Raw genomic sequence first — 55,595 nt, 5'->3', positions numbered from 1 at the left:
GAGAGCTTGTGGAATGGCACCCAGCCGTCGGTGGCGCCGTCGCCGCGCACCGCCGGGTGGCGCCAGCAGTCGCCCAGGGGCACGCCGCCGATGCGGTTGTCCGCGGGCCAGATGCCAGAGAGCGCGGCGAGGAGCTGGGAGAGGATGTCGTGGGCCTGGACATCGGCGGTGGGCGGCGGCGTGCCCGGGCCCAGGGGACTGATGATCATGTCGAACAGCCCGCCGGGGCGGCCGTCCTCGCCGAAGACCTCGGGCTGCTCGGTCATGACCTCGCCCAGGCGCCGCAGCAGGATGGCACGGCCCTCCAGGCCCACCAGCGGGTTGGTGGGCGTGACCTGGAAGGCCTGGGCCAGGTGGTCGGTGGCCAGCGCGCGCAGGCCGCGGGCGTCGGCCTGCAGCGGGCGGTCCCGGTCACTGGAGAACAGGCCGGCGCAGAAGGCGTGGAAGCTGGCCACCGCCAGGCCCTCGGAGCGGGTGTACTGCCGGCCGGTCGCGGTCTCGGTGTACTTCCAGTCGGCGCCGGCGCCGGCGTCCAGCAGCACGCTGGTCACGGTGAGGTCGATCATCGCGTGGATGCGGGTGACGGCGGTCTGCCCGGCGAGCAGGGCCTCGAGCTGGCGGCGGCGGTCGACGCCGCCAGCCTCGAAGTGCCGCCATCGACTGTGCAGGGGCACGCGCAGGTGCGGGTGCCGCTCGCGGGTGGTGCCGGCCACGCGGGCGGCGGCGCCGTCGAGCGCGGCGTCGTCGACCTCGAACCAGCCCGAGCCGCCCCGGCGCGCGCGCGCCAGCAGCTGCGCGCTGCGTTCGCGCACCGCCTGGGTGGTGCGCAGCACGCCGGCGGCGATCGCGCCCTCCGCGTGCGGGTCGGTGAAGGCCATCGCATCGTTCATTCCAGCTCCCTTCCTCGCGTGCGCCGAAGTCCCTCGGCATCCGGCGCCTCGCCGGGGGTGAAATAGCCCGAGGCCATCTTGGCCATGATCTCCACCTGCGCGTCGGCCGGCACCAGGCCGTCCGGGATGTTGACGCGCTCGCCGACCTCGATGCCCGAGCCGGTGATGGCGTCGTACTTCATGTGGCTCATGGACACCAGGCGGTGGATGCGCCGCACGCCGAGCCAGTGCAGCACGTCGGGCATCAGCTCCTGGAAGCGCATGTCCTGCACGCCGGCCACGCACTCGGTGCGGGCGAAGTACTGGTCGGCGGTGTCGCCGCCGGCCTGGCGCTTGCGGGCGTTGTAGACGAGGAACTTGGTGACCTCGCCGAGCGCGCGGCCCTCCTTGCGAGCGTAGGCGATCAGGCCCACGCCGCCGCGACCGCCCGCGTCAACCGGTTGCGCGCCGCGGATGCACTCCTCGATGGCGTGGGTCAGGTAGGGGCGGCAGGTGCAGATGTCGGAGCCGAAGACGTCCGAGCCGTTGCACTCGTCATGCACGCGGGCGGTGAGCTCGACGCCGGGGTCGGCCAGGTCCCGCGGGTTGCCGAAGATGTAGACGGTCTGGCCGCCGATGGGGGGCAGGAAGACCTCCAGGTCGGGCCGTGTGACCAGCTCGGGGTACATGCCCCCGGTCTCCTCGAACAGCACGCGGCGCAGGTCGGCCTCGCTGCAGCCGAAGCGCCGGGCGATGCCGGGCAGCCACCACACCGGCTCGATCGCCGCCTTGGTCACCAGGGCCGCGCCCTTGTCGGTGAGCAGGTGGCCGTCGGCGCGCAGGCGGCCCTGGTGCAGCGCCTCGATGACCTCGGGCAGGACCACGTGGGCCTGGGTGATGGCGATGGTGGGGCGGATGTCGTAGCCCTGGGCGAGGCGGTCGGCGAAGACCTCGGAGACCGTCGCGCCCCAGGGGTCGAGGCTGACGATGCGGCCCGCCTCGAACCACTGCGGGTAGGGGCCGATCGCGTGGGTGGGGGCGGTGTTGGTGAGGTCCGCGCGGTGGTCGCGGGCGAGGGCGCCGGCGGCCACCGCCAGGGCCCGGTAGACGCCATAGGAGCCGCTGTGCGCGCCGATCACGTTGCGCTGGGCCCGCTGGGTCGTGGTGCCCACCACCGGGCCGCGGGCCGCCGCCGACTCCGCGTTCCAGTGGATCGGCAGGGCCCCGTCGCCGCTGGCGTGCGACGTGAGCCGGATGTGGCGGGAGGGCGTCGGGGCGTCGGCGGGCATGGCGGTCGGTCCAGTTCAATCTAGCAGCGCGGGTCCTGCCGGGACGTTTGCAAGCGGCATGCCCGCGTCGCCGGACGGGACTCGCTCGGGCCGGCTCAGGAGGTGTCCTCCGGGCCGATGCGGGTGCGGCGCAGGGCGGGTGCGACGTGGCCGGCCGGCACCAGCCGGCCGCTCAGCGCCTGGCCGGTCGGCTGGGCGCCTTGGATCGCGCGCAGCACGGTCGTGGGCGCCTGGCTGGACAGCCGCGGCGCGGGGCTCGCGGCCTGGCGCAGGCCGGCGATGGGGGAGTGCGCCGGCAGGCCCTCGAGCGGGTTCGGGTCGGACGAGGCGTGGGCCTGCGGGGCTTGCGGCAAGGCCGGCGGCGGCGAGGCGACGGCGTGGGGCGGGATGCGGGTGGCCATGGGGCGGTCCTCAGGCGCGGTGCAGCTGCAGGTTGGCGGGGCGGGGCACCGGGTCCCCGCGACCGAGCAGCGAGGCGCGCAGCGCGTCCCCGAGCTCGGCGAGCTCCTCGATCGCCATCACGAAGGCGGCAGGCGAGAGGTCCAGCTCGAGCCGCTGGACCAGGCAGTACAGGCGGCCAGGCGTGTAGGCGCAGACCAGGCTGCGGCCCAGCGCGTCGCGGTCGGCGTTCACGCGAAGGAGCTCGCAGGCGAGGCGGCCGGCGTCGGCTTCGTCGTCGGGGATCTCGATGAAGGGGCGGATCGCATGGATGCAGTCCTCCTCGGTGGAAAGCTCGACCATGAGCTGCAGGGCGTCACGCGCGTCGGCGAGGGCGACCGAGCCTTCGTCGGGCAGCAGGGGCTGGCCGATGCGTCGGCCGAGCGCCGCGATCAGGCGGGCGAACTGGCCCCGGGCGTCGTGCGGGCGGTGGGCATGGCTCATGGCTCCTCCGGCGGAGAAGGTTGCTTCCTTGGATCTACAAGCTCATCCTTTTTTCTGATGAGCTTGTTCCCGATCCGCCGCGAAGTCAAGCCAGGGCCGGTGGCGGGCTCAGCGGCGGCCCTTGCCGCCCAGAATGCCGCCCAGCACGCCGCGGATGATCTCGCGGCCCACGCTGCTGCCGATGGTGCGCACCGCGGACTTGGCCATCATCTCGACGAGGCCCTCGCGCTTGCCGCCGCGGGGGCCGGTGGAGCCCAGGAGCAGGTCGCTGAGGACGCTGCCCCTGCCGGGCTCGCCCGTTCCGCCGGGCGCGCCCGTCGAGCCCGCCGGCGTACCGCCGCCGGCGGCGGGCGTGTCCGAGCCGGCCTGCGCGGCCCGCCCCTTGAGGCGTTCGTACGCGGACTCCCGGTCCACCGCCTGGTCGTACACCCCCGCCACCAGCGAGCCGGCCAGGAGGGCCTGGCGCTGGGCCGGGGTGATGGGGCCGATCTGGCTGCCCGGCGGGATCACGTAGGCCCGCTCGGTCTCGCTGGGGCGGCCCTTGGCATCGAGCAGGCTGACCAGGGCCTCGCCGACGGCCAGCTCGGTGATGGCGGCCTCGATGTCCAGGCCGGCCTTGGGGCGCATGGTCTCGGCCGTGGCCCGCACCGCCTTCTGGTCGCGGGGGGTGAAGGCGCGCAGGGCGTGCTGCACGCGGTTGCCCAGCTGGGCCAGTACGCTGTCGGGGATGTCCAGCGGGTTCTGGGTCACGAAGTAGACGCCGACGCCCTTGGACCGCACCAGGCGCACCACCAGCTCGATGCGCTCGACCAGCACCTTGGGCGCGTCGTCGAACAGCAGGTGGGCCTCGTCGAAGAAGAACACCAGCTTGGGCTTGTCCAGGTCGCCGACCTCGGGCAGCTGCTCGAACAGCTCGGACAGCAGCCACAGCAGGAAGGTGGCGTACAGGCGCGGGGCGTTGAGCAGCTTGTCGGCGGCGAGGATGTTGACCACGCCGCGGCCGCCATCGGCGGTCTGCAGGAAGTCGTGGATGTCCAGCATGGGCTCGCCGAAGAAGCGGTCGCCGCCCTGAGACTCGATCTGCAGCAGCCCGCGCTGGATGGCGCCGATGCTGGCGGCGCTGATGTTGCCGTAGCTGGTGGTGAACTGCTTGGCGTTGTCGCCCACGTGCTGCAGCATGGCCCGCAGGTCCTTCAGGTCCAGCAGCAGCAGGCCCTGGTCGTCGGCGATGCGGAACACGATGTTCAGGACGCCGGCCTGGGTCTCGTTCAGGTCCAGCATGCGGGCCAGCAGCAGGGGGCCGAGGTCGGAGACGGTGGCGCGCACCGGGTGACCCTGCTCGCCGAACACGTCCCACAGGGTGGCGGGGCAGGCGATCGGCTCGGGGGTGGGCAGGCCGCGCTCGCGGATCGCCTCGGCCAGCTTGGGCGAGAGGGTGCCGGCCTGGCTGATGCCGGTCAGGTCGCCCTTGATGTCGGCCAGGAACACCGGCACGCCGATGCGCGAGAAGCCCTCGGCCAGCGCCTGCAGGGTGACGGTCTTGCCGGTGCCGGTGGCGCCGGTCACCAGGCCGTGTCGATTGGCCAGGGCGGGCAGCAGGTGGCATTCGGCCTGGGCGTTGCGGGCGATGGGCAGGGGTTGGGCCATGGGGCGAAACGTAGAATGTCGGTCTTTCGCGCAAGCGTACCGTACAAGACCGAACAAGGACGATTCCCATGGCTGGACATAGCAAATGGGCCAACATTCAGCACCGCAAGGGCCGCCAGGACGAGAAGCGCGGCAAGATCTGGACGCGGGTGATCCGCGAGATCATGGTGGCGGCCCGCCAGGGCGGCGGTGACCTGAACGCCAACCCGCGCCTGCGGCTGGCGGTGGACAAGGCCAAGGCCGCCAACATGCCGGCGGACACCATCAAGCGCAACATCGACAAGGCCACCGGCAACCTCGAGGGCGTGCAGTACGAGGAGATCCGCTACGAGGGCTACGGCATCGGCGGCGCGGCCATCATCGTCGACACCATGACGGACAACAAGGTCCGCACGGTGGCCGAGGTGCGCCACATCTTCAGCAAGTACGGCGGCAACATGGGCACCGAAGGCTCGGTGGCCTTCCAGTTCAGGCACTGCGGCCAGCTGCTGCTGGCCCCCGGCACCTCCGAGGACCAGGTCATGGAAGTGGCGCTGGACGCCGGCGCCGACGACGTGGTCGTGGGCGACGACGGCTCCATCGAGGTCATCACCGCGCCCGGCGAGTTCGAGGCGGTGAAGAACGCGCTCGAGGCCGCCGGCCTCAAGCCCGAGGTGGCCGAGGTCACCATGCGACCGGAGAACACCATCGAGCTGGCCGGCGAGGACGGCCAGAAGATGCAGAAGCTGCTCGACATGCTCGAGGACCTGGACGATGTCCAGGACGTGTTCCACAACGCCGAGATCGCGGAATGAAGGTCCTTGTCATTGGCGGCGGCGGCCGCGAGCACGCGCTGGCCTGGAAGCTGGCGCAGTCCCCCAAGGTGTCCCAGGTCTACGTGGCCCCGGGCAACGGCGGCACGGCGCTGGACCCGCGCCTGGTCAACCTGGCCATCACCGACCCCGCGCAGCTGCGCGACTGGGCGCTGCAGGAGAAGGTGGCCCTGACCGTGGTCGGCCCCGAGGCGCCCCTGGCCGCCGGCGTGGTGGACATCTTCCGCGCCGCCGGCCTGCGCATCTTCGGCCCCACCCAGGCGGCCGCGCAGCTGGAAAGCTCCAAGGCCTTCTCCAAGGCCTTCATGAAGCGCCACGGCGTTCCCACCGCGGCCTACGACACGTTTTCCGACGCCACCCAGGCCCACGCCTACGTGGACCGCATGGGCGCGCCCATCGTGATCAAGGCCGACGGCCTGGCCGCGGGCAAGGGTGTGGTCGTGGCCATGACGCTGGCCGAGGCCCATGAGGCCATCGACTTCATGCTCCTGGACAACAAGCTCGGCGTCACCCACAACGAGGGCGGCGCGAGGGTGGTGATCGAGGAGTTCCTGCAGGGCGAGGAAGCCAGCTTCATCGTGCTGTGCGACGGCAAGAACGTGACGGCCCTGGCCACCAGCCAGGACCACAAGCGCCTGCTGGACGCCGACCAGGGCCCCAACACCGGCGGCATGGGCGCCTACTCGCCCGCGCCGGTGGTCACGCCCGATGTCCACGCCCGCGCCATGCGCGAGGTGATCCTGCCCACCATCAAGGGCATGGAGAAGGACGGCATCCCCTACACCGGCTTCCTCTACGCCGGCCTGATGATCGATGCGCAGGGCCACGTGAAGACCCTGGAGTTCAACTGCCGCATGGGCGACCCCGAGACGCAGCCGATCATGATGCGGCTGAAGTCCGACCTGTTCGACGTGATGATGGCGGCCACCTCCGGCACGCTGGACCAGGTCGACCTGGAGTGGGACCGCCGCGTCGCGCTGGGCGTGGTGATGGCCGCCGCCGGCTACCCCATGAACCCGCGCAAGGGCGACGCCATCACCGGCCTGCCGGCCGAGATGCCCGACGCCATGGTGTTCCATGCCGGCACGGTCCGCCAGGAGGGCCCGGATGGCCAGGTCCTCACTTCAGGCGGCCGCGTGCTGTGCGTCACCGCGCTGGCCGACTCGGTGAAGAAGGCGCAGCAGCGCGCCTACGAGGTGGTGCAGGGCATCCGCTTCGACGGCGCGCAGTGGCGCACCGACATCGGCTTCCGGGCCGCGCGCTGATGACGGCACCGACGCCCGCCGCCGTGCGCGACTACCTGCAGGGGCTGCAGGCGCGCATCACCGATGCGATCGCGGCCCTCGACGGCGGCGCCGGCTTCCTGGCCGATGCCTGGAGCAAGCCCGCTGGCGAGCGCCTGCAGGGCGACGGCCTGACCAAGATCCTCGAGGGCGGCGCCGTGTTCGAGCGCGCCGGCTGCGGCTTCTCGCACGTGCGCGGCCCGCAGCTGCCGTCCTCCGCCACGCAGCACCGGCCCGAGCTGGCCGGCGCGCCGTTCGAGGCCATGGGCGTGTCGCTGGTGTTCCATCCGCGCAATCCCTACGTGCCCACCGTCCACATGAACGTGCGCATGATCTCCGCCACGCCTGCCGGCGGCGGCGAGCCGGTGTGCTGGTTCGGCGGCGGCATGGACCTCACGCCCTACTACGGCTTCGAGGAGGATGCGAGGCATTTCCACCAGGCTTGCAAGGACTCGCTCGCCGCCTTCGGCGACGACAAGTACCCGCGCTTCAAGCAGTGGTGCGACGATTACTTCACCCTCAGGCACCGCAACGAGCAGCGCGGCGTGGGCGGCATCTTCTTCGACGACTTCTCCGAGCTGGGCCCCGAGCGCAGCTTCGAGATGCTGCAGTCGGTGGGCGACGCCTTCCTGGGCGCCTACCTGCCCATCGTCGAGCGCCGCCAGGGCCTGGCCTGGGGCGAGCGCGAGCGCAGCTTCCAGCTGTATCGCCGCGGCCGCTACGTCGAGTTCAACCTGGTCTGGGACCGCGGCACGCACTTCGGCCTGCAGTCGGGCGGGCGCACCGAGTCCATCCTGCTGTCCATGCCGCCGCATGCCACCTGGTCCTACCAGTGGCAACCCGAGCCGGGTTCGCCCGAGCACGACCTGTACACGAAGTTCATCGTGCGACGGGAGTGGGTTTGACGGGGCCGCGCCGGCTCGGCATGTTCGGCGGCGCGTTCGATCCGCCGCACCTGGCCCACGTGGCCCTGGCCCGCGCCGCCATCGAGCAGCTCGGGCTGGACGAACTGCGCGTCTTCCCCACGGGCATGGCCTGGCACAAGTCGCGGGCGCTGACCTCCGGGCCGCACCGCCTCGAGATGGCCCGGCTGGCCTTCGCCGAGGTGCCGCGCGCCGTGGTCGACCCGCGCGAGGTGCGCCGTGACGGCCCCACCTACACCATCGACACGCTGCGCGAGCTGCAGCGGGAATTCCCGCAGGCGCAGCTGGTGCTGGTGATCGGCGCGGACCAGGCCGAGGCCCTGGACAGCTGGCGCGAGGCCGGGGCGATTGCCCGTATCGCTACAATATCGATAGCTGAGCGCGCCAGGCCCCAGGAGCCTTCGGGCTCGTTCGATGCCTCCCGCGTGCCGGGCGGCCACTGGCAGCCCATCGAGCTGCCCTCCATGCCGTTCAGTGCCACCGACATCCGCGCCCGCGTTGCGGCCGGCCAAGGGATCGACCATCTGGTTCCCGCCCCGGTGGCGCGCTATATTGACCAACACCTTCTTTACCGACCGACCTGATGACCCAGCAAACCGCCGTCAAGAAAGACACCCAGCGCCTCCAGCGCGCCATCGTCGAGGGCCTGGAAGACGTCAAGGCACAGGACATCCAGGTCTTCAACACCGAGCATCTCTCCCCGCTGTTCGAGCGCGTGATCGTCGCCTCGGGCACCTCCAACCGCCAGACCAAGGCGCTGGCTGCCAGCGTGCGCGATGCCGTGCGTGACGCCGGCTTCTCCAAGCCGCGCATCGAGGGCGAGGACAACGGCGAGTGGATCATCGTGGACTGCGGCGCCGCCGTGGCGCACATCATGCAGCCCGCGATCCGCAACTACTACCACCTCGAGGAGATCTGGGGCGAGAAGCCGGTGCGCCTGAAGCTCGGCGCGCCCAAGCCGGCCCAGGCTGCTGCGCCCGCCAAGAAGGAGGCCCCGAAGAAGGAGCCCACCTCGCTTCGCCGCAGCAGCGCGGTGAAGACGGCCGAGCGCGCCGCCAAGGCGGCCGACGAGGCGGCCAAGAAGGCCCCGGCGAAGAAGTCCGCGGCCCGCAAGGCGGCGCCCGCGAAGGCCCCGGCCAAGGCGGCCGGCAAGACCGCGGCCGCCAAGCCCGCGACCGCCAAGCCCGCGGTGAAGGTCGCGGCCAAGGCTCCGGCAAAGAAGGCCGCCCCGGCGGCCAAGAAGGTGGCGGCCAAGTCCCCGGCCGCCAAGGCGCCGGCCAAGAAGGTCCCCGCGAAGAAGGCTGCCGCCAAGACGCCCAAGGCATGAAGCTGGTCGTCGTCGCGGTCGGCCAGCGGGTGCCCGACTGGGCCCAGACCGCGTGGGACGACTACGCCAAGCGCTTCCCGCCCGAGCTGAAGCTGGAGCTGCGCGCGGTCAAGACCGAGCCGCGCGCCTCCAAGACCGTCGAGGCGATCTACGCCGCCGAGCGCGAGCGCATCGAGTCGCAGATCCCCCGGGGCGCGCGCATCGTCGTGCTCGACGAGCGCGGCACCCACCTCACCACCCAGGCGCTGGCCACCAAGCTCAAGGACTGGCAGCTCGGGGGCGATGACGTCGCCCTCGTGATCGGCGGCCCCGACGGCCTGCAGCCCGCCTTCCGCCAGGCTGCCCATGAGCGCATCCGCCTGTCCGACCTGACCTTGCCGCATGCGATGGTGCGCGTGCTGCTCGTGGAGCAGCTGTATCGCGCCTGGTCGATCAACGCCGGCCACCCCTACCACCGCGAGTGAGTGCATGAAACCCGCCTTCGTCTACCTCGCCTCGCAGAGCCCGCGGCGGCGCCAGCTGCTGGAGCAGCTGGGCGTGGCCCATGAACTGCTGCTGCCCGATGCCGGCGAGGATGCCGAGTCCCTCGAGGCCGTGCTGCCTGGGGAGGCGCCCCTGGCCTACGTGCGCCGGGTGACCGGACTCAAGCTCGACGCCGCGCTCGCGCGCCTGGCGCGCCGCGGCCTGCCGCCTGCCCCGGTGCTGTGCTCCGACACCACGGTGGCCCTGGGCCGCGTGATCTACGGCAAGCCCGCCGACGCGCGCGACGCGCAGCGCATGTTGTCCGAACTGGCCGGCCACACCCACCGGGTGCTGACCGCGGTGGCGGTGGGCACGCCGCGCAAGCGGCGGGAGGCGGTGAGCGATTCGCGCGTGACCTTCGAGCCCCTGACCCGCGCCCAGGTCGCGGCCTACGTGGCCACCGGCGAGCCCCTGGGCAAGGCCGGGGCGTACGCGATCCAGGGGCGCGCCGCGATGCACGTCAGCCGCATCAGCGGCAGCTATTCCGGCATCATGGGACTGCCGATGCATGAGACCGCGCAGTTGCTGCGCGCCTTCGGCCTCCTGAAGTGAACCCCATGGCCCTCCAACAAGACATCCTGATCAACTGGTCCCCGCAGGAGACCCGCGTGGCCATCGTCGAGAGCGGCGCGGTGCAGGAGCTGCACGTCGAGCGCACGCTGGAGCGCGGCCTCGTCGGCAACATCTACCTGGGCAAGGTGGCCCGGGTGCTGCCCGGCATGCAGTCCGCCTTCATCGACGTGGGACTGGAGCGCGCCGCCTTCCTGCACGTGGCTGATGTCTGGCAGCCCCATGCCGAGCCCGACGCCGGCCGGCCGCCGGCGCCGCAGGTGCCGATCGAGAAGCAGGTGTTCGAGGGCCGGGCCATGATGGTCCAGGTGATCAAGGACCCGATCGGCACCAAGGGCGCGCGCCTGTCCACCCAGGTCTCCATCGCCGGCCGGCTGCTGGTCTTCCTGCCGCAGGACGACCACCTCGGCGTCTCGCAGAAGATCCCCCTGCAGCAGCGCGAGGCGCTGCGCCAGCGGCTGGTGGCCCTGGTGGGCACGCGCGAGACCGGCGGGGGTGGCGGCTTCATCCTGCGCACGAATGCCGAGGATGCCTCGGACGCCGAGCTCGCCGACGACATCGCCTACCTGCGCAAGACCTGGGCGCGCATCCGCCAGGCCGCCACCTCGCAGCCGCCCGGCACCCTGCTGCACCAGGACCTGAACCTGCTGCAGCGCGTGCTGCGCGACCTGGTGGGCGAGGAGACCCAGAGCATCCGCATCGACTCGCGCGAGCAGTTCGCCGCGCTGCAGGCCTTCGGCCAGGAGTTCATGCCGGCGGCCGCGGCCAAGCTGCAGCTGTACAAGGGCGAGCGCCCGATCTTCGACCTGTACTCGATCGACGACGAGGTCGCCCGCGCGCTGGGCCGGCGGGTGGAGCTCAAGTCGGGCGGCTACCTGATCGTCGACCAGACCGAGGCCCTGACCACGGTGGACGTGAACACCGGCGGCTATGTCGGCGCGCGCAACTTCGACGAGACCATCTTCAAGACCAACCTCGAGGCGGCCCAGGCCATCGCGCGCCAGCTGCGGCTTCGCAACCTGGGCGGGATCATCATCGTCGACTTCATCGACATGGTGCGGCCCGACCACCGCGACGCGGTGCTGGCCGAACTGAGGAAGCAGCTCGGTCGCGACCGGGTCAAGACCATGGCCGGCGGCTTCTCGCAGCTGGGCCTGGTGGAGCTCACGCGCAAGCGCACCCGCGAGTCGCTGGCCCAGGCGCTGTGCGAGCCGTGCCCGGCCTGCCAGGGCTCGGGCCAGGTGAAGACCGCGCGCACGGTCTGCTACGACATCCTGCGCGAGATCCTGCGCGAGGCCCGGCAGTTCAACCCCCGCGAGTACCGCGTGGTGGCCTGCCCCCGGGTGGTGGAGCTGTTCCTCGACGAGGAGAGCCAGCACCTGGCCGGCCTGTCCGACTTCATCGGCAAGCCGATCTCGCTGCAGGCCGACTCGGCGATGGGGCCGGAGCAGTACGACATCGTGCTGCTCTGAGGCCGGGGCCGGCCGCGCTGGGCCGGCCGATAGAATCGCCCGGTTCCACTCGCAGGGGGTCTCCATGATCGGAATCGCTGGCGCCGGCTTCTCCGGCGCCGTCATCGCGCGGCAGCTCGCCGAGGCGGGCCTGCAGGTCACCGTCCTGGACCGCCGTCCCCACATCGCCGGCAACTGCCACACCGAGCGCGACGCCCCGTCCGGCGTGCTGGTGCACCGCTACGGCCCGCACATCTTCCACACCGACGACGACGAAGTCTGGGCCTACGTGAACCGCTTCGGCCGCTTCATGCCCTACGTGAACCGGGTCAAGACGACGGTGCGCGGCGAGGTGTTCTCGCTGCCGATCAACCTGCACACCATCAACCAGTTCTTCCGCACCACCTGCTCGCCGCAGGAGGCGAGGGCGCTGGTCGAGTCCAAGGCCGACACCTCCATCACCGAGCCCAAGACCTTCGAGGAGCAGGCGCTGCGCTTCGTGGGCCGCGAGCTGTACGAGGCCTTCCTGGCCGGCTACACCCGCAAGCAGTGGGGGCTGGAGCCCTCGCAGCTGCCCGCCGACATCCTCAAGCGCCTGCCGGTGCGCTTCAACTACGACGACAACTACTTCAACCACCGCCACCAGGGCATGCCGGCGGACGGCTACACCGCCATCGTCGAGAAGATCCTGGACCACCCGGGCATCACGCTGCGGCTCGGCGCCACGCTGTCGCGGGACGACCTGGGCGCGTACGAGCATGTCTTCTACTCCGGGCCGATCGACGCCTTCTTCGGCCACGCCCTGGGCCGCCTGGGCTACCGCACGCTGGACTTCGAGGAGGTGCGCGCCGAGGGCGACTTCCAGGGCTGCGCGGTGATGAACTACGGCGACCCTTCGGTGCCCTGGACCCGCATCAGCGAGCACAAGCACTTCGCGCCCTGGGAGACGCATGCCGCCACGGTGTGCTTCCGCGAGTACAGCCGCGAGTGCGGGCCCGACGACACGCCGTACTACCCGATCCGCCTGGTCGAGGAGAAGGCCCAGCTCGCCGGCTACGTGGACCTGGCGCGCCAGGCCCGCGGCATCAGCTTCGTCGGCCGCCTGGGCACCTACCGCTACCTCGACATGGACGTCACCATCCGCGAGGCGCTGGACGCCGCCGCCGCCTTCCTGAAGCACCGCGCCGAGGGCAGCGCCCCGCCGGCCTTCTTCCGCTCGCCGCTCTGACCCGGGACCCGCCTTGCCGCAATTCAAGAAGATCTTCGTCGCCGCCCCCGGCAACACCGTCACCGGCGGCCCCGAGCTGCTGCACCAGCTGGTGCACGAGCTGCGCGGGCTGGGGCAGCAGGCCTTCATCTGCTACACGCCGTTCGAGAAAAGCTTCGAGTGCCCCGCGCCGTACCGGATCTACGACGCGCCCCAGGCCGCCTTCGAGGACGCGCCCGGCAACCTCCTGGTCGTGCCCGAGGTCTCGCCCGGCCTGGCCTGCTCGGTGAAGCAGGCGCGCGCCGCGATGTGGTGGCTGGCGGTGGACGGCTTCCTCGTGCACTCCGGCGAGTCCGCGCTCAAGGACCGCTGGCGCAACCTGCGCTACAAGCTCACCGGCCGCCGCCCCTGGACGATGCGCCCGCTGCGCCCGCTCCTGCACTTCGCGCAGTCGCAGTACGCGGTGGAGTTCCTGCGCGGGCACGGCATCGAGGCCGCGCCGCTGTCGGACTACCTGAACATCGCCCATGACGTGGCCGGCGAGGCCCAGGGCGAGGCGCCGCCGCGCGAGGCCCAGGTGGCCTACAACCCTAAGAAGGGCAAGGCGGTGACCGCGGCCCTGATGGCGGCCTGGCCCGGCATCCGCTTCGTGCCGATCGCCAACCTCACGCCCGCCGGCGTGGTGGACCTGCTGCGGCGCTCGGCGCTGTACATCGACTTCGGCCACCACCCGGGCAAGGACCGCCTGCCGCGCGAGGCCGCCATGGCGGGCTGCTGCGTCATCACCGGGCGGCGCGGCTCGGCGGCCAACCCGGTGGATATCCCGATCCCGCAGAAATACAAGCTCGACGAGCGTGCGCCCGGCTTCGTGCAGGCCTTCGGCGAGGTGGCGCGCGCGGTGCTGGCCGCACCGCAGGCTCATGCGCCGGATTTCGATGCGTACCGCGCGACGATCCGCCGCGAGCGCGAGGTGTTCGCGCAGCAGGTACGCGACGTCTTCACCCGCGACTGACGCGGGCGGCGCCCCGGCGCGTCAGCGCCAGACGAACTGGCCGTCCACCCGCTCGCCCTGCAGCGTCATGCCGAACTCGGCGAGTTCGGCCTCGCGCCAGGCGCGCTGGCGCTGCTTCAGGCGCAGCTTGTCCAGCTTGCGCTCGAGGAAGGACTTCCCCAGCAGCCGGTAGGTGGTGCGCGCGCTCAGGCCCTGCTTCTCCTTGAGCCCGCGTTCGCGCTTGAGGGCGCTGAGGGTGATGGAGCCGTAGTGGTGCAGCCAGGAGGAGCCGACGACGCCGGTCTGTATGCCGGCCTTGTCCAGCTCATGGAAGAACAGCGTGTCCTCGAAGCCCCACAGCGAGGGGGTGGCGCGGAAATAACCGATGCGCTCCCACACCGACTCGTGCACCACCAGGCACACCGCGTGGCGGGCGCCGCGGCGCACCACATGGCCCATGCGGCGCCGGGCGTCGGCGGCGAAGGCGTCGAGGTCGTAGTCGAGCGGGCCCTCGACCATGCCGGGCGAGACCACGTCGAGGCGGTGCTCGCGGGCGCTGGCGATGAGGTGGTCCAGCCAGCCGGCGGTGACGACCACGTCGTTGTTCATCACCACGCTCCACTCGGCCTGCTGCGCCAGCACGCCCTGGTTCCAGGCCACGCCGCAGCCCAGATTCTTGCGGTTGAGGATGATGTTGCCCAGGGGCAGGGTCTGCAGGTACTCGCGCGTGCTGTCGGTGGAGCCGTTGTCGACCACCGCGGCATGGCGCAGGTCGAAGCCGTGGCGCACCAGGCTGTCCACGCACTGGCGGGTGTAGTCGACCTGGTTGTAGCAGGCGAAGGTGATGCTGGCGTTGGGCTGGGTCACGGTTGTCGGGGTTGCAGGGCGATGGCGCCGAAGGCCGCGACCATCGTCCCGTAGAAGGTGGACAGGTAGACGAGGTTGGACACTTCGGAGGTGAAGCTGGCGGTGAGGTAGCCGCCCACCACCACCAGCCCCAAGTATCCCGCAGTGCGGGCCGGGCCTTCGCCGGCAAGCGCCGCGCGCGCGAACAGGGCCAGCGGCACGAGGTACAGCGCGGCCCGCGCGAGCAGGCCCAGCACGCCCATGCGCATCATGTGCTGCAGCCACTCGTTGTGGGTGCCGCTGTGGATGAAGGTCGCGCGCATCAGGTCGGTCCACAGCGCGGCGGTGGCGGGCAGCGCCTCGGGTGTCGGCAGGGTGGTGAAGCCCCAGCCGGCCCATGGGTGCTCGAGGAAGGCGGCCCAGGCCACCTGGAACAGCGAGAGGCGGATGCCGATGGAGGTGTCCGGGTTGGCGCCGGCGAGGTAGGCGGGGATCTCGGTGGCCACCAGGTCGACGCGGGTGCGGACCACGGGCGAGAGGGCGTACAGGGCCAGCGCCGCCAGCGCCAGCGCGCCCAGGGCCAGCGCCAGGTGCAGCGGCCGGCGCAGCCGCCCGGTGCTGGCCAGCCAGAGCAGGGCGAGCAGGGGCAACATGAGCCAGCCGGTGCGCGAGCCGGTGGCCAGGGCGATGCCCAGGCCGGCGAGCCAGCCGGCCAGCTTGAGGGCGCGCAGGGCCGCGGTGTCGTCCGCGCGGACCAGGAACAGCGAGAGGAAGCCGACCAGGGCCGCATGCTGCGCCAGCATCAGCGGGTCCATGAAGTAGCTGGCGACGCGGTCGCCCCAGTGGAAGCGGGCCGCGCCCGGCGCCAGCAGCAGCGCCGCGCACAGGAGCAGTGACAGCGGCACGGCCACGCCAGCCGCGCGCAGCCAGTCGACCCGGCGCTGGTGCAGGTACACCAGCAGCGCGCCGCCCAGGGCCACGCGCAGGGGCGGGTCCAGGTGGCGCGGCGCGAACTCGCCGTGCAGCGCCTGCGCCAGGGCCGTGAGCGCCAGCGGCGCGCACAGGGCGGCCACCGCCAGGGCCAGGGGACGGTGCGCCCCCAGGGCGCGCCAGCCGCCGGCGGCGGTGACGCGCCACACCGCCACCAGGCCCAGCAGGGTGCCGCCGGCATTGAGCCAGCCGCGCAGCACGAAGTAGGGCGCGACGACCGCGCCGAGCGCGAGGGCCAGCACGCCACCGGCGTCCTCGATCCAGCGCGGGCGGGCGAGGGCGGGGATCACGGCTGCTTCGGGTCCGCGACGGGGCGCACGATCTGCGCCAGGACGGTTTCGACCACCAGGGCGGGCGGGATCGACTGCAGGCAGTCGCTGCGGCTGTCCCGGTGGTCCTCGCAGCCGGCGCGGCCGCAGGGCACGCAGTCCTGCGGGCCCTGCAGGAGCGCCACGTTGCCCGCGACCTGGCGGCGGGCCGAGCGCTCGAACAGCTCGCGCGCGGCGGCCTTGGCGGGCCAGGGGGCCCAGCGCAGCGGGTTGGTCGGGCCGAACAGGGCCACCGTGGGCGTGCCCGTGGCGGCGGCCAGGTGGGAGACCGAGGTGTCCGGGCCGACGTAAACAGCCGCGCCCTCGAGCAGGGTGCGCAGCTGCCGGAAATCGAGCCAGCCCGAGGCATCGACCAGCGCCGGCGGCTCGGCCAGCGCCCGCAGGGGTTCGATGCAGGCCTGGTCACGCTGGCCGGCGCTGCCGGTGAGCACGACCTGGATGTCCCGGGCCAGCAGGGCGCGCACCACCTCGGCGTAGTGCGCCAGCGGCCACTGCTTGTACTCCCACATCGAGGGCGCATGCAGGGCCACGTAGCCGGGGCGCAGGCGGGCCGCGAGTTCGGCCGGCAGGGGGGCGGCGGCCGGCGGCACCACCTGGGGCACGCGCGGCGGGCCGGCGAGCCAGGGGTCGAGCAGGGCGAGCTTTTCGACGGTGACATGCACCGCGCCGCGGTCGCCGGCGATGGTCACCGCATGGTCCAGGAGCGCGCGCTTCCACCAGTTGCTGCCGCCGGCCTCGGGCAGCAGGCCGCTGCGGGTGCGCGCGGCCAGCCAGCCCAGGGCATGGGCGCGGTCGCCGGGCTGGGTGACCAGGGCCAGGTCGTAGCGGCGCCACAGCTGGCGCGCCAGGCGCCAGAAACCGCCCCAGCCGAGGCGGGCCGGTGTCTCGATGCAGGCATCGATGTCGGGGTTGCCGGCGAGCATGCCCAGGGTGCCCTGGAAGCCGAGCATCTCGATGCGGGCCTCGGGCCAGCGCCGGCGCGCGGCGCGCACCAGGGGGGTGGTCAGGAGCACGTCGCCGATCTGGCGGGTGGCGATGACCAGGATGCGCTTCATGCGGCGGCTGCGGCGCCCGTCGCCCCGGTGGCTGCGGCGGCGCCCAGTTGCAGCGCGTGCAGGCGGGCATACAGGCCGCCGCGGGCCAGCAGCTCGGCGTGCGAACCGCTCTCGGCGACGCGGCCCTCCTCGAGCACCACCACGCGGTCGGCATGCTCGATGGTGGAGAGCCGGTGGGCGATGATGACCGTGGTGCGGCCGGCCATGAGGCGGTTCAGGGCCTCCTGCACCAGGCGCTCGGACTCGGCGTCCAGCGCCGAGGTGGCCTCGTCGAGGATCAGGATGGGGGCGTCCTTGTACAGCGCGCGGGCGATCGCCAGGCGCTGGCGCTGGCCGCCCGAGAGCTCGGTGGCGTTGTGGCCGGTGACGGTGTCCAGGCCCTGCGGCAGGCTGCGCACCAGGTCGCCGAGGTTGGCCGCCTCCATGCAGCGCAGCACGCGGTCCCGGTCGGGCGTGTCCTCGAGGGCGACGTTGCGCGCCAGGGTGTCGTTGAACATGACCACGTCCTGGCTCACCAGGGCGAACTGCGCGCGCAGGGCGTCCAGGCGCCACTGCGCCAGCTCCACGCCGTCGAGCGCGATGCGGCCGGCATCGGGCAGCACGAAGCGGGGCAGCAGGTTGGCCAGGGTGGTCTTGCCCGAGCCCGAGGGGCCGACCAGGGCCACCACCTGGCCGGGGGCGATCTCCAGGTCCAGGCGGTCCAGGGCGGGGCGGGCGTCGTCACGGTACTGCACGGTCACGCCCTGCAGCGTGATGCGGCCCTCGGCGTGGCCCGCCGGGGCATGCGTGCCGCCGGACTCGGCCGGGATCTGCTCGACGAGGTCGATGCCGCGCTGCACCGCTGCCAGGCCGCGCGAGATCGGGCTGGCCGCCTCGGACAGGCGCTTGATGGGTGCGATCAGCATCAGGACCGCGGTGATGAAGGAGGCGAAGGTGCCGACGGTGATGCCGTCCTGCGACTGCCACAGCGCGATGCAGATCACCACCGACAGCGCCATCGCCGCCAGCATGTGCGTGAGCGGGGTGATGGCCGCCGAGGCCGCGGCGGACTTCAGGGCGAGGCGGCGCAGCACGCCGCTGAGGTCGGAAAAGCGGCGGGCCTGGCCGGGCTGCGCGCCGTGCAGGCGCACCACGCGCGCGGCCAGCACGTTCTCCTCGACCACGTAGGCCAGGTCGTTGGTGGCGGTCTGCGTGCTGCGGGCCAGGCGGTAGAGGCGGCGCGAGATGGTGCGCATGATCCAGCCCACGCCCGGCACCACGAGGAACACCACCAGCGTGAGCTGCCAGTTCAGGTACAGCAGGTACCCCATGAGCGCCAGCAGCGCCAGGCTGTCCTTGAGCAGGCCGATGACCGAGTTGACCAGCAGCGTGGCGCCGTTCTGGACCTCGAAGACCACGGTGTTGGACAGCGAGGTCGCGCTCTCCTCGCCGAACAGGGCCAGGCGCGCGTCGAGCACGCGGGCGAACATCGCCTTGCGCAGGGCGAGCAGGCCGTCCTGCGTGATGCGGGCCAGGGCGAGGTCGGCCAGGAAGCCGGCGCTGCCCCGCAGCGCGAACAGCAGCAGCAGGGCGGCCGGCACCATCCACAACGGGATGCCGTCGCCCTGGAAGCCCTTGTCCAGCAGCGGCTTGAGCAGGGCGGGCACCAGCGGCTCGGTGGCCGAGGTGGCCATCGTGGCCAGGGCCGCCACGACCCAGTAGCGGCGGGTGTTGCCGAAGTAGGGCGCCAGCCAGCGGACGGCGGACAGGTCGATGCCGAGAAAGCGGCTCACGCGGCGCGGGGGGCCCGGGCGAGCCGCTGTTCCCACTGCCAGGCGTGGGTGATGAGGGTGTCGAGGTCGCCGTACTGCGGCTGCCAGCCCAGCTCGGCGCGGGCACGCGCGGCGTCGGCCACCAGCGAGGGCGGGTCGCCGGCGCGCGGCGGGTCGTCGCGCAGCGGGATCGGGTGGCCGGTCACGCGGCGCGCGGCCTCGATGACCTGGTTGACCGAGTGGCCCAGGCCGTTGCCCAGGTTGTAGGCGGTGGTGGCGCCGCCAGCCTCCAGGTGCCGCAGCGCCAGGAGGTGGGCCATGCACAGGTCCTGCACGTGCACGTAGTCGCGGATGCAGGAGCCGTCGGGCGTGGCGTGGGTCGAGCCGTAGCGGGCGATCTCGGCGCGGCGGCCGGAGGCGACCTGCAGCACCAGCGGGATCAGGTGGGTCTCGGGGTCGTGGCGCTCGCCGAGGCTGCCGTCGGGGTGCGCGCCCGCCGCGTTGAAGTAGCGCAGCGTCACGGAGCGCAGGCCGTGGGCGGCGTCGTAGTCCTGCAGCAGGTGCTCCACGGCCAGCTTGCTGTGGCCATAGGGGTTGATCGGGTGGGTCGGGTGCGACTCGGGGATCGGCACCTGCACCGGGTTGCCGTAGACGGCGGCGGTGGAGGAGAAGATGAAGCGGCGGATCCCGTGGCCCCGCATCGCGTCGAGGAGCGAGAGGGTCTGCACCAGGTTGTTGCGCCAGTACTTGCCCGGCATCTGCACCGACTCGCCCACCAGGCTGGAGGCGGCGAAGTGCATCACGCAGGACGGCTTGAACTCATGGAACACGCTGGCCATGAAGTCGCGGTCGCCGATCTCGCCCACGCGCAGCGGTGCGCCCTGCACGGCATCGGCGTGCCCGGTGGCGAGGTTGTCCACGACCACCGGCTGCAAGCCGTGGTCCCGCAGCATGCGGACCATGTGCGAGCCGATGTAGCCGGCGCCGCCGGCCACGAGGACAGAGGACTCAGAGGGCATGGATGGGGGGTGCAATAATCGAACGACCGATCAAACCGGGAATTATGACGCGGTGCTCCCGGCCGCCGGCTTCCCTAGCTAAATGAAACGTCTGTCGATCATCATCGTGGCCAAGAACGAGGCCGGCAACATCGTGGACTGCGTCCGGTCCGCGCGTTTCGCGGACGAGGTGATCGTGCTGGACTCCGGCAGCACCGACCAGACCGCCGCCCTGGCCGAGGCCGAGGGCGCCCGGGTCGTCGTGACCGACTGGCCGGGGTACGGCCCGCAGAACAACCGGGGGATCGACCTGGCCACCGGCGACTGGTTCTTCTCCCTCGACGCCGACGAGCGCATCACCCCCGAGCTGGCCCGCGAGATCCGCGCGGCCATCGAGCGCGACGACTGCGACGGCTTCCGCGTGCCGCGCATCTCCATGTACTGCGGCCGCTTCATGTACCACGGCGGCTGGCGCCCCGACTACACCTGGCGCCTGGCGCGCGCCGGCCAGGCGCGGTTCACCGAGCACTACCTGCACGCCCACCTCGAGGTGAAGGGCCGCAAGGGCACGCTGCGCGAGTCCATCGTGCACTACAGCTTCCGCACCATGGAGTCGGTGATGGAAAAGACCAACCGCTATTCGTCCGCGGGCGCCCGCGACATGGCGGAACGGGGCCGCAGCGGCTCCCTGGGCAGCGCCGTCGCGCACGGCCTGTGGGCCTTCATCCGCACCTACTTCCTGCGCCTGGGGTTCCTGGACGGGCGCTGGGGCTTCATGCTCGCCGTGTCCAACGCGGAAGGCACCTACTACCGCTACCTCAAGCTCTGGTTGATGACGCAGGTCGCCGAGGACGCCCCGGGCCGATGAGGACCGGCTTCGTCATCGTCACCTACAACCGCAGCGATGCGCTGCTCGCCGTGCTGCGCGCGCTGGCGCCGCAGTGCCAGGCGGGCGACGTGATCGTGGTGGCCGACGACGGCTCGCGCCCCGAGCACGTGCGGGCGGTGGCCGAGGGGGCGCCGGCCGCGGCCTGCCCCGTGCTGCACCTGTGGCACCCCGACCAGGGCTTCACCGCGGGACGCGCCCGCAACCTCGGCGCCCTGGCCGCGCGCGAGGCCGGCGCCGACTACATCGTGTTCATGGACGGCGACTGCGTGCCGCATGCGGGCTTCGCCGCCATGCACCGGGCGCTCGCGCAGCCGGGCGCCTTCGTCAATGGCAGCCGCGTCCTCCTGAGCGAGCGCCTGACCGCGCGCGTGCTGGCCGGCGAGCTGGACCTCACCACGCTGGGCCTGGTGCAGTCGCTCAGGCTGCGGCTGGCGGGCGACCTGAACAAGCTGGCCCACCTGGTGCAGTGGCCCGGGCTGGCCGGCCGCCGCGAGCGCAGCTTCCGCTGGCGGGGCATTCGCAGCTGCAACTTCGGCCTGTGGTGGGACGACCTGGCGGCTGTCAACGGCTTTGATGAAACATTCAGCGGCTGGGGCCACGAGGACGCCGACCTCGTCCTGCGGCTGCACAATCAGGGGCTGGTCCGCAAGAACGGTCACCTGGCCACCGAGGTCTTCCACCTGTGGCACCGCGAGGCCAGCCGCCAGCACGAAGCCGCCAACCGCGCCCGGGTGCAGGCCCGCATGCTCGAAGGCACGCGCCGCGCTGCGGTGGGCCTGGAGCAGGCGCGCGGCGCCGGCGAGGTGAAGGTGACCCCACTGGCGCCCCTGCAAGGAGAACGACGCACATGAATTCCCTGGGAGATTGGTCCCGCCGCCGCGCCCTGGGCGCCACCGGCGCCCTCGGGCTGCTGGCCGCCGCGCCGGCCCTCGCGCAGTTCCGCGTGGAGGTCTCGGGCGTGGGCCTGACGCAGCTGCCCATCGCCGTCGCGCCGCTGCGCGGCGAGGGTGACGCGCCGCAGAAGATCTCGGCCATCGTGATGGCCGACCTCGAACGCAGCGGCCGCTTCCGCAGCATCGACAGCGCCGGCCTCGCGCTCGACGAAACCTCCCGGCCCGACGTCGCCCCGCTGCGCCAGCGCGGCGCCGACGCCCTGGCCGCCGGCAGCGTCACCCGCCTGGCCGATGGCCGCTACGACGTGCGCTTCCGACTGTGGGACGTGGTCAAGGGCGCCGACCTCGGCGGCCAGAGCTACGCCGTCACCGCCGGCGACCTGCGCCTGGCGGCCCACCGCATCGCCGACTTCATCTACGAGAAGCTCACCGGCGAGCGCGGCGTGTTCTCCACCCGCATCGCCTACGTCACCAAGGCCGGCAACCGCTACAACCTGTGGGTGGCCGACGCCGACGGCGAGAACGCCCAGTCGGCCCTGGCCAGCCCCGAGCCGATCATCTCCCCGGCCTGGTCCGCCAGCGGCACCCAGCTGGCCTACGTGTCCTTCGAATCGCGCAAGCCGGTGGTCTACGTGCACGACGTCGCCACCGGCCGCCGCCGCCTGCTCGCCAACTTCCGCGGCTCCAACAGCGCGCCGGCCTGGGCGCCCGATGGCCGCAGCCTCGTCGTCACCCTCAGCTACGAGGGCGGTTCGCAGCTGTACGCGATCGACGCCAACGGCGGCGAGCCGCGCCGGCTGATGCAGTCCGGCGGCATCGACACCGAGCCGGTGTTCTCCGCCGACGGCCGCAGCATCTACTTCGTCAGCGACCGCGGCGGGGCGCCCCAGGTGTACCGCGTGGCCTCCAGCGGCGGCTCGGCCGAGCGGGTGACCTTTTCCGGGAGTTACAACATCTCCCCCGCCATCAGCCCCGACGGCCGCTGGCTGGCCTACATCACCCGCAATGGCGGCGGCAGCTTCAAGCTGCAGGTGATGGAGCTGGCCACCGGCACCGTCACCAGCCTGACCGACACCACCGCCGACGAGAGCCCCAGCTTCTCGCCCAATGGCAAGCTGATCGTCTATGCCACCCGCCAGGGCGGGCGCGAGGCGCTCATGACCACCACGCTCGATGGCAAGATCAAGGCCAGGCTGGCGGGGCAGGGCGGCGACATCCGCGAACCCGACTGGGGGCCGTTCGGGCGCTGAGCGGCCCGGCCCCACCGTCACCCCCGACCCGATTCCGATTCGATTGACCAAGCAGTAGCAGGAGACCCCAGAATGCACAAGCACCTCACCCGCCTCGTCCTGGCCACGGCCGTTGCCGCCTTCCTGGCAGGCTGCTCCTCCAGCGTGAAGCTGGACGAGAACGTCCCGGTCGAGGACCGCAGTGGCAAGGCGGCGGGCACCGGTACCGGCGCCGGCGCGGGCGGCGCCAACCCCAACGCCACGCAGAGCCGCGTCGCCCCGGTGAACGCGATCGACCCGGCCAGCCAGGCGGCCGGCCCGGTGGGCGTGGCCCGCATCGTCTACTTCGATTACGACAGCTACGTCATCAAGCCCGAGTTCCAGTCGCTGATCGAAGGCCACGCGCGCTACCTCAAGGCCAACGCCGCGCGCCGCATCTCCATCGAGGGCCACACCGACGAGCGCGGCGGCCGCGAGTACAACCTGGCCCTGGGCCAGCGCCGCGCCGAAGCCGTGCGCCGCTCGCTGGGCCTGCTCGGCGTGGCCGACAACCAGGTCGAGGCCGTGAGCTTCGGCAAGGAGAAGCCGGCGGTGCAGGGCAGTGACGAGGCGGCCTGGTCGAAGAACCGCCGCGCCGAGATCACGTACCGCTGATGCGCGCCGTCACCCGCTCCCTGATGTCCGCCTGCGCGCTGGCGGCGGCCGCCTTGGCGGCCCAGCCCGCGCATGCGCTGTTCGAGGACGACGAGGCCCGCCGCGCCATCCTCGACCTGCGCCAGCGGGTGGAGGCCCAGCGCCAGGTCATCGAGCGCCAGGCCGAGGACCTGCGCAAGTCCGGCGACGACGCCAGCCAGCTGCGTCGCAGCCTGCTGGACCTGCAGACGCAGATCGATTCGCTGCGCGGCGAGCTGGCGCGCCTGCGCGGGCAGGACGAGCAGTTCGCCCGCGAGATCGCCGAGCTGCAGCGCCGCCAGAAGGACGTGGCCCAGGGCGTGGAGGAGCGCCTGCGCAAGTTCGAGCCGGTCAAGGTCACGGTCGATGGCCGCGAGTTCATGGCCGACCCCGCCGAGCAGCGTGACTACGAGGCCGCCCTCGGCGTGTTCCGCAAGGGTGACTTCGCCGCGGCGCTGGTCTCATTTGGCGATTTCACCCGCCGCTACGCCACGTCCGGCTACCGGGCCTCGGCGCTGTTCTGGCTGGGGAATGCGCAGTACGCGACGCGCGACCTGCGCGGCGCGATCGGCACCTTCCGCGCGATGCTGCAGGAGGCGCCGGACCATGCGCGTGCGCCCGAGGCCGTGCTGTCCATCGCCAACTGCCAGATCGAGCTGAAGGACACCAAGGCGGCTCGCGTGACGCTGACCGACCTGACCAAGGCCTACCCGCAGTCCGAGGCCGCCGCCGCTGCGCGCGAGCGCCTGGCCAAGCTGAAGTGACGCGGGACGCCTCGATCCCGTGACCGCACTCGACCTGGACGCCGACCTGCAGCGCCGCTTCGGCGGGCTCGAACGCCTGTACGGCGTGCTCGGCGCCGCGCAGATCCGCGAGGCCCATGTGGCCGTGGTCGGCATCGGCGGCGTCGGCTCCTGGGCCGCCGAGGCGCTGGCGCGCAGCGGCGTGGGGGAGCTGACCCTCATCGACCTGGACCATGTGGCCGAGTCCAACATCAACCGGCAGATCCACGCGCTCACCGCCACGGTGGGCCAGTCCAAGGTGCAGGCCATGCGCGAGCGCATCGGCCAGATTCACCCGCGCTGCACGGTGCACGGCATCGAGGAGTTCGTCGAGCCGGGCAACTGGCCGCACCTGCTGCCGCAGGGCGTCGACGCGGTGATCGATGCCTGCGACCAGGTGCGCGCCAAGGAGGCCATGGCCGACTGGGCGCTGCGCACGCGATCGCTGTTCATCAGCGTGGGCGCGGCGGGCGGCAAGCGCGAGGCGCACAAGGTCGACATCGACGACCTGGCGCGCACCACGCACGACCCGCTGCTGGCCCAGCTGCGCTACCGCCTGCGCAAGTTCCACGGCGCACCGCGCGAGGGCAAGGCGATCGGCGTGTCCTGCGTGTTCAGCCGCGAGGCGGTCGCACCGCCCGACGCCTCCTGCGCGGTCGAGGGCGATGGCTCGCTCAATTGCCACGGCTACGGCTCGGTCGTGAGCGTGACCGCCACGTTCGGCCAGTGCGCCGCGGGCTGGGTGCTCGATCGCATCGCGCGACAGGGCAGTCGTAAAAACGGAAAAAACTAGGTTATACTCATGGGCTGCGCTGCAATGATGAATTGCAGTGACACACACGGTGATCAGACCGTCGTGGGACGTTAGCTCAGTTGGTAGAGCAGCGGACTTTTAATCCGTTGGTCGCAGGTTCGAATCCTGCACGTCCTACCAAAATTTTGAAGAGCCTGTCGCGAAAGCGGCAGGCTCTTTTTATTTCCGGGCGCCGCCTACTTCCTCGCGACCACCTGCCCGAGGGCGATCCGCCCCTCCTGGAGGTTGCGTCCCTGGTTCTGCGCCATCTCCTTGAAGTCGGGCCCCAGCAGCAGGTGGAACCCGAGGGGCGGAAGGCCCTCGTTGCGGATCTTCTCGACCAGGGCCACGAACCACGTGCGCGCCGCTTCCGTCGTGTCGGACCAGTCGGTCACCGTGAAGCCGGCGTCCTCGACGAGCCGGCGCAACTCGGCCGGGGACACGAGGAAGCTGGTGTCCGGCGTGCGCGCCCACGGCACGGGATACAGCACCGGGCCGCCCGGGCCGGCCAGCACGTCGTAGATCGCCAGCGTGCCCCCCGGCTTCAGGACCCGGTGCATCTCGCGGTAAAGCCGGGGCTTGTCGGGGATGTTCATGGCCACGTGCTCGGTCCAGACGACATCGAACGCGCCATCGTCGAACGGCAGGTCGGTGGCGTCACCCTGCCGATACTCGATCCGGTCCGCGAGGCCGACCTTTTCGGTGAGCAGTGCGGCGGCGCGGCAGTATGCGTCGGTGAGGTCCAGTCCGGTCACGCTGCAGCCGAATTCCCGGGCCAGGCATCGCGAGGTGCCGCCGACGCCGCAGCCGACGTCGAGCACGCGCATCGAGGCGTCGAGCCCGGCGGCCCGCGCGAGTTCGAGCGTTGCCGCGCGGCCGCGGATATGGAACTCGTCGACCGGCGCCAGGTCCTGCGGCGTGAGGCGGCCGAGGTCCTTGCCCGCGCCTTCCAGCGCCGCCAGGATGACGCTGCCCAGGTCCGAGCGCGTGTAGTGCGCGGCGATGGATTCGTTGACGGGATTCGGCATCGGCGCACTCCTGTGCAGGTTGACCATCACCGAGGCCCGGTGAGGAACCTTCAGTCTAGGAGAGGACCCCTGCTCCCTCAAGGGCCGGGGAGCCGGAGTTGCGCATGCCCCGGGGCGCGTCTATACCTCTGGCCTGTCAACGCCCGTGAAGGAGTCCGCATGACGAACCCGGCTGCCTGGTTTCTGCGCCTTTCCGTCCTTTACCTGCTGGTCGGCGTTGGCCTTGGCCTGCACATGGCCGCCAGCCACGACCACTCGATGCACCCGGTGCATGCGCACCTGAACCTCCTGGGCTGGGTCACGATGGCCCTGTTCGGCCTGTACTACCGCCTCGTGCCCGAGGCCGGGCGCAGCGTGCTGGCCAAGGTCCATTTCTGGGTCTACGTGCCCGCGCACTTCGTGATGATGGTGATGCTGTGGACCCTGTTCACCGGCCGGCCGCAGGTCGAGCCCCTGCTGGCCGGCGCCTCCATCGTGGTGGCCCTGGGCTGCGCGGTCTTCGCGGTGGTCGTCTGGCGTTTCCCGCTGCTGCACAAAAATTAGGCGAAGTCTGGAGAGCGAGGCCTGGCGCGGCCTGCGCGGGTTTTCCACGCGGCTTTCCACAGCCTCGCCCACAGGCGCACGGGACAACTCCCCGGCCACCTTCGCGCGCCTGTGCGAGGGGCGGAGAACGCCAGGCGCGGGCCTCAGGCGAGATCCACCGTCTCCGTGTAGAACGGCATGTGGCAGTCCCACCCCAGGGTGCGCTCGATGCGCTGGCGCAGGGCGTCGGCCGCCGGCGGCTCGCCGTGCGTGATGAAGGTGGTCTTCGGGGCGCGCGAGAAGGTACCGAGCCAGGCCAGGATCTCGTCGGCGTCGGCGTGGGCCGAGAGGTGGTCGAGCTGGGCGACCTCGGCGCGCACCGGAACCTCCTCGCCGAAGATGCGCAGCGTCTTCGCCCCGCCGGCCAGGGCCGCGCCGCGCGTGCCGCCAGCCTGGAAGCCGGCCAGCAGGATGGTGTTGCGCTTGTCCGGTGCGAAGGCCTGCAGGTGGTGCACCACCCGGCCGCCGGTGGCCATGCCGCTGGCCGCGATGATCACCATCGGCCCCTTGCGCGCGTTCAGCAGGCGAGACTCCTCGGCCGACTGCACGATGTGCGCGGTGTTCTCGACCTCGGCGCACTCCTGCGCGCTGAGTCGCAGCTGCTCGTGGTGCTTGAGGTACACCTGCGTGGCGCTGGCCGCCATCGGGCTGTTCAGATAGACGGGCAGGTGGTGGATCAGGCCGCGCGACTTCAGCAGGTGGATGCAATAGAGCAGGCTCTGCGCCCGCCCCACGGCGAAGGCAGGGATCACCACCACGCCACCGCGGGCCGCGGTGCGGTTGATCACGTCGGCCAGCAGGTCCAGCGGGTCGCTGGCGAGGTGGGCGCGGTCGCCGTAGGTCGATTCGACCACGAGGTAGTCGGCCGCCTCGGGCGTGACCGGGGGCTTGAGCACCAGGTCGTGCGGGCGGCCGATGTCGCCGGAGAACAGCACCGAGCGGCGGCCGTCGTCGATGCGCACGAAGGACGAACCCGGCATGTGGCCCGAGGGCTGGAATCGCCCCTGCAGGCCCGGCGCCGGCGACCAGTCGCCGCCGTGCTTCACCGGCTTGAACTGCTTGAGGCAGCGCACCGCGTCGTCGCGCGTGTACAGGGGCAGGGCGGGCTGGTGCTTGCTGGTGCCGTGGCGGTTGTTGTACTCGGCCTCTTCCTCGAGCAGGTGGCCGCAGTCGGGCAGCAGGATGCGGCACAGGTCGTAGGTGGCGGGCGTGCAGATCACCGGGCCGCGGAAGCCGTTGCGCGCCAGCAGGGGCAGGTAGCCGGTGTGGTCGATGTGGGCGTGCGTGAGGACGACCGCGTCGATGCTCGCCGGGTCCACCGGGAAATGCGCCCAGTTGCGAAGCCGCAGCTGCTTGAAGCCCTGGAACAGGCCGCAGTCGACCAGCACGCGCGAGCCCTTGTGCTGGAGCAGGTACTTGGAGCCGGTGACGGTGTCGGTGGCGCCGAGGAACTGGAGGTGCATGTCGTGGATCCCTGTGGCGGACGGTGTCCGGTGCGCCCATAGCATAGTCGGGATGCCGGCAGGTTCCCGCTGGATCCGGGGCAACGGGCTTCAAGGTGACCACGGTCTGCATCCTCGGCGGCAGGGCGAAGGGCGGCCTCAATGGCGCGCCTTGTCACGTGCTTTCAGTCCGGACGGCGAGGGGATGGGACCAGTGGCCCGCGTCAGGTTTTGTTCATGGCCTGCTGTTCAGAATCGCCCCGCTTTTCAACATGAAAGGGAGCAAGCAATTGAACAAGTTCAGGATCATCGCCCTCGCTGCAATCACCCTGGCCGCCTCCGCGGCGCAGGCCCAGTGGTACGGGGAGGCCAACTACGCGCGATTCCGCATCAAGGAGTCGGATGTCGTCGGCGCCCTCAAGGCGAGTCCCGGCGGGCTGCTGATCACGGGTGGCTACGAGGTGCACCCGAACCTCGCGGTGGAGGCCTCGCTGGGCCTGCGCCTGGGCAGCGACGAGCTGACCGTCGATGGCCAGGGCACCGGCATCGACACCAAGCTGGACCGCCTCGTCGGCGTGTACGTGAAACCCAAGTACGCGATCTCCGACGACTTCGAGGTGTTCGCCCGCCTGGGCTACCAGAAGACCGATTTCAAGCTCTCCCTCGGCGGCGCGACCGCCACGGTCTCCGACAAGGAGCTGGCCTATGGCATCGGCGCCAGCTACCGCTTCGACAAGAACCTCTACCTGACCGGCGCCGTGATGCACCACGCCGAGAGCGTCAACGGCGTCCAGATCGGCCTGGGCTACAAGTTCTGAGCCCGGCCGGCCGTCCAGCCATGGAGCCACCTTCGGGTGGCCTTTTTTCATGCGCGCGCGGTCTCGATCCCCTCGATCTCGCCGGACAGCTCGAGCCAGCGCTCCTCGAGGGCCTCGAGCTCCTCGCCCACCGCCTTGAGGCGGCGGCCGGCGTCGGCGATCTCGGCCGGGGGCAGGGGCGTGGACAGGCGGGCCTCCAGGGCCGCCTTCTCGCCGTTCAGGACGGCCATGCGCGCCTCGGCCTTCTCCAGCTCCTTCTTCAACGGGCGCAGCTTCGTATTGAGCAGCGCGCGCTCCTTGGCCGGGTCGACGCGGGGCGCGGCGGGCACCACCGGCGCCGCCTCGGCGGCGGCGGCGCGGGCCTCCTCGCGCAGGCGGCGCGACTCCTCCAGCAGGTAGCGCTGGTAGTCGTCCAGGTCGCCGTCGAAGGGCTCGACCCTGCCGCGGCCCACCAGCCAGAACTCGTCGCAGACCGCGCGCAGCAGCGCCCGGTCGTGCGAGACCAGCATCACCGTGCCCTCGAACTCGTTGAGGGCCACCGACAGCGCCTCGCGGGTGGCCAGGTCGAGGTGGTTGGTGGGCTCGTCCAGCAGCAGCAGGTTGGGGCGCTGCCAGACCATCATGGCCAGCACCAGCCGCGCCTTCTCGCCGCCGCTCATGGTGCCCACCGTCTGCGAGACCATGTCGCCCGAGAAGTTGAAGCTGCCCAGGAAGTTGCGCAGCTCCTGCTCGCGCGCCTCGGGGCCGACCTCGCGGGCCAGGCGCACCATGTGCTCCAGCGGGTTGTCGCCGGGCTGCAGCACGTCCAGCTCCTGCTGCGCGAAGTAGCCGATGGACAGGCCCTTGCCCTCGGTGATGCGGCCCGCCAGCAGCGGGATCTCGTGGGCGATGGTCTTGACCAGGGTCGACTTGCCCTGGCCGTTGGCGCCCAGGATGCCGATGCGCTGGCCGGCCAGCACCGAGCGGTTGATGCCCCGCACGATGGTCTTGTCGCCGGCCTCGGTGCGGTAGCCGACCTCGGCGTCGGTGATCGCCAGCATCGGGTTGGGCAGGTTGGCCGGCTCCTTGAACTCGAAGGAGAAGTCGGCATCGGCCAGCACCGGCGCGATCTTCTCCATGCGCTCCAGGGCCTTGACGCGGCTTTGCGCCTGCTTGGCCTTGGTGGCCTTGGCCTTGAAGCGGTCGATGAACTTCTGCAGGTGGGCGATCTTGTCCTGCTGGCGCGAAAAGGCGGCCTGCTGCTGCTCCAGCTGCTGCGCGCGCAGGGTCTCGAAGGCGCTGTAGTTGCCGCCGTAGCGCACCAGCTTCTGGTGGTCGATGTGCAGGGTGACATCGGTCACCGCGTCGAGGAATTCGCGGTCGTGCGAAATCACGATGAGCGTGCCGGCGTACTTCTGCAGCCAGGCCTCCAGCCAGACCAGGGCGTCCAGGTCCAGGTGGTTGGTGGGCTCGTCCAGCAGCAGCAGGTCCGAGGGGCACATCAGCGCGCGGGCCAGCTGCAGGCGCATGCGCCAGCCGCCGGAGAAGCTGTTGACGGGGCGCTCCAGCTCCTCGACCTTGAAGCCCAGGCCGAGGATCAGGCTCTGGGCGCGGGGCACGGCGTCGTGTTCGCCGGCGTCGTGCAGGTCGGAGTGGGCCTGGGCGATGGCCATGCCGGCCTCGGCGTCGTCCGGGTTCGCGGCCACCGCGGCCTCGGCCCGCGCGAGGCGCTCGCGCACGGCCACCAGGCGGGTGTCACCGGCCAGCACGAAGGCGGTGGCCGGCTCGTCGGTCTCCGGCATGTGCTGGGCGACCTGGGCCATCTGCCAGTGGGCGGGCCGGCTGAAGTCGCCGGCGTCCTCGTGCAGCGTGCCGTTGAACAGGGCGAAGAGGGTGGACTTGCCGGCGCCATTGCGGCCCACCAGCCCGACCTTCTCGCCGGGGTTGAGGGTGACCGAGACCTGGTCCAGCAGCACCTTGACGCCGCGGCGCAAGGTGACGTCGCGCAGCGTGATCATGCGAGCAGGGCCTCGCGCGTGAGCAGCAGCACCTGGTCCTCGCCGGCGCTGGTGTCCAGCCACACCGCGGCCAGCCGCGGGAACGCGGCCTCGAAGTGCTCGCGCTCGTTGCCGATTTCCAGCACCAGCACGGCGCGTTCGGTCATGCGGGCGGGCGCGTCCTTCAGCAGCTGGCGGATGAAGTCCATGCCGTCGTCACCGCCGGCCAGGGCCAGCTCGGGCTCGGCGCGGTACTCGGCGGGCAGGGCGGCCATGCTGCCGGCGTTCACGTAGGGCGGGTTGCACAGGATCAGGTCATAGGCGCCGTCGACGCCGGCCAGGCCGTCCGAGTGCAGCAGGCGCACGCGGTCCTGCAGGTGGTGGCGCTCGACGTTGATGCGGGCCACGGCCAGCGCGTCGTCGGAGATGTCGGCGCCGTCCACCGCGACGTCCGGGTAGGCCATGGCCGCCAGGACGGCGAGGCTGCCGTTGCCGGTGCACAGGTCCAGCACGCGGCGGGTGTGCTCGCCCAGCCAGGAGTCGATGCTGCCGTCGGCCAGGAGCTCGGCGATGAAGGAGCGCGGCACGATGGCTCGCTCGTCCACGTAGAACGGGATGCCTTGCAGCCAGGCTTCCCTGGTGAGGTAGGCGGCGGGCTTGCGGGTGGCGATGCGCTCGGCGAAGAGGGCGTCGACCTGTTCGCGCTCGGCCCCGGTCACGGCGCGATCAGCCGCGGCGTCGAGGTCGTCCAGCGGCAGGCCCAGGCGCCACAGCACCAGCCAGGCGGCCTCGTCGAAGGCATTCGTGGTTCCGTGGCCGAAAGCCACCCCCGCGGCGGTGAGCTTCGCGGCCCCCGCCTCGATCAGTTCAATGACGGTCATGGTCAGCCCAGCGCGTTCAGTTGTTCCAGCGTGCGCCGGTAGATGTTCTTCAGCGGCTCGATGTCGGCCACGGTGACGTGCTCGTCGATCTTGTGGATGCTGGCGTTGACCGGCCCGAACTCGATCACCTGCGGGCAGATGCGCGAGATGAAGCGCCCGTCGCTGGTGCCGCCGGTGGTGGACAGCTCGGTCTCCACGCCGGTCTCGGTGCGGATCGCCTGCTGGATCGCGCCCACCAGCTCGCCCGGGGGCGTGATGAAGGGCTGGCCGCTGAGGGCCCAGGTAAGGGCGTATTCGAGCTCGTGCTGCTCCAGCACCTGGCTGACGCGCTTCTGCAGCGATTCGGCCGTGTGCTCGGGGGAGAAGCGGAAGTTGAAGTCGATCACCACCTCGCCCGGGATCACGTTGCCGGCGCCGGTGCCGCCATGGATGTTGGAGACCTGGAAGCTGGTGGGCTGGAAGAATTCGTTGCCCCGGTCCCACTCGATCGCGGTGAGCTCGGCGAGGGCGGGCAGCGCCAGGTGGATCGGGTTGCGCGCCAGCTGCGGATAGGCGATGTGGCCCTGCACGCCCTTGACGGTGAGCTTGCCGCTGAGGCTGCCGCGGCGGCCGTTCTTGATCATGTCGCCCAGCCGGTCCACCGAGGTGGGCTCGCCGACGATGCACCAGTCCAGGCGCTCGCCGCGTTCCTGGAGGCGGTCGCACACGACCACGGTGCCATCGATGCCGGGGCCTTCCTCGTCGGAGGTGATGAGGAAGGCGATGGACAGGGCCGGGTCCGGGGTGGCGGCGAGGAATTCCTCGACGGCGACGGCGAAGGCGGCGATCGAGGTCTTCATGTCCGCCGCGCCGCGGCCATAGAGCTTGCCGTGGCGGTGGTGCGGCACGAAGGGGTTGGAGTGCCACTGCTCCAGCGGGCCGGTGGGCACGACATCGGTGTGGCCGGCGAAGACCAGGGTGCGCGGCGAGCGGCCGGCGCGGCGGGCCCACAGGTTGGTCACGCGGAAGCTGTCGGGGCCGCTCTCGATGGTCTCGCAGGAGAAGCCCAGGGGCGCGAGCCGCTCCTGGAGGATGCGCTGGCAGCCGGCGTCATCGGGGGTGATCGAGCGCTGGGCGATCAGCTGCTCGACGAGGTAGACGGTCTTGTTCATGGGGCCGGTTGGCGGTCAGGACGGCTTGACGTCCAGCGTGATCTCGGTGAAGGAAGGCACGTCGTCCGGGTCCTCGGCGGGGCCGGACGGCGCAGGCGTGCTGAAGTCGTTCTGCAGGCGCCACAGCAGGTTGCTGGCCGAGTCGCAATGGGCCAGGCCCTCGGCCTGGTCGACGGCGCCGGTGGCGATGAGGCGGGCGATGTCCTGCTCGAAGGTCTGGGAGCCCTCGGCCATCGACTTCTCCATCGCCTCCTTCACCGCGGTGAAGTCGCCCGCGCCGATCAGCTCGGCGACGCGCTGGGTGTTCAGCATCACCTCCACGGCGGGCACGCGCCCGCCGGCCCGGTTTCGCAGCAGCCGCTGGCTCACCACCGCGCGCAGCGTGGCGGCGAGGTCTCCGAGCAGGATGGGGCGTACCTGCTCGGGGAAGAACGAGAGGATGCGGTGCAGGGCCTGGTAGCTGTTGTTCGCGTGCAGCGTGGCCATCACCAGGTGGCCGGACTGCGCGTAGGCGAGGGCGGCGGACATGGTGGCGGCGTCGCGGATCTCGCCGATCAGGATCACGTCGGGCGCCTGGCGCAGGCCGTTGCGCAGCGCCACCTCCAGGGACTCGGTGTCCGCGCCGACCTCGCGCTGGTTCACCACCGAGCGCTTGTGCTGGAAGATGAACTCGATCGGGTCCTCGATGGTGAGGATGTGGCCCGGCATCAGCTCGTTGCGCAGGTCCAGCATGGCCGCCAGCGTGGTGCTCTTGCCCGAGCCGGTGGAGCCGGCCATCAGGACCAGGCCGCGGCGTTCGACGACCAGGTCGGCCAGCACCGCGGGCAGGTTCAGGGTGGACAGCGCCGGGATCACCGGCGGGATGAAGCGCACCACCACCGCGCAGGTGCCGCGCTGGCGCAGCGCGGAGATGCGGAAGTTGCCCAGGCCCTCGACCGCGTGGCCCATGTTCAGCTCGCCGGTGCGGTCGAACTCCACGAGCCGGTCGTGCGGCACGATCTCGGCGAGCAGCTTGCGCGGCGCATCCGGCGGCAGCACCTGCTGGTTGATCGGCACGCACTGGCCGTGGATGCGGATCTGGGCCGGCGCGTGCGCCGTGAGGTACACGTCGGAAGCCTGCTTGTCCGCCATGAGGCGGAGGATGCGTTCCATGGTGCTCATGTCAGGCTCCCGGGTGCGCCCGTGCGCGGTCTCAATCGCGCAGCAGGTCGTTCAGGCTGGTCTTGGCGCGGGTCTGGGCATCCACGCGCTTGACGATGATCGCGGCGTACAGGCTGTACTTGCCGCCGTCCTTGGGCAGGCTGCCGGAGATCACCACCGAGCCGGCCGGCACGCGGCCATAGCTCACCTCGCCGGTGGCGCGGTCGTAGATCGGGGTGCTCTGGCCGATGTACACGCCCATGGAGATCACCGAGTTCTCCTCGACGATCACGCCTTCCACGATCTCGGAGCGGGCGCCGATGAAGCAGTTGTCCTCGATGATGGTGGGGTTGGCTTGCAGCGGCTCGAGCACGCCGCCCAGGCCCACGCCGCCCGAGAGGTGGACGTTCTTGCCGACCTGCGCGCAGGAGCCGACGGTGGCCCAGGTGTCGACCATGGTGCCTTCGTCCACGTAGGCGCCGATGTTCACGTAGGAGGGCATCAGGATCGCGCCCTTGGCGATGTAGCTGCCGCGGCGGGCCACGGCGGGCGGCACCACGCGCACGCCGGTGGCGGCCATTTCCTCGGGGGTGAGGTGGGCGAACTTGGTCTGCACCTTGTCGTAGAAGCCCAGCTCGCCGGCCTTGATGACCTCGTTGTCCTTCAGGCGGAAGGACAGCAGCACCGCCTTCTTGATCCACTGGTGCACGGTCCACTGGCCCACGCCTTCACGGGTGGCCACGCGCAGCTTGCCGGTGTTCAGCTGGGCGATGACGTGTTCGACCGCGTCGGCCACTTCCTTCGGGGCGGACTTGGGGGACAGGCTGGCGCGGTTCTCCCACGCGGTGTCGATGATCTGTTGCAGTTGCTGGGTCATGGGGTTCACTCGGTTCTGGATGGGACGCGGTTTTTGACGAATTGCACGATGCGCTGGGCCGCCTCGAGGCATTCCGCGGTGTCGGCCACCAGGGCCATGCGGATGCGGCCGGCGCCGGGGTTGTGGCCCTGGGCCTCGCGGGCCAGGTAGCTGCCCGGCAGGACCGTGACATTGTATTGAGCGAGGAGGTCGCGGGCGAAGTCCTCGTCGCTGCCCTGCACGCCGGCCCACAGGTAGAAGCCGGCGTCGGGCAGGGCCACGTCGAGCACGCCGGACAGCAGGGGCGTGACCTCGGCGAATTTCCGGCGGTACATCGCGCGGTTGTCGACCACGTGGGCCTCGTCGTTCCAGGCGGCGACGCTGGCGGCCTGGACCATCGGGCTCATGGCGCTGCCGTGGTAGGTGCGATAGAGCAGGAACTGCTTGAGGATGGCGGCGTCGCCGGCCACGAAGCCGGAGCGCAGGCCCGGCACGTTGGAGCGCTTGGACAGGCTGGTGAAGGCCACCAGGCGCTCGAAGCCGGCGCGCCCGATCTTGGCCGCGGCCTCCAGGCCGCCCAGGGGCGGCTCCTCGCGGAAGTAGATCTCGGAGTAGCACTCGTCCGAGGCGATGATGAAGCCGTGGCGGTCGGACAGCTCGAACAGCTTGCGCCACTCCTCCAGCGGCATCACCGCGCCGGTGGGGTTGCCCGGCGAGCACACGTACAGCAGCTGGGTGCGGCGCCAGACCTCCTCGGGCACGCTGTCCCAGTCGACCGCGAAGTTGCGGGCCGGGTCGCTGGGCGCGTAGTACGGGGTGGCCCCGGCCAGCAGGGCCGCGCCCTCGTAGATCTGGTAGAACGGGTTCGGGCAGACCACCACCGCGTCCCGCGTCGGGTCGATCACGGTCTGGGCGAAGGCGAACAGCGCCTCGCGCGAGCCGTTCACCGGCAGCACCTGGGTGGCGGCGTCCAGCGCCAGGCCGTAGCGGCGCTCCAGCCAGCCGGCGCAGGCGGCGCGCAGGGCCGGGTCGCCCGCGGTGGGCGGGTAGGCGGCGAGGCCGGAGAAGGCGGCCGTCATGGCCTCCAGCACGAAGGGCGGGGTCGGGTGCTTGGGTTCACCGATGCCCAGGCTGATCGGGCGGTAAGAAGGATTCGGTACAACGCCCGCGAACAGTTTCCGCAGCCGCTCGAACGGGTAGGGCTGCAGCTTGGCCAACAGGGGATTCATGCCCGGGATTATCCCCGGAGCGCGGCGGTCGCTCGGGTAACATCAACGATCCCCCGCCCGCAGCCGCTGCCCGCGGGGTTCTGCTTTCAACACACAGGATTCCACGCGTGCGCCTGACGTCGATCAAGCTCTCGGGTTTCAAGTCGTTCGCCGAACCCACCAACTTCATGCTCCCCGGCCAGCTGGTGGGCGTGGTCGGGCCCAACGGTTGCGGCAAGTCCAACATCATGGACGCGGTACGCTGGGTGCTGGGCGAGTCCAAGGCCAGCGAGCTGCGCGGCGAGTCCATGCAGGACGTGATCTTCAACGGCACGACCCACCGCAAGCCCGCCTCGCGCTCCTCGGTGGAACTGGTGTTCGACAACGCCGACCACCGCGCCGGCGGCCAGTGGTCGCAGTTCGCCGAGATCGCCGTCAAGCGCGTGCTCACGCGCGACGGCACCAGCAGCTACTACATCAACAACCAGCCGGTGCGCCGCCGCGACGTGCAGGACGTGTTCCTGGGCACCGGCCTGGGCCCGCGCGCCTACGCCATCATCGGCCAGGGCACCATCAGCCGGATCATCGAGTCCAAGCCCGAGGAGCTGCGCCTGTTCCTCGAGGAGGCCGCCGGCGTCTCCAAGTACAAGGAGCGCCGCCGCGAGACCGAGAACCGGCTCTCCGACACCCGCGAGAACCTGACCCGGGTCGAGGACATCCTGCGCGAGCTGAACGCCAACCTCGACAAGCTGGAGAAGCAGGCCGAGGTGGCCCAGCGATACAACCGCCTGCAGGCCGACGCCACCCTCAAGCAGCACCAGCTGTGGTTCCTCAAGCGCGCCGAGGCCGAGGTCGACCAGGTGCGCCTCAAGCAGGAGGCCGACCAGGCGGTCAACGACCTCGAGTCCCGCGTCGCCGACCTGCGCCATGTGGAGGCCGAGCTGGAGACCATCCGCCAGGCCCATTACGCCGCCGGCGACCAGGTGAACCAGGCCCAGGGCGCGCTCTACGAGGCCAGCGCCGAGGTGGGCCGGCTGGAGGCCGAGATCCGCTTCGTGGTCGAGGGCCGCCAGCGCGCCGAGCAGCGCCTCGCGCAGCTGAAGGAGCAGGCCGCCCAGTGGGCCGCCCGCCGTGACGACGCCTCGGCCGAACTGGAGAACCTCGCCGGCCTGGGCGTGGAGGCCGAGGAGCAGGCCATGCTGCTGGCCGCCCAGGTCGAGGACCAGGCGACCCAGCTGCCCGAGCTGGAGGAGGCGCTGCGCCAGGCGCAGGCCAAGTCCACCGAGCAGCGCGGCAGCGTGGCCCAGGTCCAGCAGCAGATCCAGGTGCTGGCGGCGGACCAGCGCAATATCGAGGAGCAGTCGCGCCAGCTGAACCTGCGCCGCGAGCGCCTGGCGTCCGACCGCAATGCCCTGGCCGCGCCCGACGAGCAGCGCCTGGCCGGCCTGCAGGAGCAGCTGGCCGCGGCGCAGGAGGCCGCCGAGGCCAGCGACGCGCGCCTGCACGAGCTGCAGGAGCAGGTGCCGGCGCTCGACGAAGACCGCCGCCACCGCCAGGGCGAGCTGAACGCGCAGACGGCGCGCCAGTCCGACCTCTCGGCCCGCCTCGAGGCGCTCAAGGCGCTGCAGGAGAAGGTGCGCACCGACGGCAAGCTCCAGCCCTGGCTGGCGAAGCACGGCCTCGACGGCCTGCAGGGCCTGTGGAGCCGCATCCACATCGAGGCCGGCTGGGAGAACGCCCTGGAGGCCGCCCTGCGCGAGCGCCTGGCCTCGCTGGAGGTGTCGCGCCTGGAGATGGTCAAGGCCTTCGCCGCCGACGCGCCGCCCGCCAAGCTGGCCTTCTACACCCCGCCGGCGGCGGCCGCGCCCGAGGCGGCCGGCGCGCTGCCGCGCCTGGCCGACCTGCTGCGCCTGAACGACGCCGGCCAGAAGGCCCTGCTGGCCGACTGGCTGCAAGGCTGCTTCACCGCCGCCAGCTTCGAGGACGCCCTGGCCCAGCGCGAGCGGCTGCAGCCCGGCGAGGTGGTCTACACCGCCGCGGGCCATGCGGTGAGCCGCCACAGCGTGAGCTTCTTCGCCCAGGACTCCGAGCAGTCCGGCCTGCTGGCGCGCCAGCAGGAGATCGAGAACCTGGACAAGCAGCTGCGCGCCCAGACCCTGATCCTGGAGGAGGCCCGCGGCGCCCTGGTGCGCGCCGAGGCCGCGTACACCGACGCCTCGCAGCGTCTGGTCGGCGTGCGCCGCGAGGCCAGCGAGGCCCAGGCCCGCGCCCACGAGCTGCAGGTCGAGACGCTGCGCCTGTCGCAGCTCGCCGAGCAGACCCGCGCCCGCAGCCAGCAGATCGCCGGCGACCTCGCCGAGGTCGATGCCCTGCTCGAGGAACTGCAGGAGCGCCGCGTCACCGCCGAGGCCCGCTTCGAGGAGCTGGACATGCAGCTGGCCGACAGCCAGGAGCGCCATGCCCAGCTCGACGAGCGCGTCATCGAATGCGAGCGCAGGCTGGCCGAGGCCCGCGAGCAGCAGCGCAGCCTGGAGCGCCGGGCGCAGGAGGCGCAGTTCTCGCAGCGTGCGCTGGACGCCCGCCGCGCCGAGCTGCAGCGCGCCATCGAGACCGCCACGCAGCAGGCCACCAGCATCGCCGCCGAGGAGCAGCGCGCGCACGACGAGCTCTCCCGGCTGACCGATGCCGCCGCCCAGGCCGGCCTGCAGAACGCGCTGGACCTGAAGCTGGAGCGCGAGAAGGCGCTGGGCGCCAAGCGCAGCGAGTACGACGACCTCACCGCCAAGCTGCGCGCCAGCGACGAGCGCCGCCTCACGCTGGAGCGCGCCCTCGACCCGCTGCGCCAGCGCATCACCGACATGCAGCTCAAGGAGCAGGCCGCGCGCCTGGGCCTGGAGCAGTACGCCCAGCTGCTGGCCGATGCCCAGGCCGACCTCGAGGCCGTGCGCCAGTCGGTGGAAGCCGGCGGCGTGCGCCTGGCCGGCCTGCAGGGCGAGATCGACCGCCTGAACCGCGAGATCACCGCGCTGGGCGCGGTCAACCTCGCGGCGCTGGAGGAGCTGGCCTCGGCCCGCGAGCGCAAGCAGTTCCTGGATGCCCAGTCGGCCGACCTGAACGAGGCCATCACCACCCTGGAGGACGCGATCCGCAAGATCGACGGCGAGACCCGCGAGCTCCTGGGGGGCACCTTCAAGATCGTCAACGAGCACTTCAGCCGGATGTTCCCGGAGCTGTTCGGCGGCGGCAACGCCAAGCTCGTCATGACGGGCGAGGAGATCCTCGACGCCGGCGTGCAGGTGATGGCCCAGCCCCCGGGCAAGAAGAACCAGACCATCCACCTGCTCTCGGGCGGCGAGAAGGCGCTGACCGCCATCGCCCTGGTGTTCGCCATCTTCCAGCTGAACCCGGCGCCCTTCTGCCTGCTGGACGAGGTGGACGCGCCGCTGGACGACGCCAACACCGAGCGCTACGCCAAGCTGGTGGCGAGCATGTCCAAGGGCACGCAGTTCCTCTTCATCTCGCACAACAAGATCGCGATGGAAATGGCAGAACAACTCATTGGCGTGACCATGCAGGAGCAGGGCGTCTCGCGCATCGTGGCCGTCGACATGGAGTCGGCCGTCAGCATGGCGGAGGTGGCATGAGAGCGCTGCGCCGGGCCGCCCCGAGCCAGCTCGCGCCCCCTCGGGGGGCAGCGACGGACACAACGTGCCGAGCGTGGGGGCAAGCATGACCGAGTTCTCCATGGGCCTCGCGGTCCTCGGTGGCGCGACGCTGCTGGGGCTGGTCGGATGGAACGCCTGGAGCGCGCGCCGCAACACGCCGCGCCAGCCCGAGCAGGCTGCCGCGCCGCCGGTGGAGCCGACGATGGCGCCCGGCGCCGTCCCCGAGCCGACCGAGCCCTCCCTCGAGGAGGACACGCCCCTGGGCCCGGTGCCCGCGCCCGAGCGCAAGCCGGGGCTGGACGCGCTGATCGACGTCATCGCCCCGATCGGTCTGGACGAGGGCCAGGTGGTCTCCGGCGACGCCGCCATCGCCGCGTTGCCCCACACCCGCCGCGTGGGTAGCAAGCCCTTCGCCGTCGAGGGCCAGAACGAGCGCACCCGCGAGTGGGAGGCGCCGGTCGCCGGCCACCGCTACACCGCCTTCCAGGCCGGCGTGCAGCTCGCCAACCGCAACGGCGCGCTCAACGAGATCGAGTTCTCCGAATTCGTGGTCAAGGCCCAGGCCTTCGCCGACGCGGTGGGCGGCACGCCCGACTTCCCCGAGATGCGCGACGAGGTGGCCCGCGCCCGCGAGCTGGACCAGTTCGCCAGCGCCCACGACGCGCAACTGAGCCTGAGCCTGCGCGCCCGCCACGCGGCCTGGAGCCCGGGCTACGTGCACCAGCACGCCGCCCGCCTGGGCTTCGTCGCCGGCGTGATGCCGGGACGCATGGTGCTCGCCTCGCCGGTGCCCGGCGCGCCGCCGGTCCTGGTGCTGTCCTTCGACACCCAGGCCGCCCTGGCCGAGGACCCGACGCAGGCCGCCCTGCACGAGCTCACGCTGAGCATCGACGTGCCCCAGGTGCCGCGCAGCGAGCAGCCTTTCGTGCGCATGCGCGAGGCCGCTGCCGCCCTGGGCCAGTCGATGGAGGGCGTGCTCACCGACGACCGCGGCCACCCGATCCGCCCCGAGGCGCTGGACGCCATCGGCGCCGACCTGGAGGGCCTGTACGACACGCTCGACGCGCGCGACCTGTCCGCCGGCTCGCCCCAGGCCCGCCGGCTTTTCAGCTGAGGCTTCCCCTGACTTCCGACCTGTTCGACGACGCCCCCGAGGGCGTGCCCGTCGCCGCGCAGGAGCGCGCCGACGCCCTGCGCGAGCTGCTGCACCACCACGCCCACCGCTACTACGTGCTCGACGCGCCGGAGATCCCGGACGCCGAGTACGACCGCCTGTTCCAGGAGCTGCAGGCGCTGGAGGCGCAGTACCCCTCGCTGGCCGTGCCCGGCTCGCCCACGCAGCGCGTGGGGGGCAGGCCGCTGGAGGGCTTCGCCAAGGTGCGCCACCGCGTGCCGATGCTGTCCATCCGCACCGAGACCGACATCGAGGACACCGGTGCGATCAACTTCGACGCCCGCGTGCGCCGCGAGCTGGGGCTGTCCGAGGACGCGCCGCCGGTGGACTACGTCGCCGAGCTCAAGTTCGACGGCCTGGCGATCAACCTGCGCTACGAGCGCGGCGTGCTGGTGTGCGCCGCCACCCGCGGGGACGGCGAGGTCGGCGAGGACGTGACGCAGAACATCCGCACCATCGGCCAGGTGCCGCTGCGCCTGCCGGCGGGCGTGCCCGAGGTGCTGGAGGTGCGCGGCGAGGTCTACATGCGCCGCGACGACTTCGAGGCGCTCAACGAGAACCAGCGCGCGCGCATCGCCCAGGGCCACCGGCACGAGAAGACCTTCGTCAACCCGCGCAATGCCGCGGCCGGCGCGGTGCGCCAGCTCGATCCCGCGATCGCCCGGCAGCGGCCGCTGTCGTTCTTCACCTACGGCTGGGGCGAGGTGGTCGGCGCGCCGGACTGGCAGTCGCACCATGAGGTGCTGCAAAGCCTCAAGGCCTGGGGCTTCCCGGTCTGCGCCCGCGTGCAGCGCGCGCGCGGCGCCGCCGAGCTCGTCGCCTACCACCAGGCCGTGGGCCGCGACCGCGACCAGCTGCCCTTCGACATCGACGGCGTGGTCTACAAGGTCGACAGCCTGGCGCTGCAGAAGCAGCTGGGCTTCGTCACCCGCGAGCCGCGCTGGGCGGTGGCGCACAAGTTTCCCGCGCAGGAGATGGTCACCACGGTGGAGGCCATCGACGTGCAGGTCGGCCGCACCGGCAAGCTCACGCCGGTGGCCAAGCTCAAGCCGGTGTTCGTGGGCGGCGTGACGGTCACCAACGCCACCCTGCACAACGAGGACGAGGCCCGCCGCAAGGACGTACGCGTGGGCGACCAGGTCATCGTGCGCCGCGCCGGCGACGTGATCCCCGAGGTCGTCGCCGTCGTCCCCGAGCCGCGCACGCACGACCACCCGCCCTTCACCATGCCGCGCCAGTGCCCCGTGTGCGGCAGCGAGGCGGTGCGGGAGGAGGGCGAGGCCGACTACCGCTGCACCGGCGGCCTGTTCTGCGGGGCGCAGCGCAAGCAGGCGCTGCTGCACTTCGCGCAGCGCCGCGCCCTGGACATCGAGGGCCTGGGCGAGAAGCTGGTGGACCAGGTGGTCGACGCCGGCATCATCCGCACCCTGCCGGACCTGTACCGCCTGGGCCTGGCGAACCTGGTGGCGCTCGATCGCATGGGCGAGAAGTCCGCGCAGAACCTGCTGGAGGGGCTGGAGCAGTCGAAGTCGACCACGCTGCCCCGCTTCCTCTTCGGCCTGGGCATCCGCCACTGCGGCGAGGCCACCGCGCGCGACCTGGCCCGCCACTTCGGCACGCTGGACCGGATCATGGACGCCAGCGTCGACCAGCTGCTGCAGGTGCCCGATGTCGGCCCGGTGGTGGCCGAGAGCCTCCACACCTTCTTCGCCCAGCCCCACAACCGCGAGGTGGTGGAGCAGCTGCGCGCCTGCGGCGTGCACTGGCCCGAGGGCGAGCCCGCGCCGCAGGCCCAGCTGCCGCTGGCAGGCAAGACCGTCGTCCTCACCGGCACGCTGCCCACGCTCTCGCGTGACGAGGCCAAGGAGCTGCTCGAGGCCGCCGGCGCCAAGGTGGCCGGGTCGGTGAGCAAGAAGACGCACTGCGTGGTGGCGGGCGCCGAGGCCGGCAGCAAGCTGGACAAGGCGCGCGAGCTGGGCATCCCGGTTCTCGACGAGGACGGTTTGCGGGACCTGCTCAACAACGGAGGAATTCTGTAGGACGAGAACTAATTAGCTACCACCGGCACCCACGGCCCCGGATGGCTCTTCAGAATTTGAAGCCTCATCCATGTCCAACAAATCAGGGAGAAGCCAAATGGACACTACCGGTAGCACTGTCACGTCCCCAGCCACCGCCGCCGACGAGGCGGCATCCACCCCCGAGGCCCGCCAGGCCGCCGCGAGCGCAGCGGCCGAGGCCCTCATCCCGCCACCGGCCCGCGCCAAGCGCGGTTTCGCGGTGCTCAGTCCCGAAAAGAAGCGCGAGATCGCGAGCATGGGCGGCAAGGCCGCCCATGAACACGGCCGCGCCCACCGCTTCACCAGCGAGGAAGCCCGCGCCGCCGGCAAGAAGCGGCACCAGCTGCGCATGCTCGCCGCGGCCCAGGCCGCCGCGGCGGCCGCCAAGGACGGCGGCAAGACCTCCTGAGCGGCCCGCCCTGCGGCGCTCAGGCCGGGGCCTTCACCCCGGCCAGCAGCGTCCGCAGGGCCTCCAGGTCGGCCGGCTTGGTGAGGTGGTGGTCAAACCCCGAAGCCTGCGCCCGCGCCCGATCTTCCGACGCCCCCCAGCCCGTCAGGGCCACCAGCACCGGGGGGCGTTTTCCATGGGCCTGCTGCGTGCGCAAGGCACGCGCGACGGCATAGCCGTCCATTCCCGGCAGGCCGATGTCCAGCAGCACCACGTCCGGCGCCTCGCGGGCGACCGCGGCCAGGGCCTGCGGGCCGTCGCGGGCCACCACCACCGCGTGCCCGTCCAGGCGCAGCAGCAGGGCGAGGCTGTCGGCCGCATCCTCGCTGTCGTCGACCACCAGGATCCGCAGGGGCGCCGGCGCGGGGCCGGCCGGTGGGGCGCCGTCCGCCCCTTCCGCCCCTTCCGCCCGGGGCGCTCCGGCGGCTGCCGGCGGCTCCACCAGGGGCAGGCGGACGGTGAAGCTGCTGCCCTGGCCCCGACCCGCGCTGGCCGCGGTGACCCGCCCGCCGTGCAGGCTCACCAGCGCATGGACCAGCGCCAGCCCGATGCCCAGGCCGGCGCGCGGCGCGTCGCGCTGGGCGCCGCCGGCAGGCAGCTGCGCGAACATGCGGAAGATGCGAGGCAGGGCCTCGGGCGGGATGCCGATGCCGTCGTCCCGGACCTGCACCACCGCCAGTCCCGGCTCTTCCCAGGCGCGCAGGCCGATATGCCCGCCGCGCGGGGTGTAGCGCGCCGCGTTGTTCAGGAGGTTCGACAGCACCTGGCACAGGCGGGTGTCGTCGCCGTCGACCCACAGCGGCGCGTCGGGCAGGTCCAGCTCGAAGGCATGCCCGGCATCGCGGATCTGCGGCTCGCTGATCTCGGTGGCGTGCTGGATCGCGTCGCGCAGGTCCACGCGCTGGCGCCGCAGGGCCAGCTTGCCGGCGCGCAGGCGGGACATGTCCAGCAGGTCCTCGACCAGTCGGCTCAGGTGCGTGACCTGCCGGTCCATCATCGCCAGGGTGCGCCCCCGCGTGTGCGGGTCGCCGGTGTGCCGCAGGACATGCAGGCCGTTGCGCAGCGGCGCCAGCGGGTTGCGCAGCTCGTGGGCCAGGGTGGCCAGGAACTCGGTGTCGGGCGGGCGGCCCGGCGGGGGCGCGCCCGCGGGGCCGGGCGGGGCGGCGGGAGGCGGGGGCGGCGTCGGGGGCGGCTGCGCCATGGGGGCGTCCCGGGTGGGGTGCGGCCAGTGTAGTGGCGCGCACCGCCGGCCCCGGGCCCGGCGTTCCCGGCCGTGGGCTTTGTTTCGTGACTTGGCTCCGGTAACCCTGCGGCCGCGGAGGCCGCCCCGCGCCCCGGGCCAGGCGATCAGCCGGTCAGGCCGTGAGCCAGCGCGCCAGCTGCACGTACAGCGGGATGCCCACCAGCAGGTTGAACGGGAAGGTGATGGCCAGCGCCGCGGTGATCGAGAGCGCCGAGTTGGCCTCGCTGACCGCGATGCGCATGGCGGTGGGCGCCGCGATGTAGCTGGCGCTGGCGGCCAGCGTCGCCAGCAGGGCCACGCCGCCCGGGGTCAGGTCCAGCAGCAGGCCGGTGCCGGCGCCTGCCAGCGCCAGCGCCGGGGGCGCCAGCAGGGCGAAGCCCACCAGCCGCAGGCCGTAGCGGCGGATCTCGGGCAGGCGCTCGCCCACCACCAGGCCCAGCTCCAGCAGGAACAGCGCCAGCACGCCCTTGAAGGGATCGATGAAGACGGCCTGCATCGCCGCCATGCCGCTGTCGCCCGCGGCCGCGCCGATCAGCAGGCCGCCCACCAGCAGCAGGACCGACTTGCCGAGGAACACGTCATGCCCGAGCTGCGCCCAGGGCGTCGTTTCGCTGCCCTGGCGGGGCCAGCGGGCCAGGAAGATGGCGGTGACCAGGCCGGGGGCCTCCATCAGCGCGACCCACAGGGCGGCGTGCGGCTCGAGCGCGAGCCCGGACTTCTGCACATAGGCCGCGGAGACCGCGAAGGTCACCACGCTCACCGAGCCGTAGTGGCCGGCCAGCGAGGCGCTGTCGGCGCGGTTGAAGCCCAGCCCGCGCAGCACCGGCACCAGGATGAAGGGAATGGCCGCGCCCAGGGCCAGGCAGCCGGCCACCTCGGGCAGCAGCTCGCCCAGGGGCTGGCGGCTCAGTTCAACGCCGCCCTTGAGGCCGATGGCCAGCAGCAGGTAGAAGGACAGGATGTCGTACAGCCCGTCGGGCAGTTTCAGGTCGCTGCGCACCAGGCGTGCAAGCAGGCCGAGAAGGAAGAAGAGGACGATGGGGTCGGCCATGGGGGCTCAGGCTCCAGGGGATCGGGATTCAGGCAAAAAAGCGCCGAATTGTCGCCGAATCCGTAATAACCCGAGTTCTGAGGCTCAGCCGGCCACCTGCGGCCGCCACCAGCGCGGCAGCATGGCGCGCACTTCGGGGCGGCAGAAGCGGTCGTCGATCAGCCAGACCACGCCGCGGTCCTCCCGGGTGCGGATCACGCGGCCGGCGGCCTGCACCACCTTGCGCAGGCCCGGGTAGAGGTAGGCGTAGTCGAAGCCCTGGCCGAAGGCGGCCTGCAGGCGGCCCCGCAGCAGCTCGTTCACCGGATTGACCTGGGGCAGGCCGAGGGTGGCGACGAAGGCGCCCACCAGCCGGTCGCCGGGCAGGTCGATGCCCTCGCCGAAGCTGCCGCCCAGGACCGCGAAGCCCACGCCGCGCCCGCCGGGCTCGAAGCGGGCGACGAACTCGCGCCGCGCCTCCTCGCGCATTCCGGCCGACTGCTGCCACTGCGGCACCCCGGGGTGGTCCTGCGCGAGGCGGGCCGCCACCGCGCCCAGGTACTCGTAGCTGCTGAAGAAGGCCAGGTAGTTGCCCGGGCGCTCGGCGTACTGGCGCGCGATGAGGTCGGCGATCGGGCCGACCGAGCGGGCCCGGTCGGCCCAGCGGGTGGAGATGCGCGGCGCCAGGCGCACCTCGAGCTGGTGGGCCTCGAAGGGCGAGTCCACCTCGACCCACACCGTGTCGGCGGGCAGGCCCAGCGTGTCGCGGCAGAACGCCGGCGGGCCGAGGGTGGCGGAGAACAGCACCGTGGCATGGGCGGCGGCGAAGCGCGGCGCCAGGTGCGGCGCGGGCAGGAGGTTGCGGATGCACAGCACGGTGGCGGGCTTGCCGCGGCCGATCCCGCCTCCGGCCGCGCGTGTGATGTCGAACACCGAGTGCGGCCCGAAGGTCTCGGCCAGCCGGGTGAAGGCCAGGGCATCGAAGAGGAACTGCTGCAGGTCGGCGGCGGCGGCATCCGGCGCGCCGGGAGGCGTCTCGGCCAGGTGGTCCGAGATCGCCGCTGCGGCCAGCTGCAGGGCCTTCACCAGGCGATCGGGCAGCGCGTCGCTGGCGACGTAGTCGCAGGCCTGGTCGCGGACCGCCTCGCGCCAGGCGCGGGCCAGCTTGTCCAGCGGCTTGGCCAGGGCCGCCGGGGCCCGCTTGCGCAGGCCCCGCAGCTGCAGCTCGTGCAGCGTGGCGGTGTACATGCCGCGCGCCCGCTCGAGGAGGTTGTGGGCTTCGTCCACCAGCACCGCCACCCGCCACGCCTGGTCCTGCGCCAGCGCGTGGAGCAGGGCGCTGGTGTCGTAGACGTAGTGGTAGTCGCCCACCACCACGTCGGCCCAGCGGGCCAGCTCGTGCGAGAGCCAGTAGGGACAGACCGCGTGCGCGCGGGCGACCTCGCGCAGCGTGGCCTGGTCGGCGGTGCCGGCCGCGAGCGCCTGGGCGCGGGCGGCCGGCAGGCGGTCGTAGAAGCCCTGGGCCAGCGGGCAGGACTCGCCGTGGCAGGCCTTGTCCGGGTGCTCGCAGGCCTTCTCGCGGGCGGTGAGTTCCAGTACCCGCAGCGGCAGGCCCTGGGGCGTGCGCAGGCGGGCCAGGGCGTCGAGCGCGAGCTGGCGGCCCGGGGTCTTGGCGGCGAGGAAGAAGACGCGGTCCAGCCCCTGGGCCGGCAGCGCCCGCAGCAGGGGGAACAGGGTGCCGACGGTCTTGCCGATGCCGGTGGGGGCCTGCGCCATCAGGCTGCGGCCCTGGCGCGCCGCGCGCCACACGGCCTCGGCGAGCTCGCGCTGGCCGGGGCGGAACGCGGCGTGGGGAAAGGGCAATTGCGCGAGCGCGGCGTCGCGGGCGGCGCGGTGGGCAGCCTCCTGGCGGGCCCACGCGACATAGGCCCGGCACTGGGCCTCGAAGAAGGCGCGCAGCGAGGCGGCGTCGTGGGCCTCCTCGATCACCGTTTCCTCGCCGCTGCCCAGGTCCAGGTAGACCAGGGCCAGGGTGAGGGCGGGCAGGCCGCGGGCCTCGCAGAGCATCGCGCCGTAGACCCTGGCCTGGGCCCAGTGCAGGGCGCGGTGGTTGGCGGGCTGGCGGGCGAGGTCGCCGCGGTGGGTCTTGACCTCCTCGAGGCGCCCGGCCACCGGGTCGAAGCCGTCCGCGCGGCCGCGGACCCGCAGCGGGCCCCAGTCGGACTGCAGCGGGATCTCGGCCTGGTAGCTCGCCGGCCGGCGGCCCGCGACCAGTTGGTGGCCCAGGAGGCCCTGGAGCCCGGTGGGCGAGGGGGTGAAGCGCAGGTCCAGGTCCCCCGCGCGGGCGGTGAAGCCGCACAGGGTCCGCACGGCCACGGTCAGGCCGGGCTCGGCGGCGGGTGCGGCGGCGGGTTCAGGTGCAGGCGGGAGCAGGGCGGCCATGGACCCCCCGATGCTAGGGTGTCCCGGACGGGCCCGCCCGTCCCAGGCCTCAGGCCTCGCGCGCGGGCAGCACGGTGCCGGTGCAGTCGCCGAAGCCGATGCGCGCGGCGCCGGGCTTCTCGCACCAGCCGCGCAGGGTCACGGCGTCGCCGTCCTCCAGCCAGGTGCGGGTCTCGCCGCCGGGCAGCTGCAGCGGCTGCTTGCCGCCCACCGTCAGCTCGATCAGCGCCGCGGCCTGGTCCAGCGTCGGGCCCGACAGCGTGCCGGTGCCGAACAGGTCACCCGGCTGCAGGTTGCAGCCGCCCACCGTGTGGTGGGCCACCATCTGGGCCACCGTCCAATAGGCATGGCGGTAGCTGGTGCGGCAGATGCTCGCGCCGGCGTCGCCCTGTGCGCGCATGCGCGGAGTCTGCAGCAGCACCTGCAGCTGGATGTCCAGCGCGCCCTGGGCGCGGTTGGCCTCGCTGTCCAGGTACGGCAGCGGCTGCGGGTCGCCCTCGGGCCGCGTGAACGGCACGCGGAACGGCGCCAGTGCCGCCATCGTCACCACCCACGGCGAGATCGTGCTGCCGAAGTTCTTGGACAGGAACGGGCCGAGCGGCTGGTACTCCCAGCCCTGGATGTCGCGCGCCGACCAGTCGTTGAACAGGCACATGCCGAACACATGGTCCTCGGCCTGCTGCATGGGGATGGCCTCGCCCTTGGCATTGCCCGGGCCGATGAACACGCCCATCTCCAGCTCGATGTCCAGCCGCTTGCACGGGCCGAACACCGGCGCGCTCGCGCCCGGCGGCATCGTCTGGCCCACCGGCCGGTGGAAGGACTCGCCGGAGATGCCGATGCTCGAGGCCCGCCCGTGGTAGCCGATGGGCACCCACTTGTAATTGGGCAGCAGCGGCTGGTCCGGCCGGAACTGGCGGCCGATGTTGGTGGCGTGGTGGACCGAGGTGTAGAAGTCGGTGTAGTCGCCGATGCGCGCGGGCACGTCGTAGGCCACGTCCTTTTGCGGCACCAGGCAGGCGGCCAGGGCGGCCTGCTGCGGCGCGCCCTCGCGCAGCGCCCGCGACAGCGCCAGGCGCAATGCGCCCCAGGCCCGCGGGCCCAGCGCCATCAGGGCGTTGAGCTTGTCCTGCGCGCCGGCCTGCGCCGCCTCGCCGGCCGGGCCGGTGAACACGCCCGCCTTCGCCACGGCGGCCAGGTCGACGATCGCATCGCCGATGGCCACGCCGCCGCGCCAGGGCTCGCCGGCGCGGCGGAACACCGCAAAAGGCAGGTTCTGGATCGGGAAGTCGCCGCCAGGCGCATTCGCGCTGGCCACCCAGCTGCGCAGCGCCGGGTCGTGGGTCTCGTTCAACAGGCTCATGGGACTGCCGGCTCCCTCAGGCGTGCGAGCCATCATGCATCCACGCGGCGTGCTTGGGCGCGCGCTTGGTGCGGCTCCACTCCTCGAGCATCTCGCGCTTGCACGCGTCCAGCTTTTGCAGCATCTCGGGCGTGCCCACGTCGGCCGCCAGCTCCAGGCGGTGGCCGTTGGGGTCGAAGAAGTAGATGCTCTTGAAGATCGTGTGGTTGGTCGGGCCGAGCACCTCGATGCCCGCGGCCTCCAGCCTGGCCTTGGTGGCCAGCAGCGTCTCCAGGCTGTCGACCTTCAGCGCCAGGTGCTGCACCCACGCCGGGGTGTTGGGGTCGCGGCCCATCTCCGGCTGGCCCGGCAGCTCGAAGAACGCCAGGATGTTGCCGTTGCCCGCATCCAGGAAGATGTGCATGTACGGGTCGGGCTGCTTGGTCGAGGGCACCTCGTTCTCGGCGATCGCCAGCACGAAGTTCATGCCCAGGTGCTTCTCGTACCACTCCACCGTCTCCTTGGCGTCCTTGCAGCGGTAGGCCACGTGGTGGATCTTCTGGATCAACATGTCTATCTCCTTCTCCTTGGAAAAAATCAGAGGGCCAGGACGATGGCCTGGCCGGCGGCCCGCGAGCAGCAGGCCAGCAAGCGGTCGTTGGCGGCGCGCTCGGACTTGGTGAGCACCTTGTCGCGGTGGTCCACCGCGCCCTCGACGACGCCCACCTCGCAGGTGCCGCACAGGCCCTCGCCGCAGTCGCAGGGCACGTCGAAGCCGGCGGCCTGCAGGGCCTGCAGCAGGGTCTGGTCGGCGCGCACCGCGACCTCGACGCCCGAGTCCTTCAGCGTGGCGGTGAAGGCGTGCTCCCTGGCCGGGTCCAGCGCCGAGCCCTCGGCGTGGAAATGCTCGAAGCGCAGCACGCCCTCGGGCCAGGCCTCGCTCATCGCCTCGAGCTCGGTGATCAGCCGGTCGGGCCCGCAGGCGTAGACCCGGGTGCCGGCGTCGACCTGCGCGAGGATCGCGGGCAGCGCCATGCGCCGGCCATCGGCCTTGAGGTAGAGCGTGAGGCGGTCCGCATGGTCCTGCTCCAGGCGGGACAGCAGCGCCATCCGGTCGCGGGAGCGGCCGGCGTAGTGGATCTCGTAGGGCTTGCCCAGGCGCTTGAGGCGGTCGGCCATGGCGAGCATGGGCGTGATGCCGATGCCGCCGGCGATGAGCACGAAGCGGCTGCCGGTCTCGTCCAGGCGGAACAGGTTCTTGGGGCCGGCGAGCTGCAGCGTGTCGCCGGGCGCGAGCGCGTCGCAGAAATGGCGCGAGCCGCCGCGTCCGCCTTCCTCGCGCTGGATCACCACCTGCAGCGTGCCGCGCGCATCCGCCGGCCCGCACAGGGAGTACTTGCGGCGGAAGCCGCCGGCGATCAGGTCGGCATGGGCGCCGGCGGTCCAGGCGGGCAGGGCGGCGCCGGCCGGGTCGGCGAGCACCAGGCGGACCAGGTCCTCGCCCTCGCGGTGCCTCTCGCGCACGACCACCGTGCGGGTGATGGTGTCCTTGGCCGGCGGGCCGATGTAGAAGGCGCTGGGCGCCTTCATCGCGGCCGGGTCGGCGCGCTCGGGGTTCTTCGCCGGGTCCCACTCCACCCACAGCGAGGCGGGGCCGCGGAACGAGGTGTTCGGCAGGAAGTCGGGCGCCTGGCCCTCGACCAGGCGCATGTGCGGCAGGCGCCGGGCGAACTCCTCGAGGAACACGCGCATCTGCATGCGGCCGATGTTCTTGCCCATGCACTGGTGGGCGCCGTAGCCGAAGGTGAGGTGTTCGACCGCGCTCTCGCGGTAGACGTCCACCTCGTCGGGATTCTCGAAGTGGCGCGGGTCGAAGTTGGCCGAGGCCTGCACGATCAGCAGCTTGCCGCCCTTGGGGATGGCGACGCCGCCGACGGTGGCATCGGCGGTGGCGACGCGGCGCCACGCGATGATGGAGCCGGCCACGCGCAGGCACTCCTCGACGGCGTTGGGGATCAGCGCCGGGTTGGCGCAGATGTCCTCCCAGGCCTGGCGGTGCGACAGCAGCGTCATGAACGCGTTGGCCGTGGCGTTGGAGGTGGTCTCGTGGGCCGCGGCCAGGATCGCCATCATCATCGAGCGCAGGTAGGACAGGGTGACGATGCCCGGGTGCTTGCGGTACTGGCGGATGGTCTCGTACATCCAGCCTTCGCCGTCGGGCTGGGCCATCATCCCGTCGAGGATGCCCTGCGCGGTCTGCCAGAAGCGGCCGACGTTGTGCGCGATCTCCAGCTGCTCCTGCGGCGTGGGGCGGCCCCAGGTGTTCAGCGTGTGGGCCACCGCGAACTGCCGCAGCTGCTCGGCGCCGTCGTCGGGCACGCCCAGGAACTTCAGCGCGATGTTCAGCGGGATCTCGTAGAACATCTCGCCCACCAGGTCGGCGCGGCCGTTGTCGATGAAGCGGTCCATGTACTGGCGCGCCAGGGCCCGCACCATGGGCTCGTAGCCCACCAGGCGCTCGGGCAGGAAGGCGTCCATCAGCAGGCGGCGGCGCTCCATGTGGTCCGGCTCGTCCTCGTTGACCATGGTGCGGTTCATCGCGAAGCCGTAGGACTGCAGGATCTCCATCACCTGCGGCGTGGCCGGCGTGATCTTCTCCAGCGCGATGGCCGGGGAGAACAGCAGGTTGTCGCGGAACACCGCCTTCACGTCCTCGTAGCGCGTCACCACCCAGTAGCCCAGTTGCGGGCTCCAGAACACCGGCTCCTGCTCGCGCGCCCAGCGCAGGTACTCGCCCGGCGCCTGCATGTAGGCCGGCTCGAACGGGTTGAAGGCGGCTGCGTTCGCGCTCACCGGGCAGCCATTGGGGGCGGCCAGGCCGGCGAGGGCCTGGTGGTCGACGGGGCAGCGGCCGGTGGCCGGGGCGGGAATGGCGTTCATGCGAGGGGGGCGGCGCGGAAAGTGCGGAATACTATTACGCAATGCGTAAATGATCAAGTGAGGCCCTGCACGGTCGCAGGGCGACCGTCAACGCGCCTCGAAGCCCATCGCGGCGCTGATCTCCGCCGCCTCGCGCATGACCAGGGGACAGATCCGGCCGTCGGGGCGGGCATCGAAGCCGTTGCTGGCGCCCAGCGCCGCGATCACGGCGCAGACCTGGCCGCGGGCGTCGAAGATCGGCGCGGCGACCGCGCTGATGCCCGGCAGCATGGTGTCGTTGACGATGGCGCAGCCGCGCTGGCGGATCGCGCGGCGCAGCGGGGCGATCGGGTCGCGCGCGTCCAGGTGGGAGCGCTGCTCGGGCGTGCCGGTGGCGTACTCCGACTCGGCCTTGGCCTGCATGTCGGCGTCGTCCCGGAAGGCCAGGAAGACCTGGCCAGTGGCCGACCACAGGACGGGCAGGACCGAGCCGGCGCGCATGTTGACCGTCACGGGTAGCGAGGGTTCCTCGATGCGCAGCACGGTCGGTCCCAGGTTGCCGAGCACCGCGATGAAGCTGGTGACCTGCAGGGACTCGCGCAGCCGCAGCAGGGCGCCTTCGCCCATGCGCACCGGGTCGCACTGGCGCAGGGCGGCCAGGCCGATGCGGATGCACTCCGGCCCGAGGTGGTACTGCTGCGTGGCCGGGTTCTGGGCCACCAGCCCCTCCTGGCTGAGGCTGGAGAGGTAGCGGTGGACCTTGGAGGCGCTTTCCTCCACGTCCTGCGCGATGGCGGTGAGGCTGGCCGCCCCGCCCAGCCGGGCGAGGGACTTGAGGATGACCATGCCGGTCTCGGCGGATTGGACCCGCTGGCGGCGGTCGGCGGCGGGCGTCGGGGGCGTGGTTCGCATGGGTACTGGGAGAGATCCGGTGTGGCTTTATTTACGCTATGCGTAATATGATTGCGAATTCTGCCTGTTCGGCCTTTCCCTGTCCTCCCCTGTTTCCAGGAGTCCTCCGATGCTGAATCGTCGCCACGCCGCCGGCCTGATCGCTGCGCTCGCCGTTGCCGCTGCCGCCCTGCCTGCCCATGCCCAGAACTACCCGGCCAAGCCGATCCGCTGGGTCGTGCCCTATCCGGCGGGTGGCGGCTCGGACTTCCTGGCGCGCACCATCGGCCAGCAGCTGTCGGCGCAGGTCGGCCAGTCCGTGCTGGTGGACAACAAGCCGGGCGGCAACACCGCCATCGCCGCCTCCGAGGTGGCGCGCTCGGCGGCCGACGGCTACACCGTCATGTCGGCCGACAACGGCACCATGGTGTTCAACCCGGCGCTGTACGCCAAGCTCTCGTACGACCCCGAGAAGGACCTGGTGCCGGTCACCCTGATGGGCCGCTTCCCGATGATCCTGGTGGTCGGCCCCAGCTCGGACGCGAAGGACGCCCGCGACTTCATCGCCAAGGCCAAGGCCGCCCCGGGCCGCATCAACTACGGTTCCGCCGGTGCGGGCAGCCCGCACCACCTGGCGATGGAGCTGCTCAAGGTCAATGCCGGCCTGCACATGGTCCACATCCCGTACCGCGGCGCCGCCCCGGCGCTGACGGACCTGGCCGGCGGCCAGGTCGGCGCGATGATGGTGGACCTGGCCGCCGGCGCCGGCTTCATCAAGGGCGGCAAGGTGCGCCCCCTGGCCGTGGCCAACGCCACGCGCCTGGCGCAGTTGCCCGATGTCCCGACCTTCGCCGAGCTCGGCTTCAAGGGCGTGGAAGCCGCGGCGCAGGTCGGCGTGGTGGCCCCCGCCGGCACCCCGGCCGACGTGGTGGGCGCGCTGCAGAGGCAGGTCGCGGCGGCGATCCAGCAGCCTGCCGTGCGCCAGAAGCTGGTGGACTTCGGCATCGAGCCGGTGGGCAGCACGCCGCAGCAGTACGCCGACCTCAATCGCGCCGAGGCGCGCCGCTGGCACAAGCTGATTCGCGACCAGAAGATCTCGCTGGACTGAGCGGACCGAGCGGGCTGAGCGGTCCCGGGACCGGGCCGGCCCGGCCGCTTCAGCCCGGCGCGGCCGGCCTGCGCGCGGCGCTCAGGCCTGTCCCTGCGCCTCGGCGGGCATCCGCGGCTGGCGCGCCAGCCCGGTGATGGCGTAGCCCTTTTCCCGCAGCTGCGGCCCCGGCGCGTCGATGCCGTACTCCTCGAACGCGGGCGCGTCCTCGTCCAGCTCGCGGGCACGGGCCTGCTGCTGCCACTCGGTGCTGGTGGCCTCGGGTGGGATCGGCCGCCCCGCGGGCACGGCCAGGTAGGAAACGCGTTGGCCGGCCTCGGGCCGGCAGTAGATGTCCAGTTGCATGGGGGTCTCCTTGCCGGCAGCGGCCGCAGCCGGCCGGTCGCCGTCCATTGGGCCACCGCCGGGCGCGGCCCGGGGCAACCGGCGGTGTGCTTTGCAAAGGGCGTCGAATGCGGCTGTGTCCGACAGCGGCCGCGCGGGGGGCGGACTAGGTTGAACTGGGGCACCGACCCCAGAGGAGTCCATTGCCATGCAGAACGTCGTCGCCACCTTCGACCACCTCTCCAACGCGCGCCTGGCCACGGAGCGCCTCGTCGAGGCCGGCATCCCGCGCGACCAGATCCACTTCCAGCCCGAGCCGGGCGCCGCCTTCCGGGCCCATGCCGGGCCGTCGCAGCCGCGGCCCGGCAAGCCGGGCTACCGCGAGCAGGGAGTGTTCGAGTCCATCGGCAGCTTCTTCGCCAACCTGTTCGAGAGCCACACGGACGAGTCCGGCATCTATGCCGAGGCCTTGCGCCGGGGGACCTGCCTGCTGCTGGTGCAGGCGCGCGATGCCGACGAGGCCCGCCACGCGGTCGACGTGATGGAGCACGCGGGCGCCGTGAGTCTGGAGGACCGCGTCGGCCAGTGGCGGCTGGAAGGCTGGGAGCGTCCGGGCCAGCAGGGCTCGCAGGGCGCGCAGCGTGCCTGATGCCTGATGCCTCGCGCCGGGCGGCCGCGCCGGGCTCGGGGCGTGCCGCGCTTAGGGATTTGGCCTAAGCCGGCCGCGCCAGTGCCCTAGGCGCGGAAGGCGCCGCCCGTGGTCTGATCCGGCGGACCATGGACGATGCCGTCGAATCCGCGTTCCCCGAGACCGTGCCGCCGCGAATGCCGCGGCTGCTGGTCGTGGACGACACGCCCGACAGCCTG

The 55,595-nt window shown here is 71.9% G+C and carries 51 protein-coding genes and 1 tRNA gene (2 of these 52 running past the window's edge); 26 read left to right on the top strand and 26 right to left on the bottom strand.

Translation table 11 applies throughout. The features are described from left to right. The 5 genes from ACFQZY_RS07280 to ACFQZY_RS07260 form a co-directional block, all read right to left on the bottom strand. Window positions 1-890, bottom strand: the 5' portion of a protein-coding gene (locus tag ACFQZY_RS07280) for a URC4/urg3 family protein (protein WP_377414466.1). The gene continues 385 nt to the left of window position 1, outside the view; only the first 890 of its 1,275 coding nucleotides appear in the window; the start codon lies at window positions 888-890; its stop codon lies off the left edge, out of view. After that, window positions 887-2,158, bottom strand: a complete 1,272-nt coding sequence (locus ACFQZY_RS07275) for a GTP cyclohydrolase II (protein ID WP_377414464.1) — start codon at window positions 2,156-2,158, stop codon at window positions 887-889. Before ACFQZY_RS07275 ends, ACFQZY_RS07280 begins: the two co-directional genes overlap by 4 nt. A 95-nt stretch (window positions 2,159-2,253) precedes the next feature. After that, complete coding sequence (locus tag ACFQZY_RS07270; RefSeq protein ID WP_377414462.1) at window positions 2,254-2,559, bottom strand: hypothetical protein; 306 nt, start codon at window positions 2,557-2,559, stop codon at window positions 2,254-2,256. A gap of 10 nt (window positions 2,560-2,569) precedes the next feature. Beyond that, window positions 2,570-3,040, bottom strand: coding sequence for a hypothetical protein (locus tag ACFQZY_RS07265; RefSeq protein WP_377414460.1), 471 nt, complete (start codon window positions 3,038-3,040; stop codon window positions 2,570-2,572). 108 nt (window positions 3,041-3,148) lie between these two features. After that, window positions 3,149-4,687, bottom strand: coding sequence for a helicase HerA-like domain-containing protein (locus ACFQZY_RS07260; protein WP_377414457.1), 1,539 nt, complete (start codon window positions 4,685-4,687; stop codon window positions 3,149-3,151). A gap of 68 nt (window positions 4,688-4,755) precedes the next feature. On the opposite strand from ACFQZY_RS07260, the gene ACFQZY_RS07255 reads away from it, so the two are divergent. The 10 genes from ACFQZY_RS07255 to ACFQZY_RS07210 all read left to right on the top strand — a co-directional run bounded on the left by ACFQZY_RS07255 (window position 4,756) and on the right by ACFQZY_RS07210 (window position 13,794). Next, window positions 4,756-5,481 carry a YebC/PmpR family DNA-binding transcriptional regulator gene (locus ACFQZY_RS07255; RefSeq protein WP_377414454.1) on the top strand — a complete coding sequence of 242 codons (726 nt, stop codon included), beginning with the start codon at window positions 4,756-4,758 and terminating at the stop codon, window positions 5,479-5,481. Further along, window positions 5,478-6,764, top strand: a complete 1,287-nt coding sequence (purD, locus tag ACFQZY_RS07250; RefSeq protein WP_377414452.1) for a phosphoribosylamine--glycine ligase — start codon at window positions 5,478-5,480, stop codon at window positions 6,762-6,764. Before ACFQZY_RS07255 ends, purD begins: the two co-directional genes overlap by 4 nt. Next, window positions 6,764-7,687 carry an oxygen-dependent coproporphyrinogen oxidase gene (gene hemF, locus ACFQZY_RS07245; RefSeq protein ID WP_377414449.1) on the top strand — a complete coding sequence of 308 codons (924 nt, stop codon included), beginning with the start codon at window positions 6,764-6,766 and terminating at the stop codon, window positions 7,685-7,687. The genes purD and hemF overlap by 1 nt, the downstream gene beginning before the upstream one ends. Window positions 7,688-7,707: 20 nt before the next feature. Further along, window positions 7,708-8,289, top strand: a complete 582-nt coding sequence (gene nadD, locus ACFQZY_RS07240) for a nicotinate (nicotinamide) nucleotide adenylyltransferase (RefSeq protein WP_377414557.1) — start codon at window positions 7,708-7,710, stop codon at window positions 8,287-8,289. After that, entirely contained in the window at window positions 8,289-9,032 is a 744-nt protein-coding gene (gene rsfS / locus ACFQZY_RS07235; protein WP_377414447.1) for a ribosome silencing factor, read from the top strand. The genes nadD and rsfS overlap by 1 nt, the downstream gene beginning before the upstream one ends. Continuing rightward, on the top strand, window positions 9,029-9,496 hold the full coding sequence (rlmH, locus tag ACFQZY_RS07230) for a 23S rRNA (pseudouridine(1915)-N(3))-methyltransferase RlmH (RefSeq protein WP_377414444.1): 468 nt from the start codon (window positions 9,029-9,031) through the stop codon (window positions 9,494-9,496). Before rsfS ends, rlmH begins: the two co-directional genes overlap by 4 nt. Before the next feature lie 4 nt (window positions 9,497-9,500). Next, complete coding sequence (locus ACFQZY_RS07225; protein WP_377414442.1) at window positions 9,501-10,106, top strand: Maf family protein; 606 nt, start codon at window positions 9,501-9,503, stop codon at window positions 10,104-10,106. A gap of 5 nt (window positions 10,107-10,111) precedes the next feature. Continuing rightward, a complete protein-coding gene (gene rng / locus ACFQZY_RS07220) occupies window positions 10,112-11,596 on the top strand; it encodes a ribonuclease G (protein WP_377414440.1) in 1,485 nt (494 codons plus the stop codon). Between the two features lie 64 nt (window positions 11,597-11,660). After that, a complete protein-coding gene (locus ACFQZY_RS07215; protein ID WP_377414438.1) occupies window positions 11,661-12,803 on the top strand; it encodes a UDP-galactopyranose mutase in 1,143 nt (380 codons plus the stop codon). A 13-nt stretch (window positions 12,804-12,816) separates the two neighbouring features. Continuing rightward, the gene (locus ACFQZY_RS07210) at window positions 12,817-13,794 is read left to right on the top strand and encodes a hypothetical protein (protein ID WP_377414436.1); all 978 of its coding nucleotides are present in this window, start codon (window positions 12,817-12,819) and stop codon (window positions 13,792-13,794) included. Window positions 13,795-13,815: 21 nt separating this feature from the next. Here ACFQZY_RS07210 and ACFQZY_RS07205 read toward each other — a convergent pair whose 3' ends face one another. The 5 genes from ACFQZY_RS07205 to galE are packed head-to-tail and all read right to left on the bottom strand — an operon-like array spanning window position 13,816 to window position 19,763. After that, a complete protein-coding gene (locus tag ACFQZY_RS07205) occupies window positions 13,816-14,640 on the bottom strand; it encodes a glycosyltransferase family 2 protein (protein ID WP_377414434.1) in 825 nt (274 codons plus the stop codon). Beyond that, window positions 14,637-15,899, bottom strand: coding sequence for an O-antigen ligase family protein (locus ACFQZY_RS07200; protein WP_377414432.1), 1,263 nt, complete (start codon window positions 15,897-15,899; stop codon window positions 14,637-14,639). Before ACFQZY_RS07200 ends, ACFQZY_RS07205 begins: the two co-directional genes overlap by 4 nt. Beyond that, window positions 15,896-16,993 (bottom strand): glycosyltransferase family 9 protein, encoded by a 1,098-nt coding sequence (locus ACFQZY_RS07195; RefSeq protein WP_377414430.1) that lies wholly within the window; start codon window positions 16,991-16,993, stop codon window positions 15,896-15,898. Before ACFQZY_RS07195 ends, ACFQZY_RS07200 begins: the two co-directional genes overlap by 4 nt. Continuing rightward, entirely contained in the window at window positions 16,990-18,765 is a 1,776-nt protein-coding gene (gene msbA / locus ACFQZY_RS07190) for a lipid A export permease/ATP-binding protein MsbA (RefSeq protein WP_377414428.1), read from the bottom strand. The genes ACFQZY_RS07195 and msbA overlap by 4 nt, the downstream gene beginning before the upstream one ends. After that, window positions 18,762-19,763 carry a UDP-glucose 4-epimerase GalE gene (galE, locus tag ACFQZY_RS07185; RefSeq protein WP_377414426.1) on the bottom strand — a complete coding sequence of 334 codons (1,002 nt, stop codon included), beginning with the start codon at window positions 19,761-19,763 and terminating at the stop codon, window positions 18,762-18,764. Before galE ends, msbA begins: the two co-directional genes overlap by 4 nt. Window positions 19,764-19,845: 82 nt before the next feature. Between galE and ACFQZY_RS07180 the strand changes: the two genes are divergently transcribed. From ACFQZY_RS07180 to ACFQZY_RS07150, 7 genes are all read left to right on the top strand, one after another. Continuing rightward, window positions 19,846-20,610, top strand: coding sequence for a glycosyltransferase family 2 protein (locus tag ACFQZY_RS07180; RefSeq protein WP_377414424.1), 765 nt, complete (start codon window positions 19,846-19,848; stop codon window positions 20,608-20,610). Then, on the top strand, window positions 20,607-21,482 hold the full coding sequence (locus ACFQZY_RS07175; RefSeq protein ID WP_377414422.1) for a glycosyltransferase: 876 nt from the start codon (window positions 20,607-20,609) through the stop codon (window positions 21,480-21,482). Before ACFQZY_RS07180 ends, ACFQZY_RS07175 begins: the two co-directional genes overlap by 4 nt. Further along, window positions 21,479-22,774, top strand: a complete 1,296-nt coding sequence (gene tolB / locus ACFQZY_RS07170; protein WP_377414420.1) for a Tol-Pal system beta propeller repeat protein TolB — start codon at window positions 21,479-21,481, stop codon at window positions 22,772-22,774. The genes ACFQZY_RS07175 and tolB overlap by 4 nt, the downstream gene beginning before the upstream one ends. Window positions 22,775-22,846: 72 nt before the next feature. Then, window positions 22,847-23,407 carry a peptidoglycan-associated lipoprotein Pal gene (pal, locus tag ACFQZY_RS07165; protein ID WP_377414417.1) on the top strand — a complete coding sequence of 187 codons (561 nt, stop codon included), beginning with the start codon at window positions 22,847-22,849 and terminating at the stop codon, window positions 23,405-23,407. Continuing rightward, a complete protein-coding gene (gene ybgF / locus ACFQZY_RS07160) occupies window positions 23,407-24,189 on the top strand; it encodes a tol-pal system protein YbgF (protein ID WP_377414414.1) in 783 nt (260 codons plus the stop codon). Before pal ends, ybgF begins: the two co-directional genes overlap by 1 nt. 19 nt (window positions 24,190-24,208) lie before the next feature. Then, the gene (locus ACFQZY_RS07155; RefSeq protein ID WP_377414411.1) at window positions 24,209-25,000 is read left to right on the top strand and encodes a ThiF family adenylyltransferase; all 792 of its coding nucleotides are present in this window, start codon (window positions 24,209-24,211) and stop codon (window positions 24,998-25,000) included. Between the two features lie 65 nt (window positions 25,001-25,065). Beyond that, window positions 25,066-25,141 (top strand) — tRNA-Lys (locus ACFQZY_RS07150). A gap of 56 nt (window positions 25,142-25,197) precedes the next feature. On the opposite strand, the gene ACFQZY_RS07145 is transcribed toward ACFQZY_RS07150, so the two are convergent. Continuing rightward, window positions 25,198-26,028, bottom strand: coding sequence for a class I SAM-dependent methyltransferase (locus tag ACFQZY_RS07145; RefSeq protein WP_377414408.1), 831 nt, complete (start codon window positions 26,026-26,028; stop codon window positions 25,198-25,200). A gap of 159 nt (window positions 26,029-26,187) precedes the next feature. Between ACFQZY_RS07145 and ACFQZY_RS07140 the strand changes: the two genes are divergently transcribed. Further along, a complete protein-coding gene (locus tag ACFQZY_RS07140) occupies window positions 26,188-26,571 on the top strand; it encodes a hypothetical protein (RefSeq protein ID WP_377414406.1) in 384 nt (127 codons plus the stop codon). Between the two features lie 143 nt (window positions 26,572-26,714). Here the strand turns inward: ACFQZY_RS07140 and ACFQZY_RS07135 are convergent, their stop codons facing one another. After that, the gene (locus ACFQZY_RS07135) at window positions 26,715-28,073 is read right to left on the bottom strand and encodes an MBL fold metallo-hydrolase RNA specificity domain-containing protein (RefSeq protein ID WP_377414403.1); all 1,359 of its coding nucleotides are present in this window, start codon (window positions 28,071-28,073) and stop codon (window positions 26,715-26,717) included. 269 nt (window positions 28,074-28,342) lie between these two features. On the opposite strand from ACFQZY_RS07135, the gene ACFQZY_RS07130 reads away from it, so the two are divergent. After that, window positions 28,343-28,870, top strand: a complete 528-nt coding sequence (locus tag ACFQZY_RS07130) for a porin family protein (protein ID WP_377414401.1) — start codon at window positions 28,343-28,345, stop codon at window positions 28,868-28,870. A 47-nt stretch (window positions 28,871-28,917) separates the two neighbouring features. On the opposite strand, the gene ACFQZY_RS07125 is transcribed toward ACFQZY_RS07130, so the two are convergent. The 6 genes from ACFQZY_RS07125 to dapC are packed head-to-tail and all read right to left on the bottom strand — an operon-like array spanning window position 28,918 to window position 36,103. After that, window positions 28,918-30,867, bottom strand: coding sequence for an ABC-F family ATP-binding cassette domain-containing protein (locus ACFQZY_RS07125; protein ID WP_377414399.1), 1,950 nt, complete (start codon window positions 30,865-30,867; stop codon window positions 28,918-28,920). Beyond that, window positions 30,864-31,727: a 50S ribosomal protein L3 N(5)-glutamine methyltransferase gene (gene prmB / locus ACFQZY_RS07120; RefSeq protein ID WP_377414397.1), complete on the bottom strand. Its 864-nt coding sequence runs from the start codon at window positions 31,725-31,727 to the stop codon at window positions 30,864-30,866. Before prmB ends, ACFQZY_RS07125 begins: the two co-directional genes overlap by 4 nt. A 2-nt stretch (window positions 31,728-31,729) precedes the next feature. Further along, complete coding sequence (dapE, locus tag ACFQZY_RS07115) at window positions 31,730-32,878, bottom strand: succinyl-diaminopimelate desuccinylase (protein WP_377414394.1); 1,149 nt, start codon at window positions 32,876-32,878, stop codon at window positions 31,730-31,732. A gap of 15 nt (window positions 32,879-32,893) precedes the next feature. Continuing rightward, window positions 32,894-34,039 (bottom strand): PilT/PilU family type 4a pilus ATPase, encoded by a 1,146-nt coding sequence (locus tag ACFQZY_RS07110; protein WP_377414392.1) that lies wholly within the window; start codon window positions 34,037-34,039, stop codon window positions 32,894-32,896. Window positions 34,040-34,070: 31 nt separating this feature from the next. Further along, entirely contained in the window at window positions 34,071-34,895 is an 825-nt protein-coding gene (gene dapD, locus ACFQZY_RS07105) for a 2,3,4,5-tetrahydropyridine-2,6-dicarboxylate N-succinyltransferase (RefSeq protein WP_377414390.1), read from the bottom strand. Between the two features lie 5 nt (window positions 34,896-34,900). Next, window positions 34,901-36,103 (bottom strand): succinyldiaminopimelate transaminase, encoded by a 1,203-nt coding sequence (gene dapC / locus ACFQZY_RS07100; protein WP_377414388.1) that lies wholly within the window; start codon window positions 36,101-36,103, stop codon window positions 34,901-34,903. A gap of 107 nt (window positions 36,104-36,210) precedes the next feature. On the opposite strand from dapC, the gene smc reads away from it, so the two are divergent. The 4 genes from smc (at window position 36,211) to ACFQZY_RS07080 (ending at window position 43,390) form a co-directional block, all read left to right on the top strand. Then, window positions 36,211-39,726, top strand: coding sequence for a chromosome segregation protein SMC (gene smc / locus ACFQZY_RS07095; RefSeq protein ID WP_377414386.1), 3,516 nt, complete (start codon window positions 36,211-36,213; stop codon window positions 39,724-39,726). A gap of 85 nt (window positions 39,727-39,811) precedes the next feature. After that, window positions 39,812-40,861 (top strand): cell division protein FtsZ, encoded by a 1,050-nt coding sequence (locus ACFQZY_RS07090; RefSeq protein ID WP_377414384.1) that lies wholly within the window; start codon window positions 39,812-39,814, stop codon window positions 40,859-40,861. 44 nt (window positions 40,862-40,905) lie between these two features. Continuing rightward, the gene (gene ligA, locus ACFQZY_RS07085; protein ID WP_377414381.1) at window positions 40,906-42,960 is read left to right on the top strand and encodes an NAD-dependent DNA ligase LigA; all 2,055 of its coding nucleotides are present in this window, start codon (window positions 40,906-40,908) and stop codon (window positions 42,958-42,960) included. 97 nt (window positions 42,961-43,057) lie between these two features. Further along, a complete protein-coding gene (locus ACFQZY_RS07080) occupies window positions 43,058-43,390 on the top strand; it encodes a KGG domain-containing protein (protein ID WP_377414379.1) in 333 nt (110 codons plus the stop codon). 19 nt (window positions 43,391-43,409) lie between these two features. On the opposite strand, the gene ACFQZY_RS07075 is transcribed toward ACFQZY_RS07080, so the two are convergent. The 7 genes from ACFQZY_RS07075 to ACFQZY_RS07045 all read right to left on the bottom strand — a co-directional run bounded on the left by ACFQZY_RS07075 (window position 43,410) and on the right by ACFQZY_RS07045 (window position 53,317). Next, window positions 43,410-44,630 carry an ATP-binding protein gene (locus ACFQZY_RS07075; protein ID WP_377414376.1) on the bottom strand — a complete coding sequence of 407 codons (1,221 nt, stop codon included), beginning with the start codon at window positions 44,628-44,630 and terminating at the stop codon, window positions 43,410-43,412. Between the two features lie 154 nt (window positions 44,631-44,784). Next, a complete protein-coding gene (locus ACFQZY_RS07070) occupies window positions 44,785-45,723 on the bottom strand; it encodes a sodium-dependent bicarbonate transport family permease (protein WP_377414373.1) in 939 nt (312 codons plus the stop codon). A gap of 84 nt (window positions 45,724-45,807) precedes the next feature. Continuing rightward, window positions 45,808-48,144 carry an ATP-dependent DNA helicase gene (locus tag ACFQZY_RS07065; RefSeq protein WP_377414370.1) on the bottom strand — a complete coding sequence of 779 codons (2,337 nt, stop codon included), beginning with the start codon at window positions 48,142-48,144 and terminating at the stop codon, window positions 45,808-45,810. A 49-nt stretch (window positions 48,145-48,193) separates the two neighbouring features. After that, on the bottom strand, window positions 48,194-49,507 hold the full coding sequence (gene fahA / locus ACFQZY_RS07060; RefSeq protein ID WP_377414368.1) for a fumarylacetoacetase: 1,314 nt from the start codon (window positions 49,505-49,507) through the stop codon (window positions 48,194-48,196). A gap of 16 nt (window positions 49,508-49,523) precedes the next feature. Then, the gene (locus ACFQZY_RS07055; protein ID WP_377414366.1) at window positions 49,524-50,057 is read right to left on the bottom strand and encodes a VOC family protein; all 534 of its coding nucleotides are present in this window, start codon (window positions 50,055-50,057) and stop codon (window positions 49,524-49,526) included. A 26-nt stretch (window positions 50,058-50,083) separates the two neighbouring features. After that, on the bottom strand, window positions 50,084-52,426 hold the full coding sequence (locus ACFQZY_RS07050) for a cytochrome P450/oxidoreductase (RefSeq protein WP_377414364.1): 2,343 nt from the start codon (window positions 52,424-52,426) through the stop codon (window positions 50,084-50,086). A gap of 87 nt (window positions 52,427-52,513) precedes the next feature. Next, a complete protein-coding gene (locus tag ACFQZY_RS07045) occupies window positions 52,514-53,317 on the bottom strand; it encodes an IclR family transcriptional regulator (protein WP_377414361.1) in 804 nt (267 codons plus the stop codon). A 109-nt stretch (window positions 53,318-53,426) separates the two neighbouring features. Between ACFQZY_RS07045 and ACFQZY_RS07040 the strand changes: the two genes are divergently transcribed. Continuing rightward, a complete protein-coding gene (locus ACFQZY_RS07040) occupies window positions 53,427-54,404 on the top strand; it encodes a Bug family tripartite tricarboxylate transporter substrate binding protein (protein WP_377414359.1) in 978 nt (325 codons plus the stop codon). A gap of 81 nt (window positions 54,405-54,485) precedes the next feature. On the opposite strand, the gene ACFQZY_RS07035 is transcribed toward ACFQZY_RS07040, so the two are convergent. Then, on the bottom strand, window positions 54,486-54,749 hold the full coding sequence (locus ACFQZY_RS07035; protein WP_377414357.1) for a DUF6139 family protein: 264 nt from the start codon (window positions 54,747-54,749) through the stop codon (window positions 54,486-54,488). Between the two features lie 187 nt (window positions 54,750-54,936). Between ACFQZY_RS07035 and ACFQZY_RS07030 the strand changes: the two genes are divergently transcribed. Further along, the gene (locus ACFQZY_RS07030) at window positions 54,937-55,377 is read left to right on the top strand and encodes a hypothetical protein (protein WP_377414355.1); all 441 of its coding nucleotides are present in this window, start codon (window positions 54,937-54,939) and stop codon (window positions 55,375-55,377) included. 128 nt (window positions 55,378-55,505) lie between these two features. Then, window positions 55,506-55,595: the 5' portion of a two-component system response regulator gene (locus ACFQZY_RS07025; protein ID WP_377414352.1), read on the top strand. 981 nt of this gene lie beyond the right edge of the window; the window shows 90 of its 1,071 coding nt (coding positions 1-90); it begins with the start codon at window positions 55,506-55,508; the stop codon falls past the right edge of the window.

The organism is Ramlibacter sp. GCM10027632, assembly GCF_042675325.1.
Lineage (GTDB): Bacteria > Pseudomonadota > Gammaproteobacteria > Burkholderiales > Burkholderiaceae_C > Ramlibacter.
The sequence above is the reverse complement of the archived record's forward strand: the minus strand, read 5'-3'. Positions and strand labels throughout refer to the sequence as shown.

Bases quoted from the DNA above. Each gene is read 5' to 3' on its own strand.
- rlmH (WP_377414444.1), top strand. From the start codon at position 9,029: ATGAAGCTGGTCGTCGTCGCGGTCGGCCAGCGGGTGCCCGACTGGGCC.
- rng (WP_377414440.1), top strand. From the start codon at position 10,112: ATGGCCCTCCAACAAGACATCCTGATCAACTGGTCCCCGCAGGAGACC.
- purD (WP_377414452.1), top strand. From the start codon at position 5,478: ATGAAGGTCCTTGTCATTGGCGGCGGCGGCCGCGAGCACGCGCTGGCC.
- dapC (WP_377414388.1), bottom strand. From the start codon at position 36,103: ATGAATCCCCTGTTGGCCAAGCTGCAGCCCTACCCGTTCGAGCGGCTG.
- ACFQZY_RS07110 (WP_377414392.1), bottom strand. From the start codon at position 34,039: ATGAGCACCATGGAACGCATCCTCCGCCTCATGGCGGACAAGCAGGCT.
- dapD (WP_377414390.1), bottom strand. From the start codon at position 34,895: ATGACCCAGCAACTGCAACAGATCATCGACACCGCGTGGGAGAACCGC.
- ACFQZY_RS07065 (WP_377414370.1), bottom strand. From the start codon at position 48,144: ATGGCCGCCCTGCTCCCGCCTGCACCTGAACCCGCCGCCGCACCCGCC.
- dapE (WP_377414394.1), bottom strand. From the start codon at position 32,878: ATGAACAAGACCGTCTACCTCGTCGAGCAGCTGATCGCCCAGCGCTCG.
- ACFQZY_RS07215 (WP_377414438.1), top strand. From the start codon at position 11,661: ATGATCGGAATCGCTGGCGCCGGCTTCTCCGGCGCCGTCATCGCGCGG.
- ACFQZY_RS07270 (WP_377414462.1), bottom strand. From the start codon at position 2,559: ATGGCCACCCGCATCCCGCCCCACGCCGTCGCCTCGCCGCCGCCGGCC.
- ACFQZY_RS07075 (WP_377414376.1), bottom strand. From the start codon at position 44,630: ATGGCGCAGCCGCCCCCGACGCCGCCCCCGCCTCCCGCCGCCCCGCCC.
- ACFQZY_RS07035 (WP_377414357.1), bottom strand. From the start codon at position 54,749: ATGCAACTGGACATCTACTGCCGGCCCGAGGCCGGCCAACGCGTTTCC.
- ACFQZY_RS07045 (WP_377414361.1), bottom strand. From the start codon at position 53,317: ATGCGAACCACGCCCCCGACGCCCGCCGCCGACCGCCGCCAGCGGGTC.
- galE (WP_377414426.1), bottom strand. From the start codon at position 19,763: ATGCCCTCTGAGTCCTCTGTCCTCGTGGCCGGCGGCGCCGGCTACATC.
- ACFQZY_RS07140 (WP_377414406.1), top strand. From the start codon at position 26,188: ATGACGAACCCGGCTGCCTGGTTTCTGCGCCTTTCCGTCCTTTACCTG.
- ACFQZY_RS07145 (WP_377414408.1), bottom strand. From the start codon at position 26,028: ATGCCGAATCCCGTCAACGAATCCATCGCCGCGCACTACACGCGCTCG.
- ACFQZY_RS07180 (WP_377414424.1), top strand. From the start codon at position 19,846: ATGAAACGTCTGTCGATCATCATCGTGGCCAAGAACGAGGCCGGCAAC.
- ACFQZY_RS07135 (WP_377414403.1), bottom strand. From the start codon at position 28,073: ATGCACCTCCAGTTCCTCGGCGCCACCGACACCGTCACCGGCTCCAAG.
- rsfS (WP_377414447.1), top strand. From the start codon at position 8,289: ATGACCCAGCAAACCGCCGTCAAGAAAGACACCCAGCGCCTCCAGCGC.
- ACFQZY_RS07255 (WP_377414454.1), top strand. From the start codon at position 4,756: ATGGCTGGACATAGCAAATGGGCCAACATTCAGCACCGCAAGGGCCGC.
- ACFQZY_RS07070 (WP_377414373.1), bottom strand. From the start codon at position 45,723: ATGGCCGACCCCATCGTCCTCTTCTTCCTTCTCGGCCTGCTTGCACGC.
- fahA (WP_377414368.1), bottom strand. From the start codon at position 49,507: ATGAGCCTGTTGAACGAGACCCACGACCCGGCGCTGCGCAGCTGGGTG.
- ACFQZY_RS07265 (WP_377414460.1), bottom strand. From the start codon at position 3,040: ATGAGCCATGCCCACCGCCCGCACGACGCCCGGGGCCAGTTCGCCCGC.
- ACFQZY_RS07080 (WP_377414379.1), top strand. From the start codon at position 43,058: ATGGACACTACCGGTAGCACTGTCACGTCCCCAGCCACCGCCGCCGAC.
- ACFQZY_RS07175 (WP_377414422.1), top strand. From the start codon at position 20,607: ATGAGGACCGGCTTCGTCATCGTCACCTACAACCGCAGCGATGCGCTG.
- ACFQZY_RS07125 (WP_377414399.1), bottom strand. From the start codon at position 30,867: ATGATCACGCTGCGCGACGTCACCTTGCGCCGCGGCGTCAAGGTGCTG.
- nadD (WP_377414557.1), top strand. From the start codon at position 7,708: ATGTTCGGCGGCGCGTTCGATCCGCCGCACCTGGCCCACGTGGCCCTG.
- ACFQZY_RS07275 (WP_377414464.1), bottom strand. From the start codon at position 2,158: ATGCCCGCCGACGCCCCGACGCCCTCCCGCCACATCCGGCTCACGTCG.
- ACFQZY_RS07055 (WP_377414366.1), bottom strand. From the start codon at position 50,057: ATGTTGATCCAGAAGATCCACCACGTGGCCTACCGCTGCAAGGACGCC.
- ACFQZY_RS07260 (WP_377414457.1), bottom strand. From the start codon at position 4,687: ATGGCCCAACCCCTGCCCATCGCCCGCAACGCCCAGGCCGAATGCCAC.
- ACFQZY_RS07030 (WP_377414355.1), top strand. From the start codon at position 54,937: ATGCAGAACGTCGTCGCCACCTTCGACCACCTCTCCAACGCGCGCCTG.
- ACFQZY_RS07040 (WP_377414359.1), top strand. From the start codon at position 53,427: ATGCTGAATCGTCGCCACGCCGCCGGCCTGATCGCTGCGCTCGCCGTT.
- tolB (WP_377414420.1), top strand. From the start codon at position 21,479: ATGAATTCCCTGGGAGATTGGTCCCGCCGCCGCGCCCTGGGCGCCACC.
- ACFQZY_RS07050 (WP_377414364.1), bottom strand. From the start codon at position 52,426: ATGAACGCCATTCCCGCCCCGGCCACCGGCCGCTGCCCCGTCGACCAC.
- ACFQZY_RS07090 (WP_377414384.1), top strand. From the start codon at position 39,812: ATGACCGAGTTCTCCATGGGCCTCGCGGTCCTCGGTGGCGCGACGCTG.
- prmB (WP_377414397.1), bottom strand. From the start codon at position 31,727: ATGACCGTCATTGAACTGATCGAGGCGGGGGCCGCGAAGCTCACCGCC.
- ACFQZY_RS07225 (WP_377414442.1), top strand. From the start codon at position 9,501: ATGAAACCCGCCTTCGTCTACCTCGCCTCGCAGAGCCCGCGGCGGCGC.
- ybgF (WP_377414414.1), top strand. From the start codon at position 23,407: ATGCGCGCCGTCACCCGCTCCCTGATGTCCGCCTGCGCGCTGGCGGCG.
- pal (WP_377414417.1), top strand. From the start codon at position 22,847: ATGCACAAGCACCTCACCCGCCTCGTCCTGGCCACGGCCGTTGCCGCC.
- hemF (WP_377414449.1), top strand. From the start codon at position 6,764: ATGACGGCACCGACGCCCGCCGCCGTGCGCGACTACCTGCAGGGGCTG.
- ACFQZY_RS07195 (WP_377414430.1), bottom strand. From the start codon at position 16,993: ATGAAGCGCATCCTGGTCATCGCCACCCGCCAGATCGGCGACGTGCTC.